This is a genomic window from Actinomadura sp. NPDC049382, assembly GCF_040677125.1.
In the GTDB taxonomy this organism is placed as follows: Bacteria; Actinomycetota; Actinomycetes; order Streptosporangiales; family Streptosporangiaceae; genus Spirillospora; species Spirillospora geliboluensis.
In genome coordinates this window covers 1-55,412 of the sequence record NZ_JBFARO010000048.1, presented here as the reverse complement: position 1 = coordinate 55,412, position 55,412 = coordinate 1, and the positions used below count along the sequence as shown (strand labels likewise).

Below are 55,412 nucleotides of genomic sequence, written 5' to 3'. Positions count from 1 at the left end.
GGCCGGGGTGGTGAAGCGGGCGTTCGGGTGGGCGGCCGGGGTCTGCGACTCCGGCGTCCAGTCGTTGCCCTTCCAGTCGGTGAGGTGCGCGGGCGGCTCGTCGGTGAGGCCCTCCCACCACACGTCGCCGTCGTCGGTGAGCGCGACGTTGGTGAAGATGCTGTTGCCCCACAGGGTCTTCACGGCGTTGGCGTTGGTGCTCTCGCCGGTGCCGGGCGCGACGCCGAAGAAGCCGGCCTCCGGGTTGATCGCGTAGAGCCGGCCGTCGTCGCCGAACCGCATCCAGGCGATGTCGTCGCCGATGGTCTCGACCTTCCAGCCGGGGATGGTCGGCTCCAGCATGGCGAGGTTGGTCTTGCCGCACGCGGACGGGAACGCGGCGGCGACGTAGCGGGTCTCGCCGGTGGGCGGGGTCAGCTTCAGGACGAGCATGTGCTCGGCCATCCAGCCCTCGTCGCGGGCCATCGTGGAGGCGATGCGCAGCGCGTAGCACTTCTTGCCCAGCAGGGCGTTGCCGCCGTAGCCGGACCCGTACGACCAGATCTCCCGGGTCTCGGGGAAGTGCGTGATGTACTTGGTGGAGTTGCAGGGCCACTTGACGTCCGCCTGGCCGGGCTCCAGCGGCGCGCCGACCGAGTGGACGGCCTTGACGAAGGAGCCGCGCTCCTCGATGAGCCGCAGCGCGCCCGCGCCCATCCGCGTCATGATCTTCATCGACACGGCGACGTAGGCGGAGTCGGTGATCTCGACGCCGAGCTGGGAGATGCTGCCGCCGAGGGGGCCCATGCAGAAGGGCACCACGTACATGGTGCGGCCCTTCATGCAGCCGTCGAAGAGCCCGTTCAGGGTCTCCTTCATCTCGCCGGGCGCGATCCAGTTGTTGGTGGGACCGGCGTCCTCCTCCTTCTCGGAGCAGATGAACGTGCGGTCCTCGACGCGGGCGACGTCGGTGGGGTCGGACGCGGCGTGGAAGCTGTTCGGCCGTTTGGCCGGGTCGAGGCGGGTCAGCGTGCCCTGTTCGACGAGGAGGCCGGTGAGCCGCTCCCACTCCTCGTCCGAGCCGTCGCACCACTCGACGCGGTCCGGCCTGGTCAGCTCGGCGATCCCGCGCACCCACTCAATCAGTTCGGTGTGGCCGGTTGGGGCCTGGTCGAGGCCGGGGACCTGGATGGACACGGGCTACTCCTTCAGCTGTTCGCAGGATCTTTGCATGATGAACAAGACCCGACGTTTTTGCCATTTGGTCTGGACCAATCACGTCCGCTTTTGCGGGGCTATGCCCGCTTTGTGATTGTTCTCACGCGAAACCGGACGTGATGCCCGCCACCTCCCCGGACGTCCCCGCGAGCCGCCTCAAGCTGGGTAAACGTGGGTCTCCGTGGCCTTGACAGCGGCCCACACCGCCGTCCCCTCCGACAATTCGAGTTCCGCGACGGCGGCCGGAGTCACGTCCGCGACGGCGTCGAAAGGCGGCCCGGACAGGCGCACCCGGACCCGGTCCCCGTGCCGTTCGACGGCGGCCACGCGGGCGCGCCACAGGTTGCGGGGGCTGCCGTCCGGACGCGTCCGGTACAGCGCCACCGAGGACGGCGCGAAGGCTATGAAGACCTCACCGCCGGGAGAGTCCACCGTGTCCAGGGTCGCGCCGCCGTCGCCGATCGCGACCGTCCCGCCCTCGGCCCGTCCCCGGTACAGGTTCAGCCCCACGAGCCGGGCCACGTAGTCGGTGCGGGGACGGCGCGCGACGTCCGCCGGCGGGCCCTCCTGGACGAGCCTGCCGCCCTCGACCACCGCGATCCGGTCGGCCAGCACCATCGCGTCCAGCGGGTCGTGGGTGACGAGCACCGCCGCGCCCGCGAACCCCGCGAGGTGGCGGCGCAGCGCGGCCCGGATCTCCAGCCGGGTGTGGGCGTCGAGGGCGGCGAGCGGCTCGTCCAGCAGGAGCAGGCCCGGGTCGACGGCCAGCGCGCGGGCGAGCGCGACCCGCTGCGCCTGCCCGCCCGACAGCGCGCGCGGGCGTGCCTGCGCGTACTCCGCCAGCCCCACCCGCTCCAGCCAGCCGGCGGCGATCCGCCGCGCGGCGCGGCGGCCGAGGCCCCGGCAGCGCGGCCCGAACGCGACGTTCTCCAGCACCGTGAGGTGCGGGAACAGCAGGTAGTCCTGGAAGACCATGCCGATGCGGCGGCGGTCCGGAGGCAGCGGGCGCAGGTCCTCGCCGTCCACCCGGACGTGCCCGCCCGCCATCGGGACGAGCCCCGCCAGCGCCCGCAGCGCGGTGCTCTTCCCGGCGCCGTTCGGGCCGAGCAGCGCCACGACCTCGCCGGGCGCGGCGGCGAGCGGCAGGTCGAGGTCGAACGCCGCGCGCCGCACCACGAGCCGCGCGTCCAGCCCCCTCACGTGGACCCCACCCAGCGGTCCCGCAGCGCCGCCAGGACGATCACCGACACCGCCAGCAGGACGAGGCTGAGCACGATCGCGGCCTGCGGATCGGTCTCCAGCGCGAGGTAGACGGCGAGCGGCATCGTCTGCGTCCGGCCCGGGAAGTTGCCCGCGAAGGTGATCGTCGCGCCGAACTCCCCCAGCGCCCGCGCCCAGCACAGCACCGCGCCCGCCGCCACGCCGGGCGCGACGAGCGGCAGGGTGACCCGGCGGAACACCGTCCAGCGGCCGGCGCCGAGCGTGGCGGCGGCCTCCTCGTAGCGCAGGTCGGCGGCGCGCAGCGCGCCCTCCACGCTGATCACCAGGAACGGCATCGCGACGAACGTCTCGGCCAGCACGACGCCGGCGGTGGTGAACGGGAACGTGATCCCGAACGCGTCGTCCAGCCACCCGCCGACCAGGCCGCGCCGCCCGAGGACGAGCAGCAGCGCGACGCCGCCGACGACCGGCGGCAGCACCAGCGGCACCGTCACCAGCGCCCGGACGAGCCGGACGCCGGGGAACCGGACGCGGGCCAGCGTCCAGGCCAGCGGGACCCCGAGCACCACGCACAGGCAGGTGGCGAGGGTGGCGCTGAGCAGCGACAGGCGCAGCGCGTCCAGCACCTGCGGCTGCGCGAGCCGGGTGCCGAGCGTCGACCAGGGCGCGCGGACGAGCAGCCCGAGCAGCGGCAGCACCAGGAACGCCAGCCCGGCGAGCGCGGGCAGCAGCAGGACCCACGGCGGCCGTCCCGGCAGCCGGTCGGCCTCCCCCGCCGGCCTCACGGCGCCTCGAAGCCCGCCCCGGCCAGTGCCGCCCGCCCCCGCTCCCCGAGCACGAGCGCGATGAACTCCTTGGCGAGGGCGGAGTTCGGCGCCTTGGCGACTTCGACGATCGGGTAGTCGTTGACGGCCTTCGCCGCCTCCGGGAACTCGATGGCCCGGACCCTGCCGCCCGCGGCCTTGGCGTCGGTGCGGTAGACGAGCCCGGCGTCGGCCTCGCCCAGCCCGACCTTGGTGAGGACGGCCTTGACGTCCTTCTCCCGCGACACCGGCCGCACCTCGACCCCGGCCGCGCCGAGCGCGGTCTTCGCGGCGGCCCCGCACGGCACCTGCACGGCGCACAGAACGACCTTCAGCCCGGGACGGGCGAGGTCGCCGACCGCGCCCACCTTGCCGGGGTTGTCCGCGGGGACGGCGATGACCAGGCGGTTCCGGGTGAAGACCCGGGGCGTCCCGGCGGCGTCTCCGGCGTCGGTCACCGTCTTCATCGTGGCCGGGTTCGCGGACGCGAACACGTCCGCCGGGGCGCCCTGCGTGATCTGCTGCGCGAGCGTCGAGCTGCCGCCGAAGTTGAACCTGACCTTCGCGCCCCGATGCGCCCGCTCGAACTCCCTGCCGAGCGCGGTGAACGTCTCGGTGAGCGAGGCCGCCGCGAAGACCGTCAGCGTCCCGCCGCCCTTCCCGCCGCCGCTCGTCCCGGACGGCCCGTCATCGACGTCTCCGCAGCCCGCCAGGGCCACGAGCAGGAGGGCCGCCGCCGACAGCGTCTTCTTGATCACGATGCCCCCGGTTCCGCGACCTCGACCACGACGTTCGTCGACTTCACCACCGCCTCGGCGACCACGCCCACCTGGAGGCCGAGGTCGTCGGCGGCCTCGCGGCTCATCAGCGACACGACCCGGAACGGGCCCGCCTGGATCTCCACCTGCGCCATCACCCCGTCCCGCACGACGTCGGTGACGATCCCCCGCAACCGGTTGCGCGCCGAGGAGAACCGCTCCGGCTGGTCGGACGGCGGCGCCCCGGCCCCGCGCGCCTGGTCCCGCACGAAGGCGGCGAGCTCGGCGCCCGGCACGAGCCGGTGGCCGTGCTCGTCCCGGGACGCGGGGAGCCGCCCGCCGTCCACCCAGCGGCGGACCGTGTCCGCGCTGACGCCGAGCAGCGCCGCCGCCTCGCTGATCCTGAACGTGGTCACGGGGGCAGCCTAGCCAACCGCAGATACAAGGGGAAGCGCGCCGAATGTCAGGATGATGCGACCCGAATGGCCATTCGGGGCTTGCATCTGCGGTCAGCGTCCGTCCAGCAGGACCTCGGTGATCATTCCGAGGTTCGCCCAGTCGACCGGCGGCTCCCGCCGGAGCCGCCCGAACGTGGCGACCTCCACGTAGGTGCGCTCCCCGTCCGCCGCCACCCCGTGCGGGCCGGACGCCCGGAGCCGCTCCAGCTCGTCCGCCGTCACCTCGGCGGAGAACAGGTGCGCGCGGTGCGCCGACAGCGTCGCGTTCACCTGCCGCACCCCGTGGGCGCGCAGCCGGCCGGGCGCCAGCGCCAGCCCGGTCTCCTCGGCGACCTCCGCCAGCGCCGTCCGCACCGGCCCTCCCCCACCGGACCCGCCCGGCGCCTCGCGGACGAACCCGGCCGCGCACGGGCTGCGGAACTCGCGGACGAGCACCACCTCCGTGTCGTCGAGCGTCGCGCCGCGCCGGTAGAGGACGACGACGGAGACGTCCGGCCGCCCGATGACGACCTCGTTGTCCTTCACCCGGTCCTCGGCGGTGACGCGCACCCGGACGTGCAGGCCCCAGCACACGTCGAACCGGAACACCACCCGCGCGCCGAGCAGCACGTTGCCCGCGTCCCGCTGCCCCGCGTACCAGGACTGGAACGCCTCGTCGCGCCACAGCAGCAGCGGCACCTCCCGCTCGCCGCCCGACCGGGGCGCGCCCGCGCCGATCCGGTCGAGCGCCGCCGCGGCCGTCCCGCCCAGGTCCGCCGCCGTGGGCACCCCGAACTTTGCGGCGTAGTGCAGGAGGTAGCGGTTGCCCGGCGCCTCCGGCGGCGCGCCGAACACCACGCGGCCGCTGTCGTGCCAGTCCCCCCACTCGACGTTCGTGGTGAACGCGGGCATGGTGGCCGGGTCGCGCGGTACCCAGAACACCACCTCGTCGGACAGGTGCAGGCAGCGCTCCTCCCAGTCCACCTGCCCCTCGTAGTCGGGGTAGCGGCCGTGCTGGTCCTCCGGGACGAACACCACGAGCCGCCCCGGCCCCCGCCACCGGCGGGCCAGCTCGGCGATCGCGTCCGGCCTCCAGGACGGGACGCCGGGCGAACGCGGCGTGGGGCCGGCGAGGAAGACGGCCGCGTCCCACCGGTCCGGCGGCTCCTCGCGCGCATAAACGACCACAATGCCGCTTTCCATGGAAATACTCCCTTATTGGCCATGTATGGGTCTTCGAGCCGTGTGGGTCGGCCCCCACCGGGTAAACGGTGACTCAAACAGAATCCGGACACGCCCGGTCAGGAGGATTGATCATGACTGGGATCATGCGAGCACCTCGCACCCGGGGCGTCCTCAGCGGCGTCATGCTGATCCTGCTGGGGCTGTGGGGCGGCCTGCTGCCCTTCGTCGGCCCCTACTTCGGCTTCGGCTTCGCACCAGACAGCACCTGGGTCTACACCACCGACAGACTCGTCCTGAGCATCGCCCCGGCGGCCGCGACCGTCCTCGGCGGGCTCATCCTGCTCTTCAGCGCCAACCGCGCGGTCGCGATGTTCGGCGGCTGGCTGGCCGTGCTCGGCGGCGCCTGGTTCGCCGTCGGCCCACTGATCGCCAGGCTGTGGGACGTCACGGGCATCGGCCTCCCCCTCGGCACCGGGCGGGGCCAGATCATCGCCGAGCAGCTGGCCGGCTTCACCGGACTCGGCGTGGTCATCGTGTTCTTCGGCGCGCTCGCGCTCGGCCGGTTCGCCGTCCTCGGCGCGCGGGAGGCCGCGCGGACGGCCGGCGGGGCCGGAGCCGGAGCGGAAGCCGCCGGCGGGGCGACCGCCACGCAGCCGATCGCGCAGGGCCGCTACGCGCGGGACAACCAGACCGGCCGCGTGCCGCAGCAGCCGCAGGCCGGCCACGACGAGCCCATCGCGGGCAAGCGCCACTACGAACGCTAACGGCGGTCGCGGCTGCGCATGTTGCGGACCGCCTTGGTGGTCTCGTAGCTCCCGCGCTCGTCGTCCGTCCGCACGTCGTCGCGGTCGGTGAACATCGCCACGAAGGCGATCAGCAGGCCGACGCCGCCGATCCACGGCTCCCGCCAGGCGAAGCTGAGCGCCACGCAGGCGACAGCAACGGAGATGAGCAGCAAGAGCTTCACGTCGCACCCCTCGACCGCGCCCTGATGCCCGGGGGCCCGCGGGCCCTCCGGACGTCCACCACGTTCCGTTGCGGATCCCCGAGTAATGGAAGACTTACTCGGCGTCCGTAGGAGCATCCTGACATGCCGCGGCCCGTCCGGGAAAGATCCCGGACGGGCCGCGCGCCGAATATTTCGCTATTTGCGGTTCTTTCCGCGCTTCTCGCGGATCTTCATCGTGATGTCGAGCGGGGTGCCGTCGAAGCCGAACTCCTCGCGCAGCCGCCGCTCGATGAACCGCCGGTAGCCCTCCTCCAGGAACCCGGAGGTGAACAGCACGAACCGCGGCGGCCGCACCCCCGCCTGCGTCGCGAACAGCACGCGCGGCTGCTTGCCGCCCCGCACCGGGTGCGGGTGCGAGTTCACCAGGTCGGCGAAGAACTGGTTCAGCTTCGACGTCGGGACCCGCATCTCCCAGCCCGCGAGGGCCGTCTCGATGCCCGGCACCAGCTTCTCCACGTGCCGGCCCGTCTTCGCGGAGATGTTCACCCGCGGTGCCCAGCGCGCGTTGTGCAGCTGCCGGTCGATCTCGCGCTCCAGGTAGTGGCGGCGCTCCTCGTCCAGCAGGTCCCACTTGTTGTAGGCCAGCACCAGCGCCCGGCCCGAGTCGATCACCATCGAGATGATCCGCAGGTCCTGCTCCGCCAGCGGCTGGTCGGCGTCCACCAGCACCACCGCGACCTCGGCGCGCTCCAGCGCCGACTGCGTGCGCAGCGTCGCGTAGAAGTCGGCGCCCTGGTTCTCCCGGTGCCGCCGCCGGATCCCGGCCGTGTCGATGAACCGCCAGGTCTCCCCGCCCAGCTCGATCAGCTCGTCGACCGGGTCGCGGGTCGTGCCCGCCACCGAGTCCACGACCGCGCGGTTCTCCCCCGCCAGCTTGTTCAGCAGGCTCGACTTGCCCACGTTCGGACGGCCGAGCAGCGCGATCCGGCGCGGCCCGCCCGCCTCGCCGAACGTCTCCGCCGGCGGCTCCGCGGGCAGCGCCTCCAGCACCGCGTCGAGCAGGTCGCCGCTGCCGCGCCCGTGCAGCGCGCTCACCGGGTGCGGCTCGCCGATGCCGAGCGACCACAGCAGCGCCGCGTCCGACTCGGCGCCCGCGTCGTCGACCTTGTTGGCGACCAGCACCACCGGCTTCCCGGCCCGGCGCAGGATCTCCACCACGGCCTCGTCCACGTCGGTCGCGCCCACGGTCGCGTCGACCACGAACATCACCACGTCCGCCAGGTCGACCGCCAGCCGCGCCTGCTCCGCGATCGCCGCGGCCAGGCCGGACGAGTCGGGCAGCCACCCGCCGGTGTCGACGACGGTGAACCGGCGCCCGCTCCACGACGCGTCGTAGGCGACCCGGTCGCGGGTCACGCCCGGGACGTCCTCCACGACGGCCTCGCGGCGGCCGAGGATCCGGTTGACGAGGGTGGACTTGCCGACGTTCGGCCGCCCGACCACCGCCACCACCGGCGCCGGCCCCGCGTCCGCGGCGACGTCCTCGACGACGTCCACCGTTTCGATCTCGTAATCGCTCACTGCCCTGTCCCCGGGGCGGCCCTCAGGCCGCCCCCTCACTCATGCTCTTTGGCGAGGCGGACGACCGCCTCGATGACCTCGGCGAGGCTCAGCTCCGTCGAGTCGATCTCGTGCGCGCCCGCCGCCTTCGTCAGCGGCGACGCCTTCCGGGTGGAGTCCAGCCGGTCCCGCCGCGCCTGCTCGGCCCGCGTCACCGTCACCGACGCCCCCGGGTCGGCCGCGAGGTCCTTCGCCCGGCGCGCGGCCCGCGCCTCCTCGCTGGCCGTCAGGTACACCTTCACCGCCGCGTCCGGCGCGACGACCGTGCCGATGTCGCGCCCCTCCACCACGATCCCGCCGGCCCCGATGATCTCCCGCTGCAACTCGACCAGCCGGGCCCGCACCGCCGGGACGGCGCTGACCGCGCTGACCGCGTTCGTCACCTCGCGGGTGCGGATCGGCCCGGACACGTCCGCGCCGTCCACCATGATCGCCGGCGCGTCCGGGTCGGTGCCCGACACGATCTCCGGCTCGTGGGCGCGCGCCGCCACGGCGGCGCCGTCCTCCACGGGCACGCCGTTGTCCAGCATCCACCACGTCATGGCGCGGTACATGGCACCGGTGTCCAGGTACCGCAGCCCGAGCGCGCGGGCGACGCCCTTGGACGCGCTGGACTTGCCCGAACCGGAGGGTCCGTCCATGGCGATGACGAGCGGCACGATCGCTCCCTCTCTTCGTCGTCGGAGCACCCGCCGGCCACGGGCCGGCGGACGAGCACGGGCGGACCCCCGCCGCACGGCGCAGAGCCCCCCGATTTCCCCCGGCGAACCAGGCTACCGGTCCCCGGAAGCCCCCGGCACCGACCAACCCCGCGCACGCAGCTCGGAGGCGAGGCGGTCGGCGGCCTCGGGGACCACCGCCAGTTCCAGGACGCCCAGCGGGCGGCCCGGGGAGTGCTCGATCGTCACGTCCTCGATGTTGACGCCCGCGATGCCCGCCGCCTGGAAGATCATCGCCAGCTCGCCGGGGCGGTCGGGGATGACGACCTGGACGGTCGCGTAGGCGGGCTGGTCGCCGCCGTGCTTGCCGGGGATGCGGGACCGGCCCGCGTTCCCGCGCAGCAGCAGGTCCGCCACGTGGGCGGCGGCCTCCTCGCTGCCGTCGCGCAGCAGCGACGCGGCCACCGCGAGATCGGTCGCGACGGCCTCCAGCACGTCCGCGACGGGCTGGGAGTTCGCCGACAGGATGCCGATCCACAGCCGCGGGTCGCTCGCCGCGATCCGGGTGACGTCCCGGACGCCCTGCCCGGCCAGGCCCAGCGCGACGTCGTCGGCGCCGGTCAGCCGGGCCGCGACCGCCGCCGACACCACGTGCGGGCCGTGCGAGACGAGCGCCACGGCGCGGTCGTGCTCGGCGGCGTCCACCCGCACCGGCATCGCGCCGCACGCCTTCGCCAGGCCCGTGACGGCGTCGACGGTCTCCGGCGTGGCCTCGGCGGGCGCGCACAGCGCCCACGGGCGGCCGAGGAACAGGTCGGCGCGCGCCGCGCTCGGCCCGGACCGCTCGCTCCCGGCGAGGGGGTGCCCCGCCACGAACGTCGTCAGGTCGCAGCCCAGCTCCGCCGCCTGCGCCAGCGGCAGCGCCTTCACGCTCGCCACATCGGTGTAGGCGGTCGCGAGACCGCGCTTCTGCGCGTCCAGCAGCGTCACCGCCACCGCGGCCGGCGGCACCGCCAGCACCGCCAGGTCGGCGGGCCCGTCGTGCGCCCCGTCCGGCAGCGCCTCCCCGGCGCCCAGCTCCACCGCCAGCGCCAGCGCCGCCGCGTCCCGGTCGGTCAGCAGCACCTCGGCGCCGCGCTCGCGCATCGCCAGGGCGATCGACGTCCCGATCAGCCCCGTCCCGACGACGACGATGCGCCGCGCCACCACGTCCTCGCTCACGCCGAAACCCTACTGCGCCCCGCCCACTGCCTCGCTCCGCTCGGGCGCTACTGCGCGATGTCGAGCCGGAGCGCCGTCGCACCGCGCAGGTAGACGTGCTGGACGTCCGAGCGGGGGCGGTCGGTCTCGATGTGCGCCATCAGCCGGATCACCCGGGGCAGCGCGCCGGGCACGCCGATCTCGGTCGCGCACAGCAGCGGCACCTCGTGGAAGCCGAGCTTGCGGGCGGCGAGCGCCGGGAACTCCGCCGTCAGGTCCGGTGTCACCGTGAAGATGACGCTGATCACGTCGTCGGTGCTCAGCCCGTTGCGGGCCATCACCTCCGCGACCAGCTCCGTCGTCGCCTCCAGGAGCTGCTCCCGGTCGTCGGCGTCGATCTGCGTCGCCCCGCGGACCGCGCGTACCGCCACAGTCGTCCTCCCCTTCCCGTGTCCCTAGAGCCCGACGGCCTTGTAGAGCTCGCCGACCTCCCGCACGCTCAGCGCGCGCATCCCGCCCGGCTTCAGCGAGCCCAGCTTGATCGGGCCGAACTCTATGCGGGCGAGCTGCTGGACCGGGAACCCGACCTCCTTCAGCAGCCGCCGGACGATGTGCTTGCGCCCCTCGTGCAGCGTGATCTCCACCAGGACGCGCCGCCCGACCTGGTCGAAGACGCGGAACCGGTCGGCCTTGGCGGGCCCGTCCTCCAGCGTCACCCCGGCCTTCAGCCGCCTGCCGAGGTCGCGCGGGATCGGACCGTGGATCTCCGCCAGGTAGGTCTTGTCGACGCCGAACGACGGGTGCATCAGCCGGTGCGCCAGCTCCCCGTCGTTGGTGAGCAGGATCAGCCCCTCGGTGTCGGTGTCGAGCCGGCCGACGTGGAACAGCCGCTCGGGGACCTCCACGTAGTCGGCGAGGGACTTGCGGCCCCGCTCGTCCGACATCGTGGACACCACGCCGCGCGGCTTGTTGATCGCGTAGTACCGCATCTCGGCGCGGGTCTCGACGCGCTTGCCGTCCACGTGGATGACGGCGGTCCGCGGGTCGACGCGCTCGCCGAACCGGAACACCTTCTTCCCGTCGACGGTGACGCGGCCCTCGCCGATCAGCTCCTCGCAGTGGCGGCGGCTGCCGACCCCGGCCTCGGCCAGGACCTTCTGCAGCCGCACGCCCTCGTTCTCACTCACGGAAATCCTCAATCGTCCACTATGTCGTCGGGCAGGTCGTCCGGCAGGTAGGGGGCGAGCTCCGGGAGCTCGTCGAGGTCGCGGAGCCCGAGCCGCTCCAGGAAGTACCCGGTCGTGCGGTACAGGTGCGCCTGCGACTCCGGGTCCTGGCCGGCGTCCTCGATCAGGCCGCGCAGCGTCAGCGTCCGCATGACGCCGTCGCTGTTGACGCCGCGGATCGCCGACACGCGGGCGCGGCTCACCGGCTGCCGGTAGGCGACGACGGCGAGCGTCTCCAGCGCGGCCTGCGTCAGCCGCGCCTGCTGCCCGTCGGTGACGAACCGCTCCACCACCGGGGCGCACACGTCCCGGGTGTAGAACCGCCACCCGCCGGCGACCTCCCTGAGGTCGAACCCGCGGCCCTGCTCGGTGTATTCCGCGGCCAGTTCCCGGAGCGTCTCCGCGACCTCGCCGCGGGGGCGCTCGAGCAGCTGCGCCAGCATCATCTCGGTGACCGGCTCGTCCACCACCAGCAGGATCGCCTCGATCGAGGCGCGCAGCCCCGGGAGCTCCGGCGCCGGCGCGCCGGGGTCCTCACTCATCGTCTCGCCCGTCTCCCTCGTCTCGCGCGTCTCGCGCGTCTCGCGCGCCGTCCTTCTCCGGGGCGCCCTCGTAATCGTCGCCCACCTCGACGTCGCCGTCGTCGGCACCCGTCCAGATCACGTGCAGCTCGCCGAGGGGCTCGTCCTGCTCGAACAGGACGGCCTGCTCCCGGTACAGCTCCAGCAGCGCCAGGAACCGCGCGACGACCTCGTAGGTGCCCTCCGCGTCGGCGGCGAGGATACGGAACGTCGTGCGGCGCAGCCGGCGCAGCAGCGCCACGACGATCGCGGCCTGCTCCTTCACGCTGGCCTTCGGCTGGTACATGTGCTCGACCGACACCGCGGGCGGCGCCTTCGGGGCGAGGGCCTTCGCGGCGAGCCGCGCGAACTCCTCGGGGCCGAGGCCGAGCAGCACCTCCGGCAGCAGGTTCGCGAACCGCGGCTCCATCGGCACCAGCCGCGGGAAGCGCCGGCCCGCCTCGGCCATCCGCGCGGCGAGCACCTTCGCGACCTCCTTGTAGGCGCGGTACTGCAGCAGCCGCGCGAACAGCAGGTCGCGGGCCTCCAGCAGCGCCAGGTCCTCCTCGTCGTCGACCTCGCCGGACGGCAGCAGCCGGGCGGCCTTCAGGTCGAGCAGGGTCGCGGCGACCAGCAGGAAGTGGCTGGCCTGGTCGAGGTCCCACTCCCGTCCGTAGGAGCGGATGTGCGCGATGAAGTCGTCGGTGACCTTGTGCAGCGACACCTCGGTGATGTCGAGCTTGTGCTTGGAGATCAGGCCGAGCAGCAGGTCGAACGGGCCCTCGAAGTTGTCCAGGTGGACGCGGAAGCCCTGCTGCTCCCCGTCCTCCCGCCCCGGCTCGGGCGGCGTGCCGTCCACGTCGCTCACGGTAGCGGAGGACTCCTCCCGCGCTGTGCTCACCGGCCACATCGTCCCATGCCCGGCGCTGCGCTCGCACCATCGGCGGTCACGAGCGGTGACGAGACGCTACCGTCCGGTCATCCGGCGGACGAGCCCCTCGGTGTAGGCGCGGGTGAAGGTGTCCGCGGGGCCGGTGATCTGCACCTGCCCGGCGGTGATGGCCTGCATCACCTGCGCGGGAGGGGAGATGAGCGTCCCGCCGATGAGCATGCCCATCCGGCCGCTCGGCGACCGGCTCGCGAACCCCTGCGCGGCCTTGCCGGTCAGCGCGGCGAAGCCGGGCCGGTCGGCGTCGGTGAGCGTCAGCTGGACGGTCCAGCCCGTCGCGCCGCTCGCCGGGTCGGGCGCCGCCGCCTTCACCGCCTCCAGGCGGCGCACGGTCAGCTCGTCGGCGCCGAAGGCGTAGCAGGACGCGTCGCCGGCGACGGCGCTGGTACCGGGCCGGCACGGCGGCTGGGACACCTCGGCGACCAGCGAGAACGTCAGCGGCTCACGGAGGTCGACCGGCCCGGAGGACGCGGCCGCCCCGGAGTCGCCGCCGCCGAGGGTGAGGACGTAGGCGACGGTGCCGGCGATCAGCAGCAGCGCTGCGGCGGCCGCGGCGATCAGCACGAGGACCAGCGGCCCCGACCCGCGGCGGGGCGCGGCCGGCGGCGGCGCGCCGGGCGGCGAGCCGTACGGGATGGGCGGGGGGTGTCCCATGTGCGCTCCGTCAGGGGGGTCGGGGAACGCCGGGCCGGATCACTCCGCCTCGGCCCACCGCACGAGGACCTCGCGGGCGAGGCTCCGGTAGGCGTTCGCCCCCATCGAACTCGGGTCGAAGAACGTGATCGGCTCCCCGGCGACGGTCGCGTCCGGGAACCGCACCGTCCGGTTGATGACGGTGTGGAAGACCTTGTCGCCGAACGCCTCGACGATGCGGCCGAGGACCTCGCGGGTGTGCAGCGTCCGCGAGTCGTACATCGTGCCGAGGACGCCGTCGATGACCAGCTCCGGGTTGATCCGGCCCTGGACCTTGTCGATCGTCTCCATCAGCAGCGCGACGCCGCGCATCGCGAAGTACTCGCACTCCAGCGGGATCAGCACGCCCTCGCTGGCGGCGAGCGCGTTGACCGTGAGCAGGCCGAGCGACGGCTGGCAGTCGATGAGGATGTAGTCGTAGTGCGGGACCGCCGACTTCAGCGCGCCCTGCAGGATGTACTCGCGCCCGACCTCGTGGACGAGCTGGACCTCCGCGCCGGACAGGTCGATGTTGCTCGGCAGCAGGTCCATCCCGTCGACGCCGGTCTCGATGACGACGTCCTCCCACTCGGTGTCGTGCTCGAGCAGCAGGTTGTGGATCGTCACGTCGAGCTGGCGCGGGTCGCCCTTGCCGAGGCCGACCGACAGGGCGCCCTGCGGGTCGAAGTCGACGAGCAGCACGCGGCGGCCGTACTCGGCGAGCGCCGCGCCCAGGTTGATCGTCGTGGTGGTCTTGCCGACGCCGCCCTTCTGGTTGCAGACGGCCACGATCCGCGCGGGCCCGTGCTCGGCCAGGGGTTCCGGCTCGGGGAACACCGGCACGGGTCGCTGAGTGGGCCCGAGGGCCCGGCTCGGATCGGTCTCTATGGTGGCGGAGGAAAGGACTCCCTCCGCACCGTCTGTGCTGGTCACCAGATCCCTCCCCGGCGGCCCGGAAATGCCATCCAGAACGGGGACTCTAGGGCCGTCCACCCCGGGCCACAAGCCGACGCGCGCCGAACGTCGCGATTTGTGCCGCGACCGGTCCGTCCCGTTCCTCCCCGAATGCGCACCCCCGGTCAGCTCCTCGCGCGGGGGTGCGAGGTCGCGTAGACCTCCCGCAGCAACTGCGCCGTCACCAGCGTGTAGACCTGCGTCGTCGTCACCGACGCGTGCCCGAGCAGTTCCTGCACGACGCGGACGTCGGCTCCCCCGTCCAGCAGATGCGTCGCGAACGAGTGGCGCAGCGTGTGCGGCGACACCTCCGACAGCTGCGCCCGGTCGGCGGCGGCGCGCAGCACCATCCAGGCGCCCTGGCGCGACAGCCGCCCGCCCCGCGCGTTGAGGAACAGCGCCGGGCCGCCCCGCCCCGCCCCGGCCAGCTCGGGCCGCGCCCGCACCAGGTAGGCGTCCACCGCCTCGCGGGCGTAGTCGCCGATCGGCACGACCCTGGCCTTGCCGCCCTTGCCGGCGACGCGGGCGATCCCGTCCCGCAGGTCGAGGTCGTCGACGTCCAGGCCGACGGCCTCGGAGATCCGCGCGCCCGACCCGTAGAGCAGCTCCAGCAGCGCCCGGTCGCGCAGGCCGCGCGCCGCGCCGCGGTCGCCGGACGGCCCGGCCGCCGCCGCGAGCAGCCGCTCCACCTCCGGCAGCGAGATCGCCTTCGGCAGCCGGCGCGGCGGCGTCGGCGGCTTGACGTCGTGCGCGGGGTCGCGGGCGGCGAGGCCCTCCCGCAGCGCGAACCGGTGCAGGCCCCGCACCGCGACGAGCGCCCGCGCCGCCGACCCCGCCGACAGCGGCGGATGGTCCGCGTCGCCCTCCCGCAGCCCGAGCAGGAACGCGCGGACGTCCTCCTCGGTGATGTCGCCGATGCCGGCGCGGCCGCGCGCGTCCTGCACCCGCGCGTAGCGGCGCAGATCGCGGCGGTAGGAGCTGAGCGTATTCGCGGCGAGGCCCCGCTCGACGGCCAGGTGCCCCAGGTAGGACCGCACGGCCGAGTCGAGCGCGGAGGCCGTGCCCGCGCCGTGCGCGGCGCTCCGGGGGGACGGGCTCGGGGACAGTGCGGCACCTCGTTCCGGCCGGGGACTGCGGGGTCCCGCCCATCATGCCCCGTCCGGCGGCCCGAGGGGGACCTCCGCGGGCCCGGCCCCCGGGCGCGCCCCGGGCTCGGCCCCGGGCGCGCCCCGGGCTCAGACCTCGGGCGCGTCCGCGGGCCGCAGGTCCCGGAAGCCGGTGTCGCGCGCCGCGCGCAGCGCCAGCACCCCCATGCAGGCGACCATGTTGTGCAGGTCGCCGGCCAGGACCTTGCGGACGGCCTCGTCCAGCGGCACCCACACGACCGGCATGTCGGCCTCCTCGTGCACCCGCTCGAAGCCGATCTCCTCGGCGGGCACCTCGGTGAGGCCGCGGGCCAGGAAGATCCGGACCCGCTCGTCGGCCATGCCGGGCGAGGTGAACACGTCGACCAGGGTGTCCCAGCGCTCGGCGCGGTACCCGGCCTCCTCCAGCAGCTCCCGCTCGGCGAGCGCGCGCAGCGGCTCGCCGTCGACGTCCCGCAGCCCGGCGGGCGCCTCCCACAGCAGCATCCCCACCGGGTGCCGGTACTGCCGCAGCAGCAGCACCCGGTCGCGGTCGTCGAGCGCGATGACGCCGACGGCGCCGATGTGCTCGATCACGTCGCGGCGGACGATCTCGGTGCCGTCGCCGCGCGGCATCTCCACCCGGTCCTGCCGGACGCCGAACACCGGCCCCCGGAACGCCGCCGACGACCCGGCGACGGTCCAGCGCTCGGGCCGGTCGCGGACGTCGCCGACCCCGAGGCCGCCGCTCACGCGTCGCCCGCGCGCTGCTCGGAGTAGTCCAGGGCGGCGGCGACCAGCCCGGTGAACAGCGGGTGCGGGCGCGTCGGGCGGGACCGGAACTCGGGGTGCGCCTGCGTGCCGACGAAGAACGGGTGCCGCTCGCGCGGCAGCTCCACGTACTCCACCAGGCGGCCGTCCGGGGACAGGCCGGAGAACCGCAGCCCCGCCTCCTCCAGCCGGTCGCGGTAGGAGTTGTTGACCTCGTAGCGGTGCCGGTGCCGCTCGGACACCTTCGCCTCGCCGTACAGCTCCCGCACGACCGAGCCGTCGGCGAGGTCGGCCGGGTACAGGCCGAGCCGCATCGTCCCGCCCATGTCGCGCTCCCCGGCGACGACGTCGAGCTGGTCGGACATCGTCGCGACGACCGGGTGCGCGGTGGTGGCGTCGAACTCGGCGCTGCCCGCCTCGGCGAGCCCGCCGAGGTTGCGCGCCGCCTCGATGACCATGCACTGCAGGCCGAGGCAGATGCCGAGCAGCGGGATCCGGTTCTCCCGGGCGTGCCGCACCGCGCCGAGCTTGCCCTCGATGCCGCGCACCCCGAACCCGCCGGGGATGAGCACGCCGTCGACGCCGTCCAGCTCCCGCTTGGCGCCCTCGGGGGTCTCGCAGTCGTCGCTCTTCACCCAGCGGATGCGGACCCTGGCGTCGTTGCCGAACCCGCCGTGCCGCAGCGCCTCGGTCACCGACAGGTAGGCGTCGGGGAGGTCGATGTACTTGCCGACCAGCGCGATCGTGACCTCGCGGGCGGGCTTGTGGACGCGGCGCAGCAGCTCGTCCCAGGCGCCCCAGTCGACGTCGCGGAACGGCAGGTCGAGCCGCCGCACCACGTAGGCGTCCAGGCCCTCGGAGTGCAGCACCTTCGGGATGTCGTAGATGGACGCCGCGTCCACGGCCGACACCACGGCCTCGCGGTCCACGTCGCACATCAGGCTGATCTTGTGCTTGAGCCCGTCGGTGATCGGCCGGTCCGACCGGCACACGATCGCGTCGGGCTGGATGCCGATGGAGCGCAGCGCGGCGACCGAGTGCTGCGTCGGCTTGGTCTTCAGCTCCCCGGACGGGCCGATGTAGGGCAGCAGCGACACGTGCAGGAAGAAGCAGTTCTCGCGGCCGATCTCGTGCCGGATCTGGCGGACCGACTCCAGGAACGGCAGCGACTCGATGTCGCCGACCGTCCCGCCCACCTCGGTGATGACGATGTCGACCTCGGTGTCGTCCGCCATCCCGCGGATCCGGTCCTTGATCTCGTTGGTGATGTGCGGGATCACCTGCACGGTGTCGCCGAGGTACTCCCCGCGCCGCTCCTTGGCGATCACGTTGGAGTAGACCTGCCCGGTGGTGACGTTCGCGGACCCGTGCAGCTCGGTGTCGAGGAACCGCTCGTAGTGCCCGATGTCGAGGTCGGTCTCGGCCCCGTCGTCGGTGACGAACACCTCGCCGTGCTGGAACGGGTTCATGGTGCCGGGGTCGACGTTGAGGTACGGGTCGAGCTTCTGCATGGTGACCCGGAGGCCGCGAAGCGTGAGAAGCCGCCCCAGGCTGGACGCCGTCAGTCCCTTGCCGAGGCTGGAGGCGACACCGCCGGTGACGAAGAGATGCTTGGTAGGACGTGATCTACCAGTGGCTGCCGAAGGCAAGAAGGCGCTCCCGTGGTCGTGATGAGGCGGACGAGCTCATCGTCCACGGGCCACCAGGATAACAAGTGTCCAGCCCTGGGCGGGCGCGACCCTGGAGAACTCCCCGCCCAGCAGGACACGGAGCGCCCCGACCCGGTCCGGGTCGGGGCGCCGTCGCGTGCTAGAGGGCCCTACAGGCGCGGGGTGGCGGCGCTGGGCATGATCGTGCGGAGCTGGCGGGTCAGCTCGTCGATCAGGGAGCGGGCCTGGTCGGCGGCCTGGCGGGCGGCGTCGCGCTCCTGGGACAGCTCGGCGATCTGGGCGCGCTGCTCGGTGACGGCCTGGGCGAGCTGGTCGACCCACTGGTCGCGTTCGGCGAGCTTCTCGGCGACGGCGTCGCGCTCGGCGGCCATCTGCCGCATCCCGGTCACGGCCTTGTCGCGCTCGCGGCCGGCCTGGTCGGCGCGGCCGCGGGCGAGGGTCAGCTCGGACTCGGCGCGCGCCTGGGCCTGGACGGCGGCCTCGCGGGCGCGCTCGGCGGCCTCCCTGGCCTTGGCGCCGGCGTCGCGCTCGCGCTCGGCCTTCTTGGCGGCCTCCAGGGACTGCGCGGCCGTGTCGAGGGCCTGCTGGCGCTCGGCCTCGGCGGCCTCGGCGCGGCCGGCGGCCTCCTGGACGCGGCGCTCGGCGTCCTGCGCGCGGCGCTCGGCCTCCTGGGCGCGGCGCTCGTTCTCCTGGGCACGGCGCTCGGCGACCTCGGCGCGGCGCCGGGACTCGTCGGCCTCCTTGCCGGCGGCGACGACCGCGTGCTGGAGGTTCTGCGCGGTCATCTCGGCGTCGGTGACCTTGGCGCGCAGCTGCGCCAGCTCCGCGTGCGCGTTCTCCAGCGCGCGGGACAGCTCGGCGGCCTGCTCGGCGACGCGGTCGCGCTCGGCCTCGGCGGAGCGGCGCCCGCCGACGGCGTCCTCGACGGCGCGCAGCGCGTCGTCGCGGGCCTCGCTCATGGCGTCGCGCTGCTGTATCGCCTGGCGGACCGTGGCCTCGGCCTCGGCGACGCGGCGCTCGGCCTGCTCGATCTGGGCCTGGACCTGCTCCATCTGCGCGCGCGCCTGGTCGGCCTGGGCGCGGGCCTGGTCGGCCTGGACCCGGCCCTGCTGGGCCTGGTTCCACGCCGCGGCCGCGTCGCGCTGCGCGTTCTCCTTCTCGGTCTGGAGCGCGGCGATCTGCGTGACGGCCTCGTTCTGGACCTCGGCGGCGCGGCGCTCGGCCTCGGCGACCTGGCGCTCGGCCTCGACGGCGCGGCGGTCCGCCTGCTCGGCCTGGCCGCGGGCGCGCTGCACCTCGCCCCAGGCGGCGGCCGCGTCGCGCTGCGCCGACTCCTTCTCCTGCTGGACGGCGGCGACCTGCGCGGCCGTCTCGGTCTGCGCCTCGCTGACCTTGCGCTCCCCGGCGGCGAGCGCGTCGCCGATGAGGTCGGCCATCTGGCGCAGCCGCTCGACGATGTCCCAGGGCTGGGCCTCGGGCTGCTCGGCGTCGGGGCGCACCATCTCGCCGGTCTGGCCGTGGCGGCCGCCGCCCTGCCCGGGCTTGGCCATCTGGATCGGCTGCTGCGCGGCCGGCAGGGCCGGCGGCGCGGCCTCGTGCGGGCGGCCCGGGTCGCGTCCCATGGCGGGCCAGGGCGCCGCCGCGTCCGGGACGCCGCGGGTGCCGCCCGATCCGTTCAGCTCGCTCACCGTTCTCCTCGCCTCACGGCCGGGAGCCCGGCGACCGGCATGGCGCCGCCCGGCCTGCTCGCCGCTTTCCTCGGACGGCTCGTCACTTCGCTCACGTGTCTCCTCGCCCGGCGGCGCGGGGCCGCGTTCGCGGGGGTCGTTGTGCACATCTCGTTCGCTCCGCTGCCGGCCCTGTGGCTCCTCGCTTCGCTCACTGAAGGCACTCTAGTCCCGACCAGCGGAGCGTTTGCCCAGTTTGGGGTTTACTTTCTCGACTCCCCTGCGGCGTTCCCGCACGAAGACGCCCAGATGGCGGCCGGTACGGGCCGTCCCACGGTGCCGCGGGTCACATCGGGCGGACGGGCGGGGCGGGTGGGACAATCGCGCCTCATGGAGCTTCGCACCCTGTATCCGCCGATCGAGCCGTACGACTCCGGGCTGCTCGACGTCGGCGACGGCGACGAGATCTACTGGGAGGTCTGCGGGAACCCGGACGGCAAGCCCGCGGTCATGGTCCACGGCGGCCCGGGGGCCGGGTGCAGCCCGGCGCACCGCCGGCAGTTCGACCCGGAGGCGTACCGGATCGTCCTGTTCGACCAGCGCAACTGCGGGCGCAGCGTGCCGCACGCGAAGGACCCGGAGGTGTCGCTGGAGGCGAACACCACCTGGAACCTCGTCGCGGACATGGAGCGGCTGCGCGAGCACCTCGGCATCGACCGCTGGCTGGTGTTCGGCGGGAGCTGGGGCAGCGCGCTGTCGCTGGCCTACGCCCAGACCCATCCAGACCGGGTGAGCGAGCTGGTGCTGCGCGGCATCTTCACCCTGCGCCCGTTCGAGTTGTACTGGTTCTACCAAGAAGGCGCGTCCCTGCTGTTCCCCGACCTGTGGGAGAAGTACGTCGAGCCGATCCCCGAGGACGAGCGGGAGGACCTCATCTCGGCGTTCAACGAGCGGCTCAACTCCCCCGACCGGCAGGTGCGGGTCGCGGCGGCGAAGGCGTGGGCGACCTGGGAGGGCTCGACGATCACGCTGCGCCCCGACGCGGAGCTGGCGGCGGGGTTCGGCGAGCCGGACTACGCGGTGGCGTTCGCGCGCATCGAGAACCACTACTTCGTCAACGAGGGGTTCTTCGAGGACGAGCAGCTGATCCGGGACGTGGACAAGATCCGCCACATCCCGGCGGTGATCGTGCAGGGCCGCTACGACGTGTGCACGCCGGCGGCGACGGCGTGGGACCTGCACCGCGCGTGGCCGGAGGCCGACTTCCACCTCGTGGACGACGCGGGCCACGCGTTCAGCGAGCCGGGAATCCTGCACCGGCTGATCGAGGCGACCGACCGCTTCGCCGCGGCACGGTAAAGACACGGTTTAGAACGAAATGAGCCGGTCAAGATAGCGGCTTGCCCGGCAAAAAGAACGGCACGACGGCCCCGCGAGAAGCGGCCACTCCCTAACGTGGCAGTCAACCGGGCCGATATGCGGCCGGGGTCGGCTCCCCATGGCGGGCCCCGGCCGGCGCCTCCTCAGTCCGAAACCCGCGATTTCTTACTCATCGGCAACCCACTCCTTACCGCGTGGTCAGTGATCCTGCCCCTTGAAGGCAACCAGGTGCGGCCTCCCAGGGCCCGCCCCAACGCCGTGGTCCCCATCCGCCCCAGAACGCCCGCGACCGGACGACCTCCGGCGATGCGACGTGACGCCCGCCGCACCCCGCGCGTTGACACCGAATCTGAGTGACTTACCTCACACAACCGATACACAAAACCCCTCCCGGGGCGACGCCGGAACATTAAGCTGACGTTCAGGAAGCGTCCTGGGTGCTTCCGCGATCAGTTCGGCAGTACCTCCTGCGTATCAGCGGGAAAGGCCGACCACCGCCCGCGCGGCGCCCATTCGAATTGCACCGAATTCGGCAAAGCCCTTAACCCTACCCAGCGCGATGCGCGGCTAAACATCCCGCCGATAACATTCCTCTGCGATCACGGCGCGAGATTCGCTAAGTTGCCTGGACATGGCAGCGCAACCCCTGGAATCACCGACCCGACGCCCGGACGCGAACGAGACGAACGCGGAAGTGCAACTCCAGGAGCCGAGCCTCTCCGATGGCCCGCGGCTGTGGCGGATCGCCCGGGACTCACAGGTCCTGGACGTCAACTCGCCGTACAGTTACACGCTTTGGTGCCGCGATTTCGCGGACACTTCCGTGGTGGCGCGCGACGGCGCCGGCCCGTGCGGATTCATCACCGGCTACGTCCGCCCGTCCCGGCCGGACACGTTCTTCGTGTGGCAGGTCGCCGTCGACCGCGAGCACCGCGGCCAGGGCCTGGCCCGCCGCATGCTGGACCGCCTCGCCGACCGGCTCGCGCCGCGCGGGCACCGGTACATGGAGGCCACGGTGACCCCGGACAACACCGCTTCCACCGCGATGTTCGAATCGTTCGCCCGGGACCGCGGGTGCGAGGTCGCCCGCAGCCCGCTGTTCGGCGCGGAGCACTTCCCCGATGGGGGACACGAGCCCGAGGTGCTCTTCAGGATCGGCCCGATCGCCGCCGCGAACTGACCCACTCCACCCCCCATCCGCTCCCCCACTCCGACTGCCTGGGAGGCAGACATGGACGCTTTCGCCCGCCTGGAATCGGAAGTCCGCGGCTACTGCCGAGGGTGGCCCACGGTGTTCACCACCGCACAGGGCAGCCACATGACCGACGAGAACGGTAAAACGTACCTCGATTTCTTCGCCGGTGCCGGCACCCTCAACTACGGGCACAACAACCCGCAGCTGAAACGCCGGCTGCTGGACTATCTCGCCAGTGACTCCATCGTGCACAGCCTCGACATGTACACCGCCGCGAAACGGGAGTTCCTGGAACGATTCAGCGAGTACGTCCTGCAGCCGCGGGGGCTGGACTACAAGGTCCAGTTCCCGGGCCCGGCGGGCAACAACTCGGTCGAGGCGGCGCTGAAACTCGCGCGGAAGTACACCGGCCGCGAGACCGTCGTCAGCTTCACCAACGCCTTCCACGGGATGACGCTCGGCGCGCTCGCCGTCACCGGCAACTCGATGAAGCGCACCGGCGCCGGCGTGCCGCTCGGCCACGGCGTGGCCATGCCGTACGACAACTACCTGGACGGCCGCACCCCGGACTTCCTGCTGTTCGACACGATGCTCGACGACAGCGGCAGCGGCCTGGACAAGCCCGCCGCCGTCATCGTCGAGACCGTGCAGGGCGAGGGCGGCATCAACGTCGCCACCGCCGAGTGGCTGCGCGGCCTGCAGGACCTGTGCCGCCGGCACGACATCCTGCTCATCGTCGACGACGTCCAGATGGGCTGCGGCCGCACCGGCCCGTTCTTCAGCTTCGAGGAGGCCGGGATCACCCCGGACATCGTCTGCCTGTCCAAGTCGCTCAGCGGCTACGGGCTGCCGTTCGCGGTCACGCTCATGAAGCGGGAGCTGGACGTGTGGGACCCGGGCGAGCACAACGGCACCTTCCGCGGCTTCAACCCCGCGTTCGTCACCGCCGTCGCCGCGCTGGAGGACTACTGGACCGGCGACGACATGGAGAAGCAGACCCTCGCCAAGGGCCAGCAGGTCGAGCGCGCGCTGCAGGACATCGCGCTCTCGCACGCCGGCGCGGTCGACTCCGTCCGCGGCCGGGGCCTCGCGTGGGGCCTGGTGATGAAGGACCCCGAGACGGCCCCGAAGGTGTGCGCCGAGGCGTTCGCCCGCGGCCTGCTGATGGAGACCTCCGGCCCCGAGGGCGAGGTCGTCAAGCTGCTGCCGCCGCTCACCACGACCGAGGCCGAGCTGGCGCACGGCCTGGAGATCATCGCGGACTCGGTCGAGGCCGTCCGCACGAAGGTCGCGGTCTGACCCGCGCCGCAGCGCCCAGCACGCACCCGGAACCACCGCCGCGCCCCCGGCACCACTGGAAAGAGGAGTTTCATGATCGTTCGTTCCCTTGACGAGATCGTCGGCACCGAGCGCGACGTGCAGGCGCCGACCTGGTGCAGCCGCCGGTTCGTGCTCGCCAAGGAGGGCGTCGGATTCTCGCTGCACGAGACGATCCTGTACGCGGGGACCGAGACGAAGATGTGGTACGCCAACCACATCGAGGCCGTCTACTGCATCGAGGGCCAGGGCGAGCTCACCAACGACGAGACCGGTGAGAAGCACGACATCAGGCCCGGCGTGATGTACCTGCTCGACGGCCACGAGCACCACACGCTGCGCGCGCACACGGACGTCAAGACGGTGTGCGTCTTCAACCCGCCCTGCACCGGCCGGGAGGTCCATGACGAGAACGGTGTCTACCCCCTGCTGACTGAGGAGGACGCATGAGCATCATCGAGTCCCATCCGACCATCGACGACGCCTACCCCACCCGGAAGGCCGCCGAGGCGGCGCTGCTGTACCGGCAGGACCCGGTCGTGCACGGCGGCCCCGAGGACGGGCCCATCGACGGCGCCACCCTCGACGCGTTCGAGGCCAACGGCTTCCTGTCGGTCGACCAGCTGCTCGCGCCGGAGGAGGTCGAGGACTACCGCGCCGAGCTGCGCCGGCTGTCCTCGGACCCGGAGGTCCTGGCCGACGAGCGCACGGTCACCGAGCGCGGCTCCGACGAGGTCCGCTCCATCTTCGAGGTCCACCGGATCAGCGAGGTGTTCGCCGGTCTCGTCCGCGACCCCCGCGTGGTCGGCCGGGCCCGGCAGATCCTCGGCTCGGACGTCTACGTGCACCAGAGCCGGGTCAACTACAAGCCGGGCTTCACCGGCAAGGACTTCTACTGGCACTCCGACTTCGAGACCTGGCACGCCGAGGACGGCATGCCGCGCATGCGCGCGGTGAGCATATCCATAGCGCTCACCGAGAATTTCGTGCACAATGGCGGGCTAATGATTATGCCTGGCTCGCACAAGACCTTCGTGGCCTGTGTCGGGGAGACCCCGGACGACCACTACAAGGAGTCGCTGCGCGGCCAGGAGATCGGGACGCCCGACCCGAACAGCCTGTCGATTCTCGCGGACAAGCACGGAATCGAGCTGTTCACCGGCCCGGCGGGCTCCGCGACCATGTTCGACTGCAACTGCATGCACGGCTCGAACGGCAACATCACCCCCTTCCCGCGCTCCAACGTGTTCATCGTGTTCAACAGCGTTGAGAACACGTGCGTCGAGCCCTTCTCGGCTCCCGCTCCCCGGCCGACGTTCATCGGCGCACGCGATTTCAGCCCGGTGCTCGACTGACCGGCTGACAACAATTCGATAACCCCGACCGTTCGCCCCGCGCACGCGGGGGGCCGTTTACCACCGGCCCCCCGCGTGCGCGTGGCACACCCGACAGGAGTTCAACGATGACTTCTTCGAGACGAGACTTCCTCCGCACCGCCGTGCTGCTGTCCGCCGCGGCGCCGCTTGCCGCGGCGGGCTGCTCCACGACGGATCCGGAGAAGGAGAAGGCGGGCGGCGGCACGCTGCAGAAGGCCAAGGACTCCGGAACCATCACCGTGGGCTTCGCCAACGAGGCGCCGTACGGCTTCACCGACAAATCCGGGAAGCTGACCGGTGAGGCGCCCGAACTGGCCCGCGTCATCTTCAAGAACCTCGGCATCGACGAGATCAAGGGCGTGCAGGTCGACTTCGGCGGGCTGATCGCCGGGCTCAACGCCAAGCGGTTCGACGCGATCGCCGCCGGCATGTTCATCAACCCGGAGCGGTGCGCGTCCGCGGCCTTCGCGAACCCCGAGTACGTCGCCAAGAGCGCCTTCATGGTCAAGGAGGGCAACCCGAAGGGGCTGAAGAACGAGAAGGACCCGGCGGCCAAGGGCGTCAAGGTCGGCGTCCTCACCGGCGCGGTCGAGGCCGGCTACGCCGAGAAGAGCGGCGTGAAGAAGGGCGACATCAAGACCTACGCCGACCAGGCGAGCGCCTACGAGGGCCTCAAGGCCGGCCGCGTCGACTGCATCTGGCTGACCCGCATCTCGCTGGCCGACCTGCTGTCCAAGCACCAGGGCGAGGGCTTCGAGGTGACCGAGGCGTTCATCCCGGTCATCGACGGCAAGGAGCAGTTCGGCGCGGGCGCGTTCGCGTTCCGCAAGGCCGACTCGGACCTGCTGACCGCCTGGAACGGCGAGCTCGACAAGCTCAAGCAGCAGAACGGGCTGCTGCCGGTCCTGCAGCCCTTCGGTTTCACCCAGGCCGACATGCCCGGCCCGGACGACACCGCCGCCAAGTTCTGCAAGGGCTGATCGCGCGTGTCCGACGTCCTCGACAGCTACCCCCAGTGGCTGGACGGCGCGTGGGTCACGGTCCGGCTCACCCTGCTCGGCGGCGCGCTGGCGCTGGTGCTCGCGCTGCTGTTCGGCATGGCGGGCACCTCGCGCCACGCGTGGGTGCGCGTGCTGAACCGGTTCTACGTGGAGTTCTTCCGCGGCAACGCCACGCTGGTGCTGCTGTTCTGGTTCTTCTACGCGCTCCCGCTCATCGGCCTGCGGTTCACCACGATGTTCGCGGCCGTGCTGGCCCTCGGCCTGAACGTCGGCGCCTACGGCGCGGAGGTGGTGCGCGGCTCGATCAACGCCGTCCCGAAGGCGCAGTACGAGGCCACGATCGCGCTGAACTTCACCCCGTTCCAGCGGATGCGGCGCGTGCTGCTGCCGCAGGCGTTCGCGCTGATGCTGCCGCCGTTCGGCAACCTGCTCATCGAGCTGATGAAGGGAACGGCGATCGTGTCCCTGGTCGGTCTCGTCGACCTGACCCGCGTGTCGAAGAACATCCAGGGCAGCACCGGCGAGACCGTCGCGGCGTTCACGATGGTGCTGGTCCTGTACTTCGTCATCGCGCAGGTGCTGCAGCTGTTCGTCCGGTACGCCGAACGCCGCGTGGACCGCATGCTCGGCCGCCGGCTGCCCGCTGAGCCGTCCCTCGGGACGGTCGCGGCGGGCGCCCCCGGAGCGGGGGTGGCCGGCTGATGAGCTGGGACTGGCAGTACTCCGGGGACATCCTCCCCGACCTGCTCAGCGGGCTGCGCTACACGGTCGTCGCGACGCTCGGCGGCTATGTGATCGCGATCGTCCTCGGGCTGGTGTGGACGCTGCTGCGCCGCACCCCGAGCAGGGTCTTCAACCAGACGATCCGGTGGATCACCGAGTTCATCAGGTCGACCCCGCTGATCCCGCAGCTGTACTTCGTGTTCTTCGTGCTGCCCGCCTGGGGCATCACGATCGGGTCGCTGACCGCGGGCATCATCACGCTCGGGGTCCACTACTCGACCTACACCGCCGAGGTGTACCGGGCCGGGATCGCGGACGTGCCGAAGGGGCAGTGGGAGGCGTGCACCGCGCTGAACCTGCCGAAGTCGCGGGTGTGGCTGGACGTGATCCTGCCGCAGGCGATCCGCCGCGTGATCCCGACGCTCGGCAACTACCTGATCGCGATGTTCAAGGACTCGCCGATGCTGCTGGCCATCAACGTCGCGGAGCTGCTGTTCTCGGCGTACAAGGTCGGTTCGCAGAGCCTGCAGTTCCTGGAACCGATCACGATGGTCGGCCTGTTGTTCGTGCTCGTCAGCGTCATATCCTCGATACTCGTCCGCCGCTTGGAGAGGCGTTATGCCACCACCTAACACACCGGAAGTGCCGAAGGACGCAGCGGCAGACACCGCGTCCGACGTCGTCCTGGAGAAGGGCGCCTCCACCGGGAAGGGCGCCGCGCCCGAGGGCGTGCCCGCCGCGGACCTGCCGCACGGCGCCGCGCCCGGAATCCGCTTCGAGAAGGTGGTCAAGCGGTTCGGCCCCAACGTGGTCCTGCGCGAGCTGGACTTCACGGTGGCGCCGGGCGAGCGCGTGACGCTGATCGGGCCGAGCGGTTCGGGCAAGACCACGATCCTGCGGCTGCTGATGACGCTGGAGAAGCTCGACGAGGGCCTCATCTGGATCGGCGACGAGACGCTCTGGCACATGGAGCGGGGCGGCAGGCGCGTCCCGGCGAACCAGAAGCACCTGCACGAGATGCGCAAGCAGGTCGGCATGGTGTTCCAGCAGTTCAACCTGTTCCCCAACATGAACGTGCTGCGCAACCTCACCGAGGGGCCGGTGCGGGTGCTGGGGGTGCCGAAGGACGAGGCGGTCGAGCGCGCCAAGGGCCTGCTCGACATGGTCGGCCTCGCCGACAAGGAGAACGCGCACCCGACCCAGCTGTCGGGCGGCCAGCAGCAGCGGGTGGCGATCGCGCGGGCGCTCGCCATGCAGCCGAAGGTGCTGCTGCTGGACGAGGTCACCTCCGCCCTGGACCCCGAGCTCGTCGTCGGCGTCCAGGACCTGCTGCGCGACATCGCGCGGCAGAGCGACCTCACGATGCTGTGCGTCACGCACGAGATGGCCTTCGCCAAGGACATCTCCAACCGGGTCCTGATGTTCGACCAGGGCCAGATCGTCGAGGAGGGCCCGCCGGAGCAGATCTTCGGCGAGCCGTCCGAGCAGCGCACCCGGGACTTCCTCCAGGCCGTCCTGGCGTCCTGAGCGGATCTCCGGCCCGCCGCCCGCGTCCCCGTCGCCCCGGGGACGCGGGCGGCACTCGTTTCGCCGGCACTCGTTTCGGCCGTACGCGTTTCGGCCGGAAGCGTCTCGGCGGTGCCCGTCTCAGCGGACGCCGGGCCAGGCGCCGGCGACGAGCCGCGCCCAGTCGAGGGCGGGGGCGCCGGCGCCGTACTGGCGGGCGATCTCGGCCGGGAAGCTGCCGAGCGGGGCCTTGGCGGGCTCGCGGGCGATCTGCTCGACCATGGTCTCGGTGAGGCCGGCGCCCGGTGCGAGGCGCGGGAACGCGGTGTGCGCGCGGTCGGCGAGGCCGCCCGGGAGGGCGTCCGCGCCCATGCCGACGACGTCGGCGCCGCTGCCGGCGTGGGTGAGGGCGATCTCGGGGCGCATCCGTTCGGCGATGCCCCTGCTGGTGTGCAGGGCGATGGCCTCCCAGACGACGCGGGCCCGCTCGCCGTCCAAGCCGTGCTCGGTGAGGAACCGCGCGGCGGTGTCGGCGCCGTCCACTTCGAAGCGCCCGCCGCCGTCGCCCTGCTCGGTGAGGCCCATGTCGTGCAGGACGGCCGCGAGGAACAGCACCTCGTCGTCGTAGTCGGCGCCCGGCCGCACGCCCCGCGCCTCCCCGAGCGCGCGGCCGAACAGGTAGGTGCGGACGCTGTGGTTGGCGAGCGCGGCGGGCGCCGTCGCGAACACCAGGTCGTAGGCCATGCGGGTCAGGTCGGTGTCGGGCAGTGCGAACTCGGCGAAATGGTCGGACACGAAGACTCCTTCTAGCTGTCGCTGGGAACGCCACTGATCGTCCGACGCCGGGCGGCGGCCCGGCCAGTGTCCGGATTGCCGATATGCGCTACGTTCTGGCCATGCATGTGGTGGCGGTGCTCGCGCTGGACGGCGTCGTGGCGTTCGACCTCGCCGTCCCGGGCCAGGTGTTCGGCGTGACCACCGCGTCCGGGGGCGGTCCGCTCTACGAGACGCGGGTGTGCACGCCGCCGGGCGGCGCGGCGACGTCCGCGGCGCTGGGGCGGATGCGGGTGGACGCCCCGTTCGGCCTGGACGCGCTCGCCGCCGCCGACACGGTCGTCGTCCCCGGGCACGAGGACGTGCGGTCCGACCCGCCCGCCGAGATCCTGGACGCGCTGCGCGGCGCGGCCGGGCGCGGGGCGCGGATCGCCTCGATCTGCGTCGGCGCGTTCGTGCTGGCCGCGGCCGGGCTGCTGGACGGCCGCCGCGCCACCACGCACTGGCGGTACGCCGGGGCGATGGCCCGGCGGTTCCCGGCGGTCGAGGTCGATCCGTCGGTGCTGTACGTGGACGGCGGGCAGGTCCTCACCTCGGCGGGCGTCGCGGCCGGGATCGACCTGTGCCTGCATCTCGTCCGCCGCGACCACGGCTCGGCGACGGCGGCGCGCACCGCCCGCCGGATCGTGATGCCGCCGCAGCGGGACGGCGGCCAGGCGCAGTTCATCCGGCACGAGGACCCGCCGGACGGGGGCGCCGCGCTCCAGCCGACGCTGGCCTGGCTGGAGGCCAACCTGCACCGGCCGCTGACGCTGGACGACATCGCGCGGCAGGCGTCGGTGAGCGTCCGGACGCTGACCCGGCGGTTCCGCGAGCAGGCGGGGACGACGCCGCGGCAGTGGCTCGCGCGCGCCCGCGTGCACCGGGCGCAGCAGCTCCTGGAGAGCACGGACCTGCCGGTCGAGCGGGTCGCGGCCGAGGCCGGGTTCGGCTCGCCGGTGACGCTGCGCGCCCATTTCGCCCGGCAGGTCGGCGCGTCCCCGCTGGCGTACCGGGGCGCGTTCCGCGCCCGCTCCTGATCACCCCGCCCCGTTCCATACCGAACGTCGTTCTGTACGGTGGCACTTACGGACGAGGAGAGCGAGGCGATGGGCACTTCGAGGGGCACTTCGATCGCCGGGCTCGGGATGACCGAGCTCGGCAGGGTGTACGGGCGCAGCCCGCGGCGGCTGGCCGCGGACGCGGTGCGGCTCGCCGCCGCCGACGCGGGCCTGGCGCTCGGCGACCTGGACGGGCTGCTGGTCAGCCACGGCATGGGCGGCTCCCCCGGCATCGAGCTGGCCGGCACCCTCGGGCTGCACGACCTGCGGCTGCTGTCGCAGGTCAACGCGTTCGGCGCGACGGCCGGGGCGATGGTGTCGTACGCGGCGTCGGCCGTGCTCAGCGGCACCGCGACCACCGTGGCGTGCGTGTTCGCGGACGCGCCGCTCAAACCGAAGCAGTCGGCGGGCTCGGCCTACAACCGCGACGCGCGCGAGTGGTACGGGTTCGGCGGGATGACGGCGGCGCTCGGGCTGCGCAGCGTCAACTCCTACTACGCGCTCGCCGCGCAGCGCCACATGGCCCGGTACGGGACGACCAGCGAGCAGCTCGGCGCGATCGCGGTGGCGACGCGGGAGTGGGCGTCGCGCAACCCGCTCGCGCAGATGCGCGACCCGATCACGCTGGCGGACCACCAGAACTCACGGTGGGTGTCCGAGCCGCTGCACCTGCTGGACTGCTGCCTGGTCTCCAACGGCGCCGTCGCGGTCATCGTGACGAGCGACGACCGGGCCCGCGACCTGGCCCGGCCGCCCGTCCACCTGTGGGGCTGGGGGCAGGGGCACCCCGGGCACCGCAAGGAGCGCGGCAGCGACTTCGGCCTGACGACCGGCGCGGCCTCCTCCGGGGCGACGGCGATGAAGATGGCCGGGATCACCCCGTCCGACGTGGACGTGTGCGAGCTGTACGACTGCTACACCTACACGGTCCTGGTGTCGCTGGAGGACTACGGGTTCTGCGCCAAGGGCGAGGGCGGCGCGTTCGCCGCGTCCGGCGCGCTCGGGCCGGGCGGGTCGCTGCCGACCAACACCGGCGGCGGGCAGCTGTCGGCGTACTACATGTGGGGCATGACGCCGCTGTCGGAGGCCGTGATCCAGGCGCGCGGGGACGGCGGGGAGCGGCAGGCGCCGGCCGCCGACGTGATCCTCGTCAGCGGGAACGGCGGCATCCTCGACCACCACTCCACGCTGATCGTCAGCCCGCACCGGAAGGGGGCCTAGCCGATGGAGATCGGCGTTCTGCGGCGGGACGGGCGCACCGACCCGTTCTTCGACGGCACCGCGTCCGACCGCCTCGTGATCAAGCGCTGCGAGGCGTGCGACCGGTGGTTCGCGCCGGACGCCGCCGGCTGCCCCGGGTGCGGCGAGGAGGACCTCGGCTGGGCCGAGGCGAGCGGCGCCGCGACCCTGGTGACCTGGACCGTCCTGCCCAAGGACCCGCCCGCCTTCCTGGCGCTGGTCGAGCTGGCCGAGGGGCCGTGGCTGCACGCCCGGCTGGACGGCGTGGCGCGGGCGGACCTGCGCGAGGGGCTGCCGCTGCGGGCCGTGTTCGAGCATCCGGCGGAGGGCGAGTCCTACATCCTGTTCCGGCCCTGACCGGCACCGGCCTCCCGGGCCCAGCGGGCACTGGACCGAATGACGTTCGGTCCATTAGCGTCGGGGCATGAACACCGAGGTCTGCGAACGGTTCGGCATCGAGTTCCCGCTGTTCGCCTTCAGCCACTGCCGCGACGTCGTCGCCGCCGTCACCAACGCCGGCGGCTTCGGCGTCCTCGGGGCCGTCGCCTACACCCCCGAGCGGCTGGAGGAGGAGCTGCGCTGGATCGACGACCACGTCCACGGCCGCCCCTACGGGGTGGACGTGCTGGTCCCCGGCAAGATCGACAAGGCGGCGGAGAGCGGCGGCGGCCTCGACGCGATGCTCGCCGCGGTCCCGGACGAGCACTGGACGTTCCTCACCGGCCTGTTCGAGAAGTACGACGTGCCGCTGCCCGACTTCGACAAGGCCAGGCGGTCCAACTCGCGCGGCGGCACGCAGGTCACCAAGAAGGGCGCCACCGAGCTGATCGACGTGTCGCTCGCGCACCCCATCGGGCTCATCGCCAGCGCCCTCGGCACCCCTCCCCCGCTCATGGTGGACAAGGCCCGGGAGGCGGGCGTCCCCGTCGCCGCGCTGGTCGGCACGTCCGAGCACGCCCGCCGCCAGGTCGCCGCCGGCGCCGACCTGATCATCGCGCAGGGCGGCGAGGCCGGCGGGCACACCGGCGAGATCTCCACGATGGTGCTCGTCCCCGAGGTCGTCGACACGGTCGCGCCGGTGCCCGTCCTCGCGGCGGGCGGCATCGCCACCGGCCGGCAGATGGCCGCCGCGCTCGCGCTCGGCGCGTCCGGCGTCTGGTGCGGCTCGGTCTGGCTCACCACGGAGGAGGCGGAGACGTCCCCGGCCGTCAAGGAGAAGATGCTCGCCGCCACGTCCCGCGACACGATCCGGTCGCGGTCGCGCACCGGCAAGCCCGCCCGGCAGCTGCGCTCCGCCTGGACCGAGGAGTGGGAGGGCCCCGCGTCCCCCGGCCCGCTCGGCATGCCGCTGCAGATGATCGTCGCCGAGGGCGCGATGCGGCAGATCACCAAGGTGGCCGAGTCCGGAAACCCCGGCGCCCGCGCGCTCGCCAACTACTTCGTCGGCCAGTGCGTCGGCCTGATGAACACCGTCAAGCCCGCCCGCCAGGTCGTCTACGACATGGTCGAGGACTTCGCGAACGCCGTGGAGCGCCTCAACCGCATCACGAGCGAGGACTGACCGGGGACGCCCCTTGGCGTCGACGGTGGTCATGGTCGCGTACACGATGTCGCCGATGTAGGCGTCGAACTGGTCCTTGATCTCGGCGAACGACGTCGCTTTCGTGGCCACTGCTCTTCCCTTCCTGCTCAGGCGGCGGTCTTGGCGGGCTCTGCGTGCGTGCTTCCGGTGGTGGACGCTTCGTCCGGGGCGGCGGGTGTACGGAGGCCGAACGCGATCACGACCGCGCCGAGTGCCGCCGCCGCGGCCGGGACGGCCAGGGCGGTCCGCAGCGCGTCCAGGCCCGTGCCGGCGGCGACGCTGACGGCGGTGACGGCCGACAGCCCGAGCGCCGTCCCGAACTGGAAGGACGTGTAGAGCAGGCCGCCCGCCAGGCCGTGCTCGCCCTCCTCGACACCGTGGCGAGGAACTGGAAGCCCGCGAACGCACCCAGGAACAGCAGCGCGGCCACGTTCACCCGCACCAGCGGGACCGTCCGCAGGATGCCGAGCCGCACCAGCGGCGACCTCGACCGCCTCTCGACCGCGACGACCGCGAGCACGCCGCCGGCGACCAAGCCCAGCGAGAACCCGCCCGCCGCCGTCCCCGCGTACACTCCGAGCGCCCGGGTGCGCGCCGGGCCCTCGGGGAAGGTGGAGGTGACCAGCGCCAGCCCGGCAGGCGCCATGAACGCGGCGGCGACGCCCGTGACGAACCGCGCGGCCAGCAGCATCCAGCCCCCGGTGGCGAATCCGCCGGTGCCCCAGCAGGTCGGCGGCCCGGCCGCCCAGCAGCATGAATCCGCCGTAGCTGCCGACCCGGCGCTAGTCCAAGCGAAGGGGCGGCGGCCCGGGGAACCGCATCCACACCACCGTCCGGTCCCCGTCCGGCCGCACGCCCCACTCCAGGCTCAGCGCGTCGATGATCCGCAGCCCCCGCCCGTCCTCGGCGAGCGGATCGTCCCGCATCACCGGCCGCGTCCCGCCCGCCCCGTCATCGGCGACCTCGGCGACGACGTCCCCGTCCATCACGGAGAACAGCACCGTCACCCTCCCCCGCCGCCCCGACGCGGTGTGCTCGACCGCGTTCGTGAACGCCTCGTTCACGCACGTCTGGACGTCCCCGAGCGACGGATGCCCCTCCCCCAGCACGTCCCGCGCGAAGAGGCGCACATGCTTCGCCGACCGCTCCACGCCCGGCAGCGTGAGCGCCGCGATGACCTCGCTGATCGCCATGAAGATCCCTTCTCTCGGGACTCAGGCTCCAAGCACGGCGCGACGGCCGCACCACGTTCCGTGTTCTCCGAAAGGACCCCTCACTGAAAATTCAGCGCTCTCCCGTTTTCCGGACATCCGACTCCGTAGCGTGACACTCTGATCACATGTCGGAAGCGACCCTGTCCACGACGCGCCGCCGCAAGATCGGACGAGTGCTCCGCCGACTGCGTGAGGAGTCCGGATACACCCTCAAGACCGCCGGCGCGCACCTCGAACGCTCCCCCTCGTCCCTGAGCCAGATCGAGAACGGCGTGCAATGGCTGCGCCTCCGCGACCTCGGCTTCATCCTCGACCGGTACCACGTCCCCACCGACCTCCGCGCCGCCCTCATGACCCTGGCCGAACAAGACCGCCAACCGGGCTGGTGGGACGCCTACCGAGACCTGGTCAGCCCCGAGGCCCTCGACCGGGTCTCCCTGGAATACGACGCCTCCCGCATCATCACCACGGAGACCACGTTCATCCCCGGCCTCCTCCAGACCGAAAGCTACGCCCGCGCCGTCAACTCCACACGGGTTCCCGTAAGACCGACGGACGCGGTCGAACGCTATGTCGCGTTTCGCCTGGCACGGCAGGGAATCCTTCGCCGCGAAAACCCCGCCCGCATACAGGTGGTCCTGGATGAGGCAGCGCTCCGTCGTCCTCGTGGCGGTCGCCACGTTATGCGAAGCCAGCTCCGCAGACTCCTTAACGAGGCCGAGCAAGAGCACGTGCTCTTGCAGATCTTGCCGTTGAGCATCGATCCCGGCGCAGCATACGTAGGCCAATTCCAGCTCATCGAGATCGGCTCGCCACCCATCGTCAGGGCGGTCCTGACCGATCATTTCACCGGCCAGTGGATCCTGGAGGAGGAGGAAGCCGTCTCGGAGTACCAATCAAGGTTCACCGACCTGCGCTCTTCCGCACTCGACGAACCGGCTTCTCGGGAACTGATCAACCGCATAATATCGGAGCTATGAGCACCTCAGACCGGCCACCCGTCATGTGGCGAAAGAGCAGCTACAGCGGCTCACAAGCCGACGACTGCGTAGAAGTGGCACCTGATGGCGCCTCAGTGGCAGTCCGAGACTCGAAGGATCCGGACGGGCCCATGCTCGCCTTTGCTCCCCGCGCCTGGAACGATTTCCTCACCAAACTCAAGGACCGGCATTCCTCCTTGTAGATGCGGGTGGCGGGGGCGCTTTACCGGGTGTCCTCCGCCAGGTGCACGAGAGCCGGCCTCCGTCACTGCCACGTGGACGCGGCCGGGTGGAAAGTGCGCGCACTCGATGGCCAACGTCCTGGAGCCCGCACGTGCCGCCGCGGCCGGCGTCCGCCTCAGACGCGGTCGGCCTTGAGGGCGATCTGAGCGGTGGTCCAGGCCAGCCCCATGAGGGCGAGCGCGGTCACGAGCATCCATTCGTCGATGAGGTCGACGGTGACCGGGGCCAGGTTGACCGACTTGCCCAGGGCCCCGAAGGCGATCACCGGCCACAGCACCGCGACGAAGCCCTCAAGGACGACGGCCGGCCCGAGCAGTGCCCCGAGCAGCCTGCGGGACGCCGTTCCGGCGAGCAGCGGCCTGTTCACCGCCGTGAAGGCGAGCATGAGCGCGGCCGCGCCCGCCAGCCAGGCGAAGACCATGCCGTACCCGACGTCGGCGGTCCCGGAGTACCGCAGGGCCGCCGCGATGGGGATCCGTCCCACCGGCGCCGCGAGGAGAGCCGCCAGGTTGACGACGACCACGCAGGCGAGGACGAGCACGGGCCGGTGAGGGAGGCTCCACAGCCATGCCGAGAGGGCGATCAGAAGCACCAGCAGCCCCATCAGCCAGTACGGGCCTTCCTCCAGCACGACTTTCGCCCCCATCCCGTCGTGGAGCTGGAACGGCAACAGGAGGGTGCCGGCGACGGCGGTCCAGGCGCAGGCGAGAGCGCCCCGGGCGGCGACCGGACGGCGGCTTTCGTGCGCGGGCCCCGGAGCGGACGGACGATTAGGGGCAGTAGGCCGTTCGCCGCCATCGGCCACGGCGGTGAGCAGGTCGCGGGCCTGTGCGGGAGTCAGCCGGGCGGCGGGGTCTTTGCGGAGCAAGCCGGTGAGGAGCCGCGCGAGCGGCCCGCCGCATGCGGGTGGGGGCGGCTCCTGTGTGGCGATGGCGATGAACAGGGCACCGTGGGTGGGAGCGGTGAACGGCGGGCGGCCCTCCACCGCCGCGTACAGGGTCGCGCCTAACGACCACAGGTCAGAGGCGGGTGTGGCGGTATGGCCGTGCACCTGCTCGGGCGACATGTAGGCGGGCGTGCCCAGCACCGCGCCCGACCGGGTGAGCGTGGCGTCGCCCTCCACCGCGGCGATGCCGAAGTCGGTGAGGACGACCCGCTCCCCTTCCAGCAGCACGTTGGCCGGCTTGACGTCGCGGTGCACGATCCCCTGCGCGTGCGCGGCCGACAGGGCGTCCAGCATCGCCAGGCCGATTGCGGCCACCTGCCGCGCGGGTAACCGCCCCTGTTCCGCCAGCAGCCGCTCCAGCGACCGACCCCGGATCAGCTCCATCACGATCCACGGGCGGCCGTCCTCGCCCATGACCCGGTCGTAGACGGTGACGATGGCCGGGTGCCGAAGCCGGGCGGCGGCCCGGGCCTCGCGCTCCATCCGCGCGTACCACACCGCCCGCTCCTGCTCGGTGACCTGCTCGGGCACCCGCAGTTCCTTGATGGCGACCTCCCGGTCGAGGTCGGCGTCATGGGCCCGCCACACCGACCCCATGCCGCCCTGCCCGATCCGCCCGAGGTTGCGGTAGCGGCCCGCCAGCACCCCTTCACGGTCCCAGCTCACGATCAGAATTTACCGCGCCCTCCCCGACGGGATCGGTTCGAAGGCGCGCTGCCGTGGGCGGGGCGGTGCCAGGATTGCCGGTGCGGGACCGGACGACCGTCGAGGAGGCGCCATGGCCGGGGATGCTCAGGGGTGGGGCGGGCAGCTGTGGGCGGCCGCCGATCTGCTCACTCCGATGGCGATCCGGGTGGCGGCGACGCTGCGGCTGGCCGACCACATCGCGGGCGGCGCGCGGACGGTCGAGGCGCTCGCCGCGGCGGCGGGCGCCGACGCCGACGCGCTGGGACGGCTCATGGGGCATCTGGTGACCGCCCGTGTTCTGGTCCGCGAGGACGACGGTGCCTATGAGCTGACTGACCTGGGCGAGCAGCTTCGTGATGACCATCCAGGGGGCCTGCGGGTCTGGCTCGACCTGGAAGGGGCCATCGGGCATGCCGATCTGTGCTTCACCGAACTGCTCCACACCGTGCGCACCGGGGAGCCCGCCTTCCCGCGCCGTTTCGGCCGGACGTTCTGGGAGGACCTGTCGGCCGACGCGCGGCGCGCGGCGTCGTTCGACGCGTTGATGGGCGGGCGGCTGGCGGAAGAGGCGCCCGTGCTGGCCGCCGCCTACCCCTGGGGCGGTCTCGGTCGCGTGGTCGACGTGGGCGGCGGCGACGGGAGCCTGCTGATCGCCGTCCTTCGCGCCCACGAAGACCTGCGCGGAACGGTGATCGACCTGGCCGGGCCGGTCGCGCGCGCCAAGGCGGCCATCGCCGGGGCCGGACTGGACGACCGGGCCGACGCCGAGGCGGGCAGCTTCTTCGACCCCCTTCCCGCCGGGGCCGGCGGATACCTGCTCTCGGGCGTCCTCCACGACTGGGACGACGAGCGGGCCGCGCGGATCCTGCGGCGGTGCGCCGAGGCGGCGTCGGGGACGGGGAAGGTGCTCGTGGTGGAGCACGTCGCCAACGTCGAGAGCGACACGCGGGACACCGAAGGCGACCTGCGGATGCTCTGCTACGTCCGCGGCAGGGAGCGCACCCTGGCCGAACTGGGCGAGCTGGCCGCGTCGGCCGGTCTGCGGGTCGGCTCGGTCAGGCCGGGCGGACTGCACTCGATCGTCGAGTTGGAGCCGTCCGGCTGACCCAAGAAACGCTCCCACGCGGACCGGCGGGTGATCGCCGGCGCGGCGCCCATCCGGGCCCAGGGGAGCCCTGGCAAACGTCCGGCCTGAGGGGTCGTGGGACGATGGCGCCGTGTCCGTGATGCCGGAGCCCGTTGCCCCCGACGCGCCGGGAATGATCTCCCGGCCGCTGCTCACGCAATGGTGGCTCGACCTGGCGTTCATCCACTGGGCGGTGGAGCCGCGGCGGGTCGCGCCGCTGCTACCGGACGGCGTCGAACCCGACACGCTGGACGGGGTCACCTATGTCGGCCTCGTCGCCTTCTGGATGGACCGGGTCGGCTGGCTCGGGCTGCCCGGCGTCCCCTACCTCGGGACGTTCCCGGAGACGAACGTCCGGCTGTACTCGGTGGACGCGCGGGGGCGGCGGGGCGTGGTGTTCCGGTCGCTGGACGCCTCGCGGCTGCTGCCCGTGGCGATCGCGCGGGCGGCGTTCCGGATGCCGTACCAGTGGTCGCACATGTCCGTCCGGGCCCGCAAGGACGTCGTCAGCTACACCAGTTCGCGGCGGTGGCCCGGGCCGCGCGGCGCCTACAGCCGGATCGACGTGCGGATCGGCGAGCGGGTGGCGGAACCGTCCGAACTGGAGCATTTCCTCACCGCTCGCTGGGGCATGCACAACGAGGTCTTCGGGCGGGTGCGGTTCCTGCCGAACGTCCACCCGCGATGGCCGCTGCACCGGGCGACGCTGCTGCGCTGCGAGCAGGACCTTGTGGCGGCGGCGGGGCTGCCGGGGCCGCTGGGCGAGCCGGTCAGCGTGCTGTACTCGCCGGGCGTGCCGGTGCGGTTCGGCCTGCCCGTCGGCTGATCACTCGACCGGAGGGCCGGGGAAGCGCATCACCGGGTTGCTGCGGCCCGCGAGCAGCAGGACGAGCACGATCCCGGCGGCGGCGTAGCAGCCGAGCACGATCAGGGGCCGGGCCAGGTCGTTGCCGTCGAAGTAGACGGCGTTCCGGACGGCCTCCGTCCCGGCCCAGTTGGGCAGCCACGGGCCGACGTCCCGCCAGAACCCCGGCAGCATCTGCAGCGGCCACGGCCCCCCGGCGGCCGGGTTGCCGAGCACGACGAACACCACGATCGCCAGCGCCGTCCCGATGATGCCGAGCAGGCTCTCGGCGGCGGCCGTCGCGACCGCGATGGCGAACACGCAGAGCGCGCCGACGCCGGTGAGCAGCCAGGGGTGGCCGGGCAGGTAGCCGTAGCCGGTCTCCACGATCAGCGTCCCGGCGGCGCCGACGGCCGCCGAGTACACCGCGAAGGCCAGCACGCGGACGACGGCGTCGCGCGGCGTCCGGGCCGCCATCCCCCGGTAGAGGCCGACGATCGCGGCGACCAGGTAGCCGCTGACGATCCACGCGATCACCAGGTAGAACGGGACGAGCCCTTCGGAGTCCCCGGGGTCGGCGGGCACCACGTCCTGCACGGCCAGGGTCTGCCCACTGGACGCCGCGACCTGCGCGAACGCGCCGCGCAGCAGGCCGCTGGTGGCCGGGCCGAACGCGGTGGTGACGAGCAGCCGGCCCTGCTGCGGCACGTAGGCGCCGTAGACGTCGCGGTGGCGGATCGCCCGCCGCGCGGCCTCGGCGGTCGGGTACCCGCGCGTGTCGAACTGGTCGCCCTGGCGGTCCAGCGCGGCGCCGACGCGGGCCGCGGCGTCCGGCGGGCCGACCACAGCCACCGGCAGCCGGTGCGGGTGCGGCGCGTGGAGCCCGCCCACGTAGGACGCGATGAACGCCGCGCCGAGCAGGAAGACGGCCGCCATGAACAGCGCGGTGACCGGATAGGAGACACCGCGTTCGGGCTGAGGCGAGCCGGTCATTGCCTATGGCTACCCTGTCGTCACGATACGTAACTGCGCTTGCGTGCGCGAGGTGCGGATGCTTTATAAATGCACATTCATTTATTAATGGGGGTGCGATGGCGGGGCGGCCGAGGGGCGTCGACGACGCGGCGATCCTGCGGGCGGCGGTCGAGGTGATCGGACGGGTCGGACCGGCCCGGCTCACCCTCGCCGCCGTGGCCGGCGAGGTGGGGGTGGTGCCGGGCACGCTCGTCCAGCGGTTCGGGTCCAAGCGCGGGCTGCTGGTGGCGCTGGCCGCGTCCGCCGTCCGGGACGCCGACGCGCTGCACGAGCGGGCGAGGGCGGGGCACGCGTCGGCGCTCGCGGCGCTCGACGCCTTCGCGGTCGAGGGGATGTCCGAGATGTCCACGCCGGAGCGGTTCGCGAACCACCTGGCCTTCCTGTGCGCGGACCTCACCGACCCCGAGCTGCACGAGCACGCCCTGGCCGTCCACCGGGCGCAGTGCCGCGTGATCGAACTGCTGCTCGGCGAGGCGGCGGCCGGCGGCGAGCTCCGCCCCGGCACCGACACCCGCGCCCTGGCCCGGACGATCCGGGCCGTCGTCGCGGGAACCGGCCTGAGCTGGGCCCTCGACCGCGAGGGGACGCTCCCGGAGCGGCTCCGCCAGGAGATCCGCGCCGTCCTCGCACCGCACGTCCGCGAGGACGCGCCGCACCTCCGCACGGGCAGGGAGGAACCATGGGGATACTGACCGGGCGTACTCCGAGTCCCCCGCCTATCTCGGACGGGCGGTCGCCGCCCTCGCCGCCGACCCGAACATCATGGACAAGTCGGGCCGGGCGCTGGCCACCTCGGGCCTCTACGAGGAGTACGGCTTCACCGACGCCGACGGCACGCGGCCGGACTTCGCCGCCCACTGGGCCGAGGCGCCGCTGGACGAGTACGGGCCGCTCGGCGACCCGCTATAGCCCGCCGACGACGAGGCGGCCGCCCCGCACGGCGACGTCCGTCCCGAAGGCGCGGCAGGCGGCGGTGAACCGCTCGGTGATCCAGGCGTGGTCGGCGCCCTCCGCGCACTCCGTGCGGGCGAAGTCCAGCCGGAGCGGCACCGCCTCGACCCGGGACGGCCGCCCCTCGTCCACGGTGACCAGGAACAGCAGGCCCAGGTCGTTGCGGAGCATCGGATCGACGATGTAGTCGTCGATGAAGTCGCCCATGTCGAACACGACCGGCGGGGCCGCACCGTGGAAGACGTGCGCCGAACTGCCCGCGACGAGCGACGCGCCGGCGTCCACGAGGCTCCGGGCCGCCCGGCGGACGTAGCGCGGCGGCTCCGAGGTCATGTTCGGGCCCCAGTGCGGCATGACGAGCACGGTCCCGACGCCGTCCCGCAGCTCGCTGATCCGCCGCGCCAGGTCGTCCGGGACGCCCTCGCGCAGATCGGTGAAGGCGACACCGGGGCGGTCGGGCCCCGCGGCGAAGTCGGCCGGGTGGTCGGTGACGCCCACCACCGCCACCCGCGTGCCCCGCGCCTCCAGCACGGCCGGCTCCTCCGCCGCCGCGAGATCCTCTCCGGCGCCGACCGTGCGGATGCCCGCCCGCCCCAGGAGACCGACCGTGTCCGCCAGCGCGTCGGCGCCGTAGTCGAGGGCGTGGTTGTTGGCGAGCGTCACGCAGTCGACGCCCAGTTCGGTGAGGACGTCGACCGCGTCCGGCGGAGCCCGGAAGTGGAAGGGCTTGCCCGGGGCGTCCCAGGGCCGCCCGCGATCGGAGACGCAGCACTCCAGGTTCAGCAGCGCCAGGTCCGCCTCCGCGAACGCGTCGCGCACGCCGCCGGAGAACAGGCCGTGCGGGCCGGACTCGGCGATCCGGATTCCCACTCCGCGCCCGAGCATGGTGTCCCCGGCGAGCGCCACCGTGATGGCCATCGGGTCCTCCCTCGACGGGACGTCCCCTCCCAGCCTACGAACCGCGCGCTCCCCCGCTAGGACAGCGGGCGGCCCGGGCCCTTCTTGATCTGCTCGATGAACAGCTGCGCGAGGGCGTGCTGGCCGGCGACCGTCGGGTGGTAGCTGCGCGGCTCCGCCTCCAGGGCGGGCAGCTTCAGCGCCAGGCCGTTCATGTAGGCGTTCCGGCTGCCGACCTCGTGCCCGGCGAACGCGCCGTAGGCGTCGACGAACTCGACGCTGCCGGGGGCGCGCGTGGCGGCCTTGCGGGCGTCGGCCTCCGCGACCGACTGCCGGATCAGCTGCCCCAGCTCGTAGGCGCGGGCGTTCAGCCAGCGCTGGTCCGACACCGTGATGTTGTCCGCGTCCACGCCGCTGACCTCGGAGAACGCCTTGGGGTACCCCATCACGACCACCCGCGCGCCGGGGGCCCGCGCGGTGATGTCGGCGAGCAGGGACGGCAGGCTCTGGCGCAGCTCGGCCATCTTCCCGGCGATCTCCTCGCCCTGCCGGGTGCAGCTCTTGCTCCACGGCAGCTTCACCACGCAGCCGGCGAGGACCTTGGAGAACCCGACGTCGTTGCCGCCGATGCTGAGGGTGATCAGGCTGGTGTCGCGCCCGATGCGCCCGATCTGCGGGGGCTCGCCGTGCCGTCCCTTCAGGACGTCGCGGGTCGTGGCGCCCGAGCAGGCCCAGAACGAGGTGCCCTTCGCGAACCGGAACGCCTGGGAGACCTCGTGGTAGTACGCCTTGGACGTCCGGTGGCAGCGGGCGAGCGGGTTGTGGTCGGCCGGGGTCGCCTCCGCGCCGACGCCCGCCGAGTAGGAGTCCCCGAGCGCGACGTAGGCGCCGCGCGTGGCCGCCTCCAGCGGCGTCGGGGCCCGCTCGGCGGCGACCGGGTCGGCGCGCTGCTCCGGGACGGGCGTCCGGCATCCGGCGCCGAACACCTCGCAGCGCGCGGCGGGCAGCGCCACCACCGGGACGACGGCCAGTGCCAGCAGGACGGCGAGGAGGACGAGCGCGGCGCGGCGCTCGCCGAGACGGTCCCGCAGCCGTGCGACCGGGCTGATCAAGCGTCCTCCTCCACGTCCCTCAGGCAGACGTCCGCGCGCCGCCGCCGGTTCCCGCCTTTACATTGTAGATCCGTTATTGGGGGCAGGGCGCCCACATGGCGATGCGCGGCCCGAGGTCGTGCAGGCCCGCCTCGATCTCGGCGGCCCAGTAGGACCTGATCCCCGGGCCCCACCGCTCCTCCGGCAGCTCCGCGAAGCCGTGCCGGGCGTACCAGGGGCCGTTCCACGGGACGTCCCGGTACGTCAGCAGGCTGACGCCGGGCGCCCCGGACGCCGCCGCCCCCGCCATGACCTCCGCGAGCAGCGCGGCGCCGATCCCCCGCCCGGTCAGGTCGCCGCGCACCGAGATCTGCTCCAGGTGCGCGGCGCCGTCGACCTCCTCGACCGCCGCGAAGCCCACCGCCGGGTCGCCGGCCACCACGATCCGGGCGGCGCCGTCACCGATCAGCTGCTCGATCACGGTCGGGCCGGGCGGGAACACGATCCCGATCTCCCGGAACATCGCGTCGCCCGAGTTCTCGATGTCCGCCAGCCGCGGCAGGTCCGCGGGCCGCGCCGGCCGCACCTCGTACCCCATGCCGCGAATCGTAGGCGGCGCGGCCGCGTGCCGCCGCCCATTTAGCGGCCGTCCGGGCGCGCCGCCGCCGGCGCGAGCGACAGGTCCCAGTACTCGGCGTAGCGGCCGCCGCGCTCCAGCAGCTCCTCGTGGGTGCCCTCCTCCACGATCCGGCCGCCGTCCAGGAACGCGATGCGGTCGGCGCGGCGGACCGTCCGCATCCGGTGCGCCACCATCACCACGGTCCGGCCCGCCATCAGGCGCTCGATGCCCGCGTGGACGGCCGCCTCGTTCACCGGGTCCAGCGCGGAGGTCACCTCGTCCAGCAGCACGATGGGCGCGTCCTTCAGCAGCGCCCGCGCGATCGAGACCCGCTGCCGCTCGCCGCCCGACAGCAGCGCGCCGCCCTCGCCGACGTTCGCGTCCCATCCGCCGGGCAGCCGCTCGACCACCTCGTCCAGCCGGGCCGCGGTCGCCGCCGCCCGCACCTCCGCGTCGCCCGCGCCGGGACGGCCGAGGCGCACGTTCTCCTCGATCGTGCCGTCGAAGAGGTAGACGTCCTGGAAGACGACGGCGATCTGCTCCATCAGCACGTCGGTGCTGATCTCGCGCACGTCCACCCCTCCGACGCGGACCGCCCCCTCGTCCACGTCGTAGAAGCGGGCGAGGAGCTGGAGCAGGGTGCTCTTGCCCGCGCCCGACGGGCCGACGACGGCGAGCCGCCGCCCCTCCGGCACCGCCAGCGACAGGCCGCGGATCACGGTGCGGTCGTCCCGCCGGAAGGTGACGGACGCGAACTCCACGTCGCGGCGCACCGGCCGGACCGGTTCGGCCGGCTCCGGCAGCGGCGCGGTGCGCAGCACCTCGTCCAGCCGCGCCAGCTGGGAGCGGGCCGCCCGCATCCGGCCGGCGAACTCCGACAGCGCCAGCAGCGGGTCGGCGCAGCGGGCGGCCAGCACCAGGACCGCCAGCAGCTCCGCCGCGCCGACGTCCCCGCCGAGCGCGAGGTGGGCGCCGAGGACCAGCATCCCGGTGAACACCGCCTGCACCGCGAGGGACAGGCCGAGGGCGCCGGGCAGCGCCGACAGCGTCGTGCGGCGGGACGCGCGCCGCAGCTCGGCGAGGGCGTCGTCGAGCAGCCGGAAGCGCTCGGTGGTCCGGCCCCCGGCCCGCAGCACCGGCTGGGCCTGGAGGTACTCGATGACGCGCCCGGTCGCCTCGTGGGCGCGCTGGTGGCGGTCCTCGTCGGCGGCGGCCGTCGAGCGCCCCGCCCACACCTGGATCAGCGCGACGAGCGGGACGGCGGCGAGCGCCGCCAGCCCGAGCTGCCAGTTGTAGGCGAGCATCACGGCGACGATCGTCAGCGGGGTCGCGCAGGCGGAGATGTACGGCGCCAGCAGGTGGGCGATCACGCTCATCGCCTGCAGCACGCCGGGCCCGGCCAGGACCGACACCTCCCCGACGCGGCCCGGCCCGTACCAGCCGACGGGCAGCCGGGCGAGGTGGTCGCCGAGCCGGTGGTACATGCCGTCCAGCAGCGTCGTCCCGGCGCGGAAACCGGACAGGTCGCTGACGTAGCGCAGCACCGCGTACCCGGCGACCGCCGCGCCGAACGCGATCAGCCACGGGCGGGCGTCGCCGGGCGTGCCGCCGAACAGCTCCCGCAGGACGGGGACCAGCAGCGCGCAGGCCAGCCCCTCGACCACCGCGGTCGCCGTCATCAGCGCCACCGTGCGGCGCACCGGCGGGGCGTACTCGGGTCCCAGCACGCGCAGCAGCAGTCGGATCATCGGGGCATGCCTCCCTGTGGCACGGCGTCGTTCCCGTCGGCGGCCGCCGACCGGTGGGCGTCCCAGAGCGCGGCGAACCGCCCGCCGCGGGCGAGCAGGTCGGCGGGCCGGCCGCGCTCGGCGATCGCCCCGTCCTCCAGGACCACGACGGTGTCGGCGTCCGCGATCGTCTCCATGCGGTGGGCGATGACCAGGACCGTCCGGTCGCCCTTCAGCGCGGCGAGGGCGCGGCGGACCGCCCGCTCGGTCCGCGGGTCGGCGAACGCGGTCGCCTCGTCCAGCACCAGGACGGGGGTGCCGGCGAGCAGCGCGCGGGCGAGCGCGATCCGCTGCGCCTCGCCGCCCGACAGCCGCGCCTCGTCGCCGATCACGGTGTCGTAGCCGCGCGGCAGCTCCATGATCCGGTCGTGGACGTCGGCGAGCCGCGCGGCGCGGACCACGTCGTCGCGCCCGGCCCCCGGTACGGCGAGCGCGATGTTGTCGGCGACCGGCGCGCGCAGCAGCCGGACGTCCTGGAACACGAAGGAGACCGCCCGGTACAGCTCGCGGCTCCCGATCTCGCGCAGGTCCGCGCCGCCGAGCAGGACGGCGCCCTCGTCCGGGTCGAAGAACCGCGGCAGGAGCTGGACGAGCGTGGACTTCCCGCTCCCCGACGGCCCGACGACGGCGGTGACCGTCCCCGGTTCGAGGACCAGGTCGACGCCGCGCAGCACCTCCCGGCCGGCGTCGTAGCCGAACCGGACGCCGCGCAGCTCCACCCGGTGGCCGCGCGGCGCGACCGGGCGGGCCGGCTCGGGCAGCGCCGGCACGTCGAGCACCTCCCGGATCCGGCCGACCGCGCGGCGGGCGGCCTGCATGTCGTCGAAGCCGTGGCCGAGGGCCTCCACCGGCGCGGCGAGCCCCAGTCCGAGCAGCAGGAACGGCAGCAGGTCCGCGGCGGGCATGCCGCCCTCGGTGATCAGCACCGCGCCGCCGGTCAGCACCACCAGCAGCACGAACGGCGGCGACAGCACCACCTGCATCGCGGCGGCGATCCCGGCGAGGCCGCGCACCATCCGGTAGAAGGAGGTGGTGAAGGCGTCCACGGCGGTGAAGAACGCGCGGTGGGCGCGCTCGCCGCCGCCGAACGTCTTCACCACCGCGATGCCCTGGACGAACTCGACGACGGAGTCGGAGATCCGCCCCATCGCCGCGTCGAACTCCTGCTGCTCGCGCAGCCGGGCGGGGGTCATCATCAGCGGCACCGTCGCCACCGCCAGCGCCACCGGGATCAGCGTGATGAGCGTGAGCCGCCAGTCGACGGTGAACAGGTAGGCCAGCGACACCGCCGGCACGACGAACGCGGAGACCAGCTCGCCGGGGGTGTGGGCGATGAACGGGTGGACGGCGCTCACGTCCTCCCCCGCGACCTTCGCCAGCTCGCCCGTCCGGCGGCGCGACAGCCAGCCGATCGGCACGAGCCCGAGCCGGGCGGCCAGCCGGCGGCGGAAGTCCAGCTGCACCCGGTCGTCGAGGAGGTGCCCGAGCGCCGACGCAGCGCCCGTGGCCAGCAGCCGGACGAGCAGTCCGGCCGCGCCCGCGACGACGGCGGTCCAGACGTGGCCGCGGTCGAGCGGGCCGGGCGACAGCAGGGCGCGGCCCAGCTCGACGACCGCCAGCAGCGGGGCCAGCCCCGCGACGGCGCCGACCACCTGGAGGGCCACGACGGCGGTGAAGCTCCACCGGTAGGGGCGCAGCAGCCCCGGCGCGCTCACCGCTCCCCCGTCGCGCCGGACCGCTTCTCCCGGCGGCTGCCGCGCGGCAGGGTCGCGGCCATGATCGTGCTGGGGGTGTCCAGCTCGATGCGGTGCCAGCGCCCGCGCGGGACGACGGCGGCGGTCCCGGCCGTCAGCCGGATCTCCTCCTCCCGCCGCCCCGCCCTCTCCGGGCGCAGGTAGAGGCGGATCTTCCCGATGAGGCAGGACACGACCTCGTCGGCCTCGGGGTGGACCTCCCAGTGGTCGGCGTGGACGTCGGCGGCGGTCTTGGCGTGGAACGTCCGAAGCTGCCAGTCGTCCAGGTCGAGGGGGCCCGCCGCACTCCCGGTGCGGACGGTGCCGCCCCGCTGGAGGTGCACGGGTGCCCCGAAGAGGTCGATCGGCGCGACGGTCATGCGGAGGTTCCTTCCTGCGGCGGCGGGCTCGTCCTGGGCAGGACGGTGAGGGCGATGAGGGCGGCGGCGGCCAGCAGGACCGCGGCGAGGGTCAGGCCGAGCGCGTACCCGTCGTTGAGGGCCGCGGGCGTGGCGGCGCCGCCGGCGCGGTCGCTCGCCGCGGTGCCGAGGGCGGCCAGGCCGAGCGACGCGCCGATCTGGCGGGAGCTGTTGAGCAGCCCGGAGGCGACCCCGGTCTCGGCCGGGGCGACGCCGCCGGTGGCGATGGAGACGATCGGCCCCAGGCACAGCCCGAAGCCGGTGCTGGCGACGACCGCGGGGCCGAGGACGTCCACGCCGTACGAGCCGTCCGGGCTGATGAGGCCGAACCAGGCGAACCCGGCCGCGCCCAGCGCCGCGCCGGCGGCCAGGAGGCGGCGGGGCGCGAAGCGGTAGCCGAGCTTCACGGCGAGCACGGAGCCCGCGATCACCCCGAGGGCGAACGGCACGAACATGACGCCGGTCAGCGCCGCGCCGTGCCCGAGGACCCGCTGGAGGTACAGCGACATGAAGTAGAACGCCGAGGCCATGGCGGCGCCGGTCAGCAGGATGAAGGCGTTGGCGCCGGCGACCGAGCGGTTGGCGAACAGGCCGAGCCGCACCAGCGGGTCGCGGGTGGTGCGCCGCTCGACCAGGACGAACGCGGCCAGCAGCACGGCGGCGGACACCAGGCTCGCCATCGTCGGGGCCGACGTCCACGCGTGCTGGTCCGCGCGGACGACCCCGAACACCAGCAGGGTGAGCCCGCCGGTGGCGAGGACGGCGCCGAGCACGTCCGGGCGTCCCCCGCGCACCGGCGGCGGGGCGGCGGCGACGCCCCGCCAGGCCATGCCCAGCGCGACCGCGGCCATCGGCACGTTCACGAACATCACCGCGCGCCAGCTCGCGTACTCGGTGAGGACCCCGCCGATGAGGACGCCGAGGGCGCCGCCGGCGGCGTTCACCGCGCTCCAGATCCCGAAGGCCCGCACGCGCGCGCGGCCCGAGGGGAAGGCGTCGGCCAGCAGCGCCAGCGCGGCCGGGGCCAGCGCGGCGGCGCCGACGCCCTGCGCGGCGCGCGCCGCCACCAGGTGGCCGGGCGCCTGCGCGAAGCCGCCGAGCAGGGACGCGAGGCCGAACAGGCCGAGCCCCGCCAGCAGGACCCGCTTGCGTCCGTACCGGTCGGCGGCCTTCCCGCCGAGCAGCAGCAGCCCGCCGAAGGTGAGCGCGTAGGCGTGGATCACCCAGGTCAGCCCGGCCAGGCTGAAGCCGAGCCCGGCGGCGATCTCCGGGAGCCCGACGTTCACCACCGACAGGTCCAGCGACACCATGAACTGCACGACGGCGACGGCGGCGAGGACGAGCCCCGCCCGCGCCTCGGGCGCGGCGGCCGGCGCCGTCCGCGCCGATTCCCTGATCGTCATCGCCGCCCTCCGGGGGCCGCGCGGGACTGCCTTCGTTGACTCGTGCGCATGCCGGACATCGTCGTGTCCGGGCCGGTCCGCGGTCGTCCTGCCGGGGAAGACTCCTTCGTCCGGTACCCGGGGCGCAGGAACCGCCGGCCTACTTCCCCGGGAGTAGCCGGGTTCTGCGACGTGCGGCGGAGGCACACCGCCCGGAAAGCGCCATAATCTACGCAGATGAGTTTCTTGGACGGGTGGCGGCCGCTCGCCCAGGACGCCCTGCTCGCCGCGGTGGTGGCGGTCCTGCCGGTGGTCTTCGTCGTGGCCGCGCCGGACGCGGGCCCCGCCGACGTCGCGCTCGCCCTCGCCGGCTGCCTCGCGCTCGTCGCGTGGCGGCGGGCGCCGCTGGCGGCGCTGCTGGTCAGCACGGCCTGCATGCTCACGGTCATGGTGCACGCCCAGCCGGGCCCGTCGCCCGTCTTCCCGGTGCTGGTGGCGGTGTTCGCCGCGGTGCGGGCCGGCCACCGGGCGGCCCCGGCGCTCGCGGGCGCGGCCTTCCTCGGCGCCGACCTCGCGGCCCGGCTGCCCGGCGACGGCGGGCCCATCGACGACCTGGAGAGCACGTCGCTGATGCTCGGCTGGTTCGTCGCGGCCGGCGTGGCCGCGACGGTCGCCCGGCACCGGCAGGCGTACCTGGAGGAGGTCGAGCACCGCGCCGCCGAGGCCGAGCGGACCCGCGAGGAGGCGGCGCTGCGCAGCGCGAGCGAGGAGCGGCTGCGCATCGCCCGGGAGCTGCACGACTCCCTCACCCACAGCATCTCGATCATCAGGGTGCAGGCCGGGGTGGCCGTGCACGTGGCGCGGCGGCGCGGCGAGGACGTGCCGCCCGCGCTGCTGGTGATCCAGGAGGCCAGCGGCGAGGCGATGCGCGAGCTGCGCGCCACCCTGAAGGTGATGCGCGGCGACGCCGGGTCCGACGGCCCGGCCACCGGGCTCGACCGGCTGGACGACCTGGTGGAGCGGGCCCGCTCCACCGGGCTCCCGGCCACCCTGACGATCTCCGGCGTCCGCCGCGACCTGCCGGACGAGGTGGACCGGGCCGCGTACCGGATCGTCCAGGAGGCCCTCACCAACGTCTCCCGGCACGCGGGCGGCGCGGCCGCCGCCGTGCGCATCGACTACGCCGACGGCGGCCTGGTGGTGCGCGTCGACGACGACGGCAAGGCCGACCCGGACGCGCCGCCCGTCCCCGGCACCGGCCTGCTCGGCATGCGCGAGCGGGTCACCGCGCTCGGCGGCCGGCTGCGCGCCGAGCCCCGCCCCGAGGGCGGCTTCACCGTGTGCGCCGAGCTCCCGCTGGGAGAGCCGGCGTGATCCGCGTGCTGCTCGTGGACGACCAGGCGCTCATCCGCGGCGGCTTCCGGGCCCTGCTGGAGATCGAGGACGACATCGAGGTGGTCGCCGAGGCCGCCAACGGCGAGGAGGCCGTCGCACTCGCCGCCGAGCACCGGCCCGACGTCGCGCTCGTCGACGTCCAGATGCCGGTGATGGACGGCATCGAGGCGACCCGGCTGATCGCCGCCGACGAGCGGCTGACCGGCGTCCACGTCGTGATCCTCACCAACTACGGCCTCGACGAGTACGTCTTCAACGCGCTCCGCGCCGGCGCCTGCGGCTTCATGGTGAAGGACACCGAGCCCGCCGACCTGGTGCAGGGCGTCCGGGTCGCGGCCCGCGGCGACGCGCTGCTGTCCCCCGCGATCACCCGCCGGCTGATCGGCGAGTACGTCGCGCGCCGCCCCGGCCCCGCGCCCGGCGCGCTCGGCGTGCTGACCAACCGGGAGCGGGAGGTCACCGCGCTGGTGGCGCGCGGGCTGTCCAACGACGAGATCGCCGCGCACATGGTGATCAGCCCGACCACCGCGAAGACGCACGTCAGCCGGGCGATGATCAAGCTGGGCGCGCGGGACCGCGCGCAGCTCGTCGTGTTCGCCTACGAGTCCGGGCTCGTCGCCCCGCGCACCGCCTGACCCGGCCCGCCTCAGGAGTAGTAGCGCATGTGCCAGTCCATCGGCGGCTCGCCGTAGGCGTCGGCGGGCGGCCGCGGGCCGAACTCGACCGCGGAGCCGTGGGCCAGCTCGGCGATGACCGCCGCCGCCTCGACGCCCGCGCGCCAGTGCTCGGGGACGGCCCGCGCCCCGTACCGGGCGCCGAGGAGGCCGCCGCAGACGGCGCCGGTGGCGTCGCTGTCGCCGGAGTGGTTGACGGCGAGCAGCAGCCCGCGCGGGACGATCTCCAGCGGGTACCCGCCCGCGGCCTCCGTCGCCAGCGCCGCGTAGACGGCGATGGCGAGGGCCTCCGGGCCGGTGAAGCCGCGGCCGAGGCCCTCCAGCCGCGCGGCGGACGGCGGACCGCCGCGCACCAGGCCGACCGCCTGCTCCAGCGCGGCCGTCGTCTCCTCGTGGCCGCGGTGCTCGCGCAGTTCCGCCATGGCGTGCTCCACGGCGTCGCCGAGGGACGCGCCGTGGACGAGTGAGGACACCGCGACGGCGAACGCTCCGGCGGGCAGGTGGCCCGAGGGGTGGCCGTGGGTGAGGGCCGCCGTGCCCTGCCCCCGGGTGAAGACGGCCGCGCGGTCGGGGTGGCCGAACCCCGCAGCGGCGGCGCGGATCGTCCCGCCGCAGCCCTTGGAGTCGTTGACCGGCTCGTCGACCCGGCCGAGCGGCCGGCCCGGCTTGCCGCGTGCCGCGGCCTTGCGGAGGGCGGCGAGGGTGGTGCGGCCCGCGCCGCGGCGGGCCGTCACCGCCGGGTCCCGCAGGGCGGGGCCGCTCATGTGCAGGTCCTGTCCGGGGAGCGGCTCGCCCTGGGCCGCCAGCCACGCGAGGTAGTTGGACTGGACGAGGCCGAAGTACGCGCCGCCGATGCCCCTGGCGCGGGCCCGGATGGACGCCTGGACGCCCGCCTGCGCGGTGAGCAGCCCCAGCTGCGTCGCCTCCCCGATCTCGCCCCGCCCCGCGAACCCGGTGACGCCGGCCGGGCCGTGCGCGGCGCGGATCTCGGCGAGCGCCATGCCCTCGACGGGGCGTCCGAGCGCGTCGCCGACCGCGCCGCCGAACAGGCAGCCGAGCATCCGGTCGCCGGTCGTGTCCGTCATGCCGGTCACGCTACCGGTGCGGCGCGCTCGGTCACCGCCGATTGGCCTTCCTCGGCACGGCGCGCGAATGAGCGCGGGCCGTGCCATCTCCCTGGCGCGCGGTCGACCTTGTGATGTACCGGAAAGCCACCGAAGAATGTCCGCGCGGCTAGCCCGCGCGCATTATCGGACGGTCGGGCCGCCGGACGACCTGCTCGACTTATTCGCATTTGGTCCGATTCTCCGGACACGCCCGCTCCCCCGGCATTGCGGCGGGTACAGGAATTCGCCAAGTGGCGCGGCGCGCATTCGCGGTGCCATACTCCGCTCGTTTCGCCTTTCGCGAGGGCGGAATTGGGAGCTCCTCCAAGGAAATGCACGCCCCGGCACAGGGAGAGAAGATGAAGCCGTACGAAACCCCCGTCCTGGTGGCGGCCGGCTCGTTCCGCAAGGTGACCGGCCTGCTCGGCCGGCACGGCAACGACCGCGTCGTGCTCAGCAAGAACTGACGAGCGGCCCCTTGACGCACATGCCCGAACCGAACGGCATGCCGGGCCGCGGCGAGGCGTTCTTCGTGGTCCTGCCGGACCACGCGGCCGCCCTCGCCGTGGCCTCGGCCGTCCCGCACGACCGGACGCTGCGGTACGCCTCCGGACGGCCCTGGCTGATCGGGAACTGGCCCGGCGCCGCGATCACCGCGGCACAGGCCGGCGCCGCCCGGATCGCCGTCCTCGGCACCCCGGCCCCCGCCGACCGGCTCCGCCGCGAGGCGGGGCGGCTCACCGGCCTCACCGCGCTGGACCGGCTCGCCCGCACCCTCCCCGGCAGCTTCCACCTCGTGGCCGCGCTGGACGGCCGCACCCGCGTCCAGGGCGACGCGGCGGGGCTGCGGCTGCTCTTCCACGCCCGGGTCGGCGGCGTGACCGTCGCCGCCGACCGCGCCGACGTCCTCGCCGCGCTGGCCGGCGCCGGCCTCGACGAGCGGCAGGTCGCGGCGCGGCTGCTGTGGCCGCTCCCGCATCCGCTGCCGCACACCCCGATGTGGCGCGGCCTCACCGCCGTGGAACCGGGCGAGCAGCTGAACCTGGAGCCGGACGGCGGCGCCCGCGTGCGCCGCTGGTGGACGCCGCCCGAGGCCGAGCGGTCCCTGGCCGCGGGCGCCACCGACCTCGCGGACGCGCTCACCGCGGCCGTCGACGCGCGCACGGCCGGCGGCGGGACGGTGAGCTGCGACCTGTCCGGCGGCCTCGACTCGACCTCGGTGTGCTTCCTCGCCGCGCGCGGCGAGGCGCGCGTCGTCGCGAGCACCTGCCCCGGCCGCGACCCCGCCGACGAGGACCTGGAGTGGGCGCGCCGCGCCGCCGCCCGGCTGCCCGGCGTCGAGCACGCCGTCTGGCCCGCCGAGGAGTCGCCGCTGGTGTACGCGGGGCTCCTGGACATCGACGACGCGCTCGACGAGCCGTCCATCGGGATGATGGACCGGGCCCGGGTCCTCAGCCACGTCCCCCGGCTGCTGGCGAAGGGCAGCCGGCTGCACCTGACCGGCATCGGCGGCGACCACGTCACCTGGTGCTCCGAGGCCCACTACCACGGGCTGCTGCGCCGCCGGCCGCGGCTCGCGCTGCCGCGGCTGCGCGGCTTCCGCGCGCTGTTCGACTGGCCACTCGGCCCGATGGCGGCGGCGCTGGCCGACGGCCGCCCGTACCGCCGCTGGCTCGCGGACGCGGCGGCCGGGCTGCGCCTCCCGCCGGCCCCGCCCGCCGCCGGGGCGCTCGGCTGGGACGACCCGCCCCGGCTGTTCGGCTGGGTCACCCCGGACGCCGAGCGGATGGCGGCGGACGTGCTGCGGGAGGCCGCCCGCGCCGCCGAGCCGCTCGCGCCCGACCGGGGCCGGCACGCCGACCTGCACGCCATCCGGGCCTGCGCCCGCATCGTCCGGCAGTGGGAGCGGATGAGCGCCCGCGCCGGGCTGCCGACGGCCTCCCCGTTCCTGGACGACCGGGTGATCGACGCGTGCCTGGCCGTCCGCCCGGAGGACCGGGTCACCCCGTGGAAGTACAAGCCGCTGCTGGTCGCGGCGATGCGCGGGACCGTCCCGGACGCCTGCCTCACGCGGTCGACCAAGGCGGAGGCGTCCATGGACGCCGCCGACGGGCTGCGCGTGCACCGCACCGACCTGATGGCGCTGTGGGAGGACTCGCGGCTCGCCCGGCTCGGGCTCGTCGACGCGGCCCGGCTGCGCGACCTGGCGTCCCGGCCGGCCGTCCCCGCGCTCCGCGAGGCGATCCTGTACTCCACCGTCGGCTGCGAGGTGTGGCTGCGGACCCTCGACGGCGGCCCCCGCGCGGCGGCCGCCGCGCCCTCAGCGAAGGAGACCGGATGACCCTGCGGCTGCGGCCCGGCGTGTCCACCGCCGACACCGGGTACGGGACGGTGCTGCTCGACGAGGGCAGCGGGGACTACTGGCAGCTCAACCCGACCGCGGCGCTGGTGCTGCGGCTGCTGGCGGAGGGGTGCGGCGCCGCGGGGGCCGCCGCGGCCCTCGCCGCGGAGTTCGACGTCGACCCGGCGCGGGCGCTGGCGGACGTGGCGGCGCTGGTCGAGCGGCTGCGCGCGGCCCGGCTGGTGACGCCGTGACGGTCCCGAGCGCGCTGCGCCGCCCGGCCGGGGTGCCGCCCGCGCGGCGCGCGGCGGCCCGCGCCGCGGTCCTGCTGGCCCGGCTGCTGGCGCTGCTGCCGCCCGGCCGCATCCGGGCCGTGCTCGGCGTCCTGCGCCGGGGCGCCCGCCCCGCCCGCCGCGACCAGGCGCTGGCGGCGCGGGACGCGGTGCGCGCCGTGAGCCTCGCCTGCCTCGGCCCGCGCGGCTGCCTGCCCCGCTCCTTGGCGACCGTCCTGCTCTGCCGGATGGGCGGCGGATGGCCCACCTGGTGCGCGGGCGTGCGGACGCTGCCGCCGTTCGGCGCGCACGCCTGGGTGGAGGCCGAGGGCGGGCCCGCCGGGGAGGACGTCCCGGACGGCTACCTCACCCCGCTGATCACCGTCCCGCCGCCGGGCGCGGAGCGCCGCGCGCGCTGAGCGCGGCGGGCGGCGCTTCGGAAAATGGGATGCGGGCGGGGGCGGGGAGTGCCCATCCTCGACCATGGGATGGACGCTGAGCGATGATCACGAGGAGTTCACCGGCCGGGCGGGCGCCTTCCTGCGGAGCGACCCCGTCCGCAACACCGTGACGCTGACCCTGACCGAGTCCATGCGGCACCGAAACCTCTACCCGCACGCGCTGTTCGGGTGGTGGACGGAGGGCGCGGACGTCGCGGGCACGGTCCTGTGGACGACGGACCGCTATCCGCCGCTCCTGAGCGCGATGCCGGAGCGGGCCGCGCGGGAGCTGGCGGACGTGCTGGCCGAGCGCGCCCCGGTGGTCGGGGCCGCATGGACTCGGTCAGGGTCAGCGTCACGGTGTTGCGGACGGGGTCGCTCCGCAGGAAGGCGCCCGCCCGGCCGGTGAACTCCT

General features: G+C 73.8%; 60 protein-coding genes (1 of these 60 running past the window's edge). 27 read left to right on the top strand and 33 right to left on the bottom strand.

The window, feature by feature from the left end; translation table 11 throughout:
* The 6 genes from AB0K34_RS25800 to AB0K34_RS25775 all read right to left on the bottom strand — a co-directional run.
* Positions 1-1,176, bottom strand: the 5' portion of a protein-coding gene (locus AB0K34_RS25800) for a phosphoenolpyruvate carboxykinase (GTP) (protein ID WP_138636855.1). It extends 642 nt beyond the left edge of the window; 1,176 of the gene's 1,818 nt are visible here — the first part of the coding sequence; it begins with the start codon at positions 1,174-1,176; its stop codon lies beyond the left edge, outside the window.
* Positions 1,177-1,353: 177 nt separating this feature from the next.
* On the bottom strand, positions 1,354-2,397 hold the full coding sequence (locus AB0K34_RS25795) for an ABC transporter ATP-binding protein (RefSeq protein ID WP_301175768.1): 1,044 nt from the start codon (positions 2,395-2,397) through the stop codon (positions 1,354-1,356).
* Complete coding sequence (locus tag AB0K34_RS25790) at positions 2,394-3,203, bottom strand: ABC transporter permease (RefSeq protein ID WP_138636857.1); 810 nt, start codon at positions 3,201-3,203, stop codon at positions 2,394-2,396. Before AB0K34_RS25790 ends, AB0K34_RS25795 begins: the two co-directional genes overlap by 4 nt.
* Complete coding sequence (gene modA / locus AB0K34_RS25785; protein WP_364551316.1) at positions 3,200-3,976, bottom strand: molybdate ABC transporter substrate-binding protein; 777 nt, start codon at positions 3,974-3,976, stop codon at positions 3,200-3,202. The genes AB0K34_RS25790 and modA overlap by 4 nt, the downstream gene beginning before the upstream one ends.
* On the bottom strand, positions 3,976-4,395 hold the full coding sequence (locus tag AB0K34_RS25780; RefSeq protein ID WP_301175767.1) for a TOBE domain-containing protein: 420 nt from the start codon (positions 4,393-4,395) through the stop codon (positions 3,976-3,978). Before AB0K34_RS25780 ends, modA begins: the two co-directional genes overlap by 1 nt.
* 93 nt (positions 4,396-4,488) lie before the next feature.
* The gene (locus AB0K34_RS25775) at positions 4,489-5,619 is read right to left on the bottom strand and encodes a nucleoside 2-deoxyribosyltransferase domain-containing protein (protein ID WP_301175766.1); all 1,131 of its coding nucleotides are present in this window, start codon (positions 5,617-5,619) and stop codon (positions 4,489-4,491) included.
* Between the two features lie 113 nt (positions 5,620-5,732).
* On the opposite strand from AB0K34_RS25775, the gene AB0K34_RS25770 reads away from it, so the two are divergent.
* Positions 5,733-6,365, top strand: a complete 633-nt coding sequence (locus tag AB0K34_RS25770; RefSeq protein ID WP_301175765.1) for a hypothetical protein — start codon at positions 5,733-5,735, stop codon at positions 6,363-6,365.
* On the opposite strand, the gene AB0K34_RS25765 is transcribed toward AB0K34_RS25770, so the two are convergent.
* From AB0K34_RS25765 to AB0K34_RS25700, 14 genes are all read right to left on the bottom strand, one after another.
* Positions 6,362-6,568, bottom strand: a complete 207-nt coding sequence (locus AB0K34_RS25765) for a hypothetical protein (protein ID WP_301175764.1) — start codon at positions 6,566-6,568, stop codon at positions 6,362-6,364. The two genes, AB0K34_RS25770 and AB0K34_RS25765, sit on opposite strands and share 4 nt — an antisense overlap.
* A 177-nt stretch (positions 6,569-6,745) precedes the next feature.
* Positions 6,746-8,131 carry a ribosome biogenesis GTPase Der gene (gene der, locus AB0K34_RS25760; RefSeq protein WP_301175763.1) on the bottom strand — a complete coding sequence of 462 codons (1,386 nt, stop codon included), beginning with the start codon at positions 8,129-8,131 and terminating at the stop codon, positions 6,746-6,748.
* Positions 8,132-8,166: 35 nt separating this feature from the next.
* Positions 8,167-8,829, bottom strand: coding sequence for a (d)CMP kinase (gene cmk, locus AB0K34_RS25755; protein WP_301175762.1), 663 nt, complete (start codon positions 8,827-8,829; stop codon positions 8,167-8,169).
* Positions 8,830-8,943: 114 nt separating this feature from the next.
* Entirely contained in the window at positions 8,944-10,050 is a 1,107-nt protein-coding gene (locus tag AB0K34_RS25750; protein ID WP_301175761.1) for a prephenate dehydrogenase, read from the bottom strand.
* 47 nt (positions 10,051-10,097) lie between these two features.
* Positions 10,098-10,460 carry a chorismate mutase gene (gene aroH, locus AB0K34_RS25745; protein ID WP_301175760.1) on the bottom strand — a complete coding sequence of 121 codons (363 nt, stop codon included), beginning with the start codon at positions 10,458-10,460 and terminating at the stop codon, positions 10,098-10,100.
* Between the two features lie 24 nt (positions 10,461-10,484).
* On the bottom strand, positions 10,485-11,216 hold the full coding sequence (locus AB0K34_RS25740; protein ID WP_301175759.1) for a pseudouridine synthase: 732 nt from the start codon (positions 11,214-11,216) through the stop codon (positions 10,485-10,487).
* 8 nt (positions 11,217-11,224) lie between these two features.
* Entirely contained in the window at positions 11,225-11,797 is a 573-nt protein-coding gene (scpB, locus tag AB0K34_RS25735) for an SMC-Scp complex subunit ScpB (RefSeq protein ID WP_301175758.1), read from the bottom strand.
* Positions 11,790-12,674 carry a segregation/condensation protein A gene (locus AB0K34_RS25730; RefSeq protein WP_301175771.1) on the bottom strand — a complete coding sequence of 295 codons (885 nt, stop codon included), beginning with the start codon at positions 12,672-12,674 and terminating at the stop codon, positions 11,790-11,792. Before AB0K34_RS25730 ends, scpB begins: the two co-directional genes overlap by 8 nt.
* 108 nt (positions 12,675-12,782) lie before the next feature.
* Entirely contained in the window at positions 12,783-13,418 is a 636-nt protein-coding gene (locus AB0K34_RS25725; RefSeq protein ID WP_301175757.1) for a hypothetical protein, read from the bottom strand.
* 39 nt (positions 13,419-13,457) lie between these two features.
* On the bottom strand, positions 13,458-14,324 hold the full coding sequence (locus AB0K34_RS25720) for a ParA family protein (protein ID WP_240808533.1): 867 nt from the start codon (positions 14,322-14,324) through the stop codon (positions 13,458-13,460).
* 191 nt (positions 14,325-14,515) lie between these two features.
* Positions 14,516-15,427, bottom strand: coding sequence for a site-specific tyrosine recombinase XerD (locus AB0K34_RS25715; protein ID WP_171069440.1), 912 nt, complete (start codon positions 15,425-15,427; stop codon positions 14,516-14,518).
* 198 nt (positions 15,428-15,625) lie between these two features.
* Positions 15,626-16,267, bottom strand: a complete 642-nt coding sequence (locus AB0K34_RS25710; protein WP_364551305.1) for an NUDIX hydrolase — start codon at positions 16,265-16,267, stop codon at positions 15,626-15,628.
* Entirely contained in the window at positions 16,264-17,934 is a 1,671-nt protein-coding gene (locus AB0K34_RS25705; RefSeq protein ID WP_138641437.1) for a CTP synthase, read from the bottom strand. Before AB0K34_RS25705 ends, AB0K34_RS25710 begins: the two co-directional genes overlap by 4 nt.
* 170 nt (positions 17,935-18,104) lie before the next feature.
* Positions 18,105-19,643: a hypothetical protein gene (locus AB0K34_RS25700; protein ID WP_364551303.1), complete on the bottom strand. Its 1,539-nt coding sequence runs from the start codon at positions 19,641-19,643 to the stop codon at positions 18,105-18,107.
* Positions 19,644-20,012: 369 nt separating this feature from the next.
* Between AB0K34_RS25700 and pip the strand changes: the two genes are divergently transcribed.
* The 9 genes from pip (at position 20,013) to ehuA (ending at position 28,141) form a co-directional block, all read left to right on the top strand.
* On the top strand, positions 20,013-20,981 hold the full coding sequence (pip, locus tag AB0K34_RS25695; protein WP_138639675.1) for a prolyl aminopeptidase: 969 nt from the start codon (positions 20,013-20,015) through the stop codon (positions 20,979-20,981).
* Positions 20,982-21,633: 652 nt separating this feature from the next.
* Complete coding sequence (gene ectA, locus AB0K34_RS25690; RefSeq protein ID WP_138639676.1) at positions 21,634-22,182, top strand: diaminobutyrate acetyltransferase; 549 nt, start codon at positions 21,634-21,636, stop codon at positions 22,180-22,182.
* Between the two features lie 51 nt (positions 22,183-22,233).
* Entirely contained in the window at positions 22,234-23,496 is a 1,263-nt protein-coding gene (gene ectB, locus AB0K34_RS25685; RefSeq protein WP_301175754.1) for a diaminobutyrate--2-oxoglutarate transaminase, read from the top strand.
* 72 nt (positions 23,497-23,568) lie between these two features.
* Complete coding sequence (locus AB0K34_RS25680) at positions 23,569-23,964, top strand: ectoine synthase (protein WP_089329148.1); 396 nt, start codon at positions 23,569-23,571, stop codon at positions 23,962-23,964.
* Entirely contained in the window at positions 23,961-24,869 is a 909-nt protein-coding gene (gene thpD / locus AB0K34_RS25675) for an ectoine hydroxylase (RefSeq protein ID WP_138639678.1), read from the top strand. Before AB0K34_RS25680 ends, thpD begins: the two co-directional genes overlap by 4 nt.
* 107 nt (positions 24,870-24,976) lie before the next feature.
* Positions 24,977-25,870 carry an ectoine/hydroxyectoine ABC transporter substrate-binding protein EhuB gene (gene ehuB / locus AB0K34_RS25670; RefSeq protein ID WP_301175753.1) on the top strand — a complete coding sequence of 298 codons (894 nt, stop codon included), beginning with the start codon at positions 24,977-24,979 and terminating at the stop codon, positions 25,868-25,870.
* Between the two features lie 6 nt (positions 25,871-25,876).
* Entirely contained in the window at positions 25,877-26,593 is a 717-nt protein-coding gene (ehuC, locus tag AB0K34_RS25665; protein WP_301175752.1) for an ectoine/hydroxyectoine ABC transporter permease subunit EhuC, read from the top strand.
* Positions 26,593-27,246: an ectoine/hydroxyectoine ABC transporter permease subunit EhuD gene (ehuD, locus tag AB0K34_RS25660; protein WP_171069284.1), complete on the top strand. Its 654-nt coding sequence runs from the start codon at positions 26,593-26,595 to the stop codon at positions 27,244-27,246. The genes ehuC and ehuD overlap by 1 nt, the downstream gene beginning before the upstream one ends.
* Before the next feature lie 97 nt (positions 27,247-27,343).
* Positions 27,344-28,141 (top strand): ectoine/hydroxyectoine ABC transporter ATP-binding protein EhuA, encoded by a 798-nt coding sequence (gene ehuA / locus AB0K34_RS25655; protein ID WP_240808304.1) that lies wholly within the window; start codon positions 27,344-27,346, stop codon positions 28,139-28,141.
* Positions 28,142-28,261: 120 nt separating this feature from the next.
* Here ehuA and AB0K34_RS25650 read toward each other — a convergent pair whose 3' ends face one another.
* On the bottom strand, positions 28,262-28,915 hold the full coding sequence (locus AB0K34_RS25650; protein ID WP_301175751.1) for an HD domain-containing protein: 654 nt from the start codon (positions 28,913-28,915) through the stop codon (positions 28,262-28,264).
* A gap of 101 nt (positions 28,916-29,016) precedes the next feature.
* On the opposite strand from AB0K34_RS25650, the gene AB0K34_RS25645 reads away from it, so the two are divergent.
* From AB0K34_RS25645 to AB0K34_RS25630, 4 genes are all read left to right on the top strand, one after another.
* The gene (locus AB0K34_RS25645) at positions 29,017-29,973 is read left to right on the top strand and encodes a helix-turn-helix domain-containing protein (RefSeq protein WP_301175750.1); all 957 of its coding nucleotides are present in this window, start codon (positions 29,017-29,019) and stop codon (positions 29,971-29,973) included.
* Positions 29,974-30,042: 69 nt separating this feature from the next.
* On the top strand, positions 30,043-31,215 hold the full coding sequence (locus AB0K34_RS25640; RefSeq protein ID WP_301175749.1) for a thiolase family protein: 1,173 nt from the start codon (positions 30,043-30,045) through the stop codon (positions 31,213-31,215).
* Between the two features lie 3 nt (positions 31,216-31,218).
* Positions 31,219-31,590 (top strand): OB-fold domain-containing protein, encoded by a 372-nt coding sequence (locus AB0K34_RS25635; protein WP_138639685.1) that lies wholly within the window; start codon positions 31,219-31,221, stop codon positions 31,588-31,590.
* Between the two features lie 67 nt (positions 31,591-31,657).
* Positions 31,658-32,794 (top strand): nitronate monooxygenase family protein, encoded by a 1,137-nt coding sequence (locus tag AB0K34_RS25630; RefSeq protein ID WP_138639686.1) that lies wholly within the window; start codon positions 31,658-31,660, stop codon positions 32,792-32,794.
* Positions 32,795-33,011: 217 nt separating this feature from the next.
* Here the strand turns inward: AB0K34_RS25630 and AB0K34_RS25625 are convergent, their stop codons facing one another.
* Both AB0K34_RS25625 and AB0K34_RS25620 read right to left on the bottom strand, forming a co-directional pair.
* A complete protein-coding gene (locus AB0K34_RS25625) occupies positions 33,012-33,506 on the bottom strand; it encodes a hypothetical protein (protein WP_205719504.1) in 495 nt (164 codons plus the stop codon).
* 91 nt (positions 33,507-33,597) lie between these two features.
* On the bottom strand, positions 33,598-34,008 hold the full coding sequence (locus AB0K34_RS25620; protein ID WP_301175748.1) for an ATP-binding protein: 411 nt from the start codon (positions 34,006-34,008) through the stop codon (positions 33,598-33,600).
* A 146-nt stretch (positions 34,009-34,154) separates the two neighbouring features.
* Between AB0K34_RS25620 and AB0K34_RS25615 the strand changes: the two genes are divergently transcribed.
* The gene (locus AB0K34_RS25615; RefSeq protein WP_301175747.1) at positions 34,155-35,009 is read left to right on the top strand and encodes a helix-turn-helix transcriptional regulator; all 855 of its coding nucleotides are present in this window, start codon (positions 34,155-34,157) and stop codon (positions 35,007-35,009) included.
* Positions 35,006-35,212 (top strand): DUF397 domain-containing protein, encoded by a 207-nt coding sequence (locus AB0K34_RS25610; protein WP_138642201.1) that lies wholly within the window; start codon positions 35,006-35,008, stop codon positions 35,210-35,212. The genes AB0K34_RS25615 and AB0K34_RS25610 overlap by 4 nt, the downstream gene beginning before the upstream one ends.
* A 155-nt stretch (positions 35,213-35,367) precedes the next feature.
* Here AB0K34_RS25610 and AB0K34_RS25605 read toward each other — a convergent pair whose 3' ends face one another.
* On the bottom strand, positions 35,368-36,864 hold the full coding sequence (locus tag AB0K34_RS25605; protein WP_364551295.1) for a serine/threonine-protein kinase: 1,497 nt from the start codon (positions 36,862-36,864) through the stop codon (positions 35,368-35,370).
* A gap of 112 nt (positions 36,865-36,976) precedes the next feature.
* Here AB0K34_RS25605 and AB0K34_RS25600 point away from each other — a divergent pair, with 112 nt between their 5' ends.
* Both AB0K34_RS25600 and AB0K34_RS25595 read left to right on the top strand, forming a co-directional pair.
* A complete protein-coding gene (locus tag AB0K34_RS25600; RefSeq protein ID WP_301175746.1) occupies positions 36,977-37,990 on the top strand; it encodes a methyltransferase in 1,014 nt (337 codons plus the stop codon).
* A 121-nt stretch (positions 37,991-38,111) separates the two neighbouring features.
* Entirely contained in the window at positions 38,112-38,837 is a 726-nt protein-coding gene (locus tag AB0K34_RS25595; RefSeq protein ID WP_301175770.1) for a DUF2071 domain-containing protein, read from the top strand.
* On the opposite strand, the gene AB0K34_RS25590 is transcribed toward AB0K34_RS25595, so the two are convergent.
* Complete coding sequence (locus tag AB0K34_RS25590) at positions 38,838-39,848, bottom strand: hypothetical protein (protein WP_301175745.1); 1,011 nt, start codon at positions 39,846-39,848, stop codon at positions 38,838-38,840. It lies immediately after the preceding gene.
* 98 nt (positions 39,849-39,946) lie between these two features.
* Between AB0K34_RS25590 and AB0K34_RS25585 the strand changes: the two genes are divergently transcribed.
* Positions 39,947-40,582, top strand: a complete 636-nt coding sequence (locus tag AB0K34_RS25585; RefSeq protein WP_301175744.1) for a TetR/AcrR family transcriptional regulator — start codon at positions 39,947-39,949, stop codon at positions 40,580-40,582.
* A gap of 70 nt (positions 40,583-40,652) precedes the next feature.
* Positions 40,653-40,799 carry a hypothetical protein gene (locus tag AB0K34_RS25580; RefSeq protein ID WP_301175743.1) on the top strand — a complete coding sequence of 49 codons (147 nt, stop codon included), beginning with the start codon at positions 40,653-40,655 and terminating at the stop codon, positions 40,797-40,799.
* On the opposite strand, the gene AB0K34_RS25575 is transcribed toward AB0K34_RS25580, so the two are convergent.
* From AB0K34_RS25575 to AB0K34_RS25545, 7 genes are all read right to left on the bottom strand, one after another.
* Complete coding sequence (locus AB0K34_RS25575) at positions 40,794-41,759, bottom strand: CapA family protein (protein ID WP_301175742.1); 966 nt, start codon at positions 41,757-41,759, stop codon at positions 40,794-40,796. The genes AB0K34_RS25580 and AB0K34_RS25575 overlap by 6 nt on opposite strands.
* Positions 41,760-41,815: 56 nt before the next feature.
* The gene (locus AB0K34_RS25570; protein WP_301175741.1) at positions 41,816-42,850 is read right to left on the bottom strand and encodes an SGNH/GDSL hydrolase family protein; all 1,035 of its coding nucleotides are present in this window, start codon (positions 42,848-42,850) and stop codon (positions 41,816-41,818) included.
* 73 nt (positions 42,851-42,923) lie between these two features.
* Positions 42,924-43,427, bottom strand: coding sequence for a GNAT family N-acetyltransferase (locus tag AB0K34_RS25565; RefSeq protein WP_301175740.1), 504 nt, complete (start codon positions 43,425-43,427; stop codon positions 42,924-42,926).
* A gap of 41 nt (positions 43,428-43,468) precedes the next feature.
* Complete coding sequence (locus tag AB0K34_RS25560; protein ID WP_301175739.1) at positions 43,469-45,196, bottom strand: ABC transporter ATP-binding protein; 1,728 nt, start codon at positions 45,194-45,196, stop codon at positions 43,469-43,471.
* A complete protein-coding gene (locus AB0K34_RS25555) occupies positions 45,193-46,950 on the bottom strand; it encodes an ABC transporter ATP-binding protein (protein WP_301175738.1) in 1,758 nt (585 codons plus the stop codon). The genes AB0K34_RS25560 and AB0K34_RS25555 overlap by 4 nt, the downstream gene beginning before the upstream one ends.
* On the bottom strand, positions 46,947-47,348 hold the full coding sequence (locus AB0K34_RS25550) for a cupin domain-containing protein (RefSeq protein WP_301175737.1): 402 nt from the start codon (positions 47,346-47,348) through the stop codon (positions 46,947-46,949). The genes AB0K34_RS25555 and AB0K34_RS25550 overlap by 4 nt, the downstream gene beginning before the upstream one ends.
* A complete protein-coding gene (locus AB0K34_RS25545; protein ID WP_301175736.1) occupies positions 47,345-48,790 on the bottom strand; it encodes an MFS transporter in 1,446 nt (481 codons plus the stop codon). The genes AB0K34_RS25550 and AB0K34_RS25545 overlap by 4 nt, the downstream gene beginning before the upstream one ends.
* 216 nt (positions 48,791-49,006) lie before the next feature.
* Between AB0K34_RS25545 and AB0K34_RS25540 the strand changes: the two genes are divergently transcribed.
* Complete coding sequence (locus tag AB0K34_RS25540; RefSeq protein WP_301175735.1) at positions 49,007-50,143, top strand: sensor histidine kinase; 1,137 nt, start codon at positions 49,007-49,009, stop codon at positions 50,141-50,143.
* Entirely contained in the window at positions 50,140-50,799 is a 660-nt protein-coding gene (locus AB0K34_RS25535) for a response regulator transcription factor (RefSeq protein WP_138636240.1), read from the top strand. Before AB0K34_RS25540 ends, AB0K34_RS25535 begins: the two co-directional genes overlap by 4 nt.
* Before the next feature lie 11 nt (positions 50,800-50,810).
* Here the strand turns inward: AB0K34_RS25535 and AB0K34_RS25530 are convergent, their stop codons facing one another.
* Positions 50,811-51,923, bottom strand: a complete 1,113-nt coding sequence (locus AB0K34_RS25530; protein WP_301175734.1) for an ADP-ribosylglycohydrolase family protein — start codon at positions 51,921-51,923, stop codon at positions 50,811-50,813.
* A 380-nt stretch (positions 51,924-52,303) separates the two neighbouring features.
* Here AB0K34_RS25530 and AB0K34_RS25525 point away from each other — a divergent pair, with 380 nt between their 5' ends.
* The 5 genes from AB0K34_RS25525 (at position 52,304) to AB0K34_RS25505 (ending at position 55,406) form a co-directional block, all read left to right on the top strand.
* Positions 52,304-52,411 carry a keywimysin-related RiPP gene (locus AB0K34_RS25525; protein WP_138636238.1) on the top strand — a complete coding sequence of 36 codons (108 nt, stop codon included), beginning with the start codon at positions 52,304-52,306 and terminating at the stop codon, positions 52,409-52,411.
* 20 nt (positions 52,412-52,431) lie between these two features.
* Positions 52,432-54,285: a lasso peptide isopeptide bond-forming cyclase gene (locus AB0K34_RS25520; protein ID WP_364551286.1), complete on the top strand. Its 1,854-nt coding sequence runs from the start codon at positions 52,432-52,434 to the stop codon at positions 54,283-54,285.
* A complete protein-coding gene (locus AB0K34_RS25515; protein ID WP_138636236.1) occupies positions 54,282-54,539 on the top strand; it encodes a lasso peptide biosynthesis PqqD family chaperone in 258 nt (85 codons plus the stop codon). The genes AB0K34_RS25520 and AB0K34_RS25515 overlap by 4 nt, the downstream gene beginning before the upstream one ends.
* The gene (locus tag AB0K34_RS25510) at positions 54,536-54,976 is read left to right on the top strand and encodes a lasso peptide biosynthesis B2 protein (RefSeq protein WP_364551284.1); all 441 of its coding nucleotides are present in this window, start codon (positions 54,536-54,538) and stop codon (positions 54,974-54,976) included. Before AB0K34_RS25515 ends, AB0K34_RS25510 begins: the two co-directional genes overlap by 4 nt.
* 64 nt (positions 54,977-55,040) lie before the next feature.
* Positions 55,041-55,406, top strand: coding sequence for a hypothetical protein (locus AB0K34_RS25505; RefSeq protein ID WP_364551282.1), 366 nt, complete (start codon positions 55,041-55,043; stop codon positions 55,404-55,406).
* Positions 55,407-55,412 lie beyond the last annotated feature (6 nt).

What these genes read in the sequence shown, in the direction of transcription:
- AB0K34_RS25775 (WP_301175766.1), bottom strand. Translation starts at nt 5,619, where the DNA reads ATGGAAAGCGGCATTGTGGTCGTTTATGCGCGCGAGGAGCCGCCGGAC.
- AB0K34_RS25770 (WP_301175765.1), top strand. Translation starts at nt 5,733, where the DNA reads ATGACTGGGATCATGCGAGCACCTCGCACCCGGGGCGTCCTCAGCGGC.
- scpB (WP_301175758.1), bottom strand. Translation starts at nt 11,797, where the DNA reads ATGAGTGAGGACCCCGGCGCGCCGGCGCCGGAGCTCCCGGGGCTGCGC.
- AB0K34_RS25725 (WP_301175757.1), bottom strand. Translation starts at nt 13,418, where the DNA reads ATGGGACACCCCCCGCCCATCCCGTACGGCTCGCCGCCCGGCGCGCCG.
- pip (WP_138639675.1), top strand. Translation starts at nt 20,013, where the DNA reads ATGGAGCTTCGCACCCTGTATCCGCCGATCGAGCCGTACGACTCCGGG.
- ectA (WP_138639676.1), top strand. Translation starts at nt 21,634, where the DNA reads ATGGCAGCGCAACCCCTGGAATCACCGACCCGACGCCCGGACGCGAAC.
- ectB (WP_301175754.1), top strand. Translation starts at nt 22,234, where the DNA reads ATGGACGCTTTCGCCCGCCTGGAATCGGAAGTCCGCGGCTACTGCCGA.
- AB0K34_RS25680 (WP_089329148.1), top strand. Translation starts at nt 23,569, where the DNA reads ATGATCGTTCGTTCCCTTGACGAGATCGTCGGCACCGAGCGCGACGTG.
- thpD (WP_138639678.1), top strand. Translation starts at nt 23,961, where the DNA reads ATGAGCATCATCGAGTCCCATCCGACCATCGACGACGCCTACCCCACC.
- ehuB (WP_301175753.1), top strand. Translation starts at nt 24,977, where the DNA reads ATGACTTCTTCGAGACGAGACTTCCTCCGCACCGCCGTGCTGCTGTCC.
- ehuD (WP_171069284.1), top strand. Translation starts at nt 26,593, where the DNA reads ATGAGCTGGGACTGGCAGTACTCCGGGGACATCCTCCCCGACCTGCTC.
- AB0K34_RS25645 (WP_301175750.1), top strand. Translation starts at nt 29,017, where the DNA reads ATGCATGTGGTGGCGGTGCTCGCGCTGGACGGCGTCGTGGCGTTCGAC.
- AB0K34_RS25640 (WP_301175749.1), top strand. Translation starts at nt 30,043, where the DNA reads ATGGGCACTTCGAGGGGCACTTCGATCGCCGGGCTCGGGATGACCGAG.
- AB0K34_RS25635 (WP_138639685.1), top strand. Translation starts at nt 31,219, where the DNA reads ATGGAGATCGGCGTTCTGCGGCGGGACGGGCGCACCGACCCGTTCTTC.
- AB0K34_RS25630 (WP_138639686.1), top strand. Translation starts at nt 31,658, where the DNA reads ATGAACACCGAGGTCTGCGAACGGTTCGGCATCGAGTTCCCGCTGTTC.
- AB0K34_RS25625 (WP_205719504.1), bottom strand. Translation starts at nt 33,506, where the DNA reads ATGCTGCTGGCCGCGCGGTTCGTCACGGGCGTCGCCGCCGCGTTCATG.
- AB0K34_RS25620 (WP_301175748.1), bottom strand. Translation starts at nt 34,008, where the DNA reads ATGGCGATCAGCGAGGTCATCGCGGCGCTCACGCTGCCGGGCGTGGAG.
- AB0K34_RS25615 (WP_301175747.1), top strand. Translation starts at nt 34,155, where the DNA reads ATGTCGGAAGCGACCCTGTCCACGACGCGCCGCCGCAAGATCGGACGA.
- AB0K34_RS25610 (WP_138642201.1), top strand. Translation starts at nt 35,006, where the DNA reads ATGAGCACCTCAGACCGGCCACCCGTCATGTGGCGAAAGAGCAGCTAC.
- AB0K34_RS25600 (WP_301175746.1), top strand. Translation starts at nt 36,977, where the DNA reads ATGGCCGGGGATGCTCAGGGGTGGGGCGGGCAGCTGTGGGCGGCCGCC.
- AB0K34_RS25595 (WP_301175770.1), top strand. Translation starts at nt 38,112, where the DNA reads ATGCCGGAGCCCGTTGCCCCCGACGCGCCGGGAATGATCTCCCGGCCG.
- AB0K34_RS25590 (WP_301175745.1), bottom strand. Translation starts at nt 39,848, where the DNA reads ATGACCGGCTCGCCTCAGCCCGAACGCGGTGTCTCCTATCCGGTCACC.
- AB0K34_RS25585 (WP_301175744.1), top strand. Translation starts at nt 39,947, where the DNA reads ATGGCGGGGCGGCCGAGGGGCGTCGACGACGCGGCGATCCTGCGGGCG.
- AB0K34_RS25580 (WP_301175743.1), top strand. Translation starts at nt 40,653, where the DNA reads ATGGACAAGTCGGGCCGGGCGCTGGCCACCTCGGGCCTCTACGAGGAG.
- AB0K34_RS25575 (WP_301175742.1), bottom strand. Translation starts at nt 41,759, where the DNA reads ATGGCCATCACGGTGGCGCTCGCCGGGGACACCATGCTCGGGCGCGGA.
- AB0K34_RS25565 (WP_301175740.1), bottom strand. Translation starts at nt 43,427, where the DNA reads ATGGGGTACGAGGTGCGGCCGGCGCGGCCCGCGGACCTGCCGCGGCTG.
- AB0K34_RS25560 (WP_301175739.1), bottom strand. Translation starts at nt 45,196, where the DNA reads ATGATCCGACTGCTGCTGCGCGTGCTGGGACCCGAGTACGCCCCGCCG.
- AB0K34_RS25550 (WP_301175737.1), bottom strand. Translation starts at nt 47,348, where the DNA reads ATGACCGTCGCGCCGATCGACCTCTTCGGGGCACCCGTGCACCTCCAG.
- AB0K34_RS25545 (WP_301175736.1), bottom strand. Translation starts at nt 48,790, where the DNA reads ATGACGATCAGGGAATCGGCGCGGACGGCGCCGGCCGCCGCGCCCGAG.
- AB0K34_RS25540 (WP_301175735.1), top strand. Translation starts at nt 49,007, where the DNA reads ATGAGTTTCTTGGACGGGTGGCGGCCGCTCGCCCAGGACGCCCTGCTC.
- AB0K34_RS25530 (WP_301175734.1), bottom strand. Translation starts at nt 51,923, where the DNA reads ATGACGGACACGACCGGCGACCGGATGCTCGGCTGCCTGTTCGGCGGC.
- AB0K34_RS25525 (WP_138636238.1), top strand. Translation starts at nt 52,304, where the DNA reads ATGAAGCCGTACGAAACCCCCGTCCTGGTGGCGGCCGGCTCGTTCCGC.
- AB0K34_RS25520 (WP_364551286.1), top strand. Translation starts at nt 52,432, where the DNA reads ATGCCCGAACCGAACGGCATGCCGGGCCGCGGCGAGGCGTTCTTCGTG.
- AB0K34_RS25515 (WP_138636236.1), top strand. Translation starts at nt 54,282, where the DNA reads ATGACCCTGCGGCTGCGGCCCGGCGTGTCCACCGCCGACACCGGGTAC.
- AB0K34_RS25505 (WP_364551282.1), top strand. Translation starts at nt 55,041, where the DNA reads ATGGGATGGACGCTGAGCGATGATCACGAGGAGTTCACCGGCCGGGCG.